Here is a 49,809-nt window from a genome sequence, read left to right as displayed (position 1 = left end):
CTTCCATGCGCAGCAGCTTCTCCTTCTCCCCTTCCAGCATCTTGGCCACCGGAATGCCGGTCCAGCGCGACAGCACATCGGCGATCTCTTCATCGGTAACCCGGTTTTTCAGCAGGTGCTGCTCCTGCATCTCGGCCTGGGCGGCCAGGTCCAGCTGTTTTTCCAGCTCGGGGATACGCCCGTACTGCAGCTCGGACATCCGCGTCAGATCGCCGGCGCGTCGGGCGACATCCAGTTCCAGCCGCACCTGCTCCAGCTCGGCCTTGATATGCTGGGTGCCGGCCAGGGCCGCCTTTTCCGATTTCCAGACTTCGTCCAGCTCCGCGTATTCCCGTTCCTTCTCCGCCAGTTCGTCGCGGATCAGTTGCAGCCGCTTGCGGCTGCCCTCGTCGTCTTCCTTCAGCAGCGCCTGTTCTTCCAGCTTGAGCTGGATGATGCGCCGATCGAGCCGATCCAGCGGCTCGGGCTTGGAGTCGATCTGCAGCCGGATGCTGGAGGCCGCCTCGTCGATCAGGTCGATGGCCTTGTCGGGCAACTGGCGATCGGCGATATAGCGGTGGGACAGGGTCGCCGCCGCGACGATGGCCGGATCGGTGATCTGCACATGGTGGTGCAGCTCGTAGCGCTCCTTCAGGCCGCGCAGTATGGCGATGGTGTCCTCCACCGTCGGCTGGTTGACCAGCACCTTCTGGAATCGGCGTTCGAGCGCCGCGTCCTTCTCCACGTACTGGCGGTATTCGTCCAGGGTGGTGGCGCCCACGCAATGCAGCTCGCCCCGGGCCAGGGCCGGCTTGAGCATGTTGCCCGCATCCATGGCGCCCTCGCCCTTGCCGGCGCCGACCATGGTGTGCAGTTCGTCGACAAAGAGGATGATCTGCCCCTCTTCCTTGGCCAGCTCGTTGAGCAGCGCCTTGAGCCGCTCTTCGAACTCGCCCCGATACTTGGCGCCGGCCACCAGGGCGCCCATGTCGAGGGACAGCACCCGCTTGTTCTTGAGGCCTTCCGGCACCTCGCCGTTGATGATGCGCTGGGCCAGGCCTTCGACGATGGCGGTCTTGCCCACCCCGGGCTCGCCGATCAGCACCGGGTTGTTCTTGGTGCGCCGCTGCAGCACCTGGATGGTGCGGCGGATTTCATCGTCCCGGCCGATCACCGGATCCAGCTTGCCCTGCTCGGCCCGCTCGGTGAGATCGATGGTGTACTTTTCCAGCGCCTGGCGGTTTTCCTCGGCGTTGGGATCGTCCACCTTCTGGCCGCCGCGCACCTGATCGATGGCCTGGGTCAGCCTGTCCTTGGTCAGCCCCACCCGCTTGAGCAGCTCGCCCAGCTCGCCCTTGTCGTCCAGCGCCGCCAGCAGGAAGAGTTCCGAGGAGATGTAGGCATCCTTGCGCTGCTGGGCCAGCTTGTCGCACTGGTTGAGCAACCGGCCGAGTACCGGCGATACCTGCACGTCCATGTCGCCGCCGCTCACCCTGGGCAACCGGCCCAGGGCCTTGTCGAGTTCGACCCGCAGGCTGTTGCTGTCCACCCCGGCGGTGGTCAGCAGCGGGCGCAGGGTACCGCCTTCCTGGTTGAGCATGGCCAGCAGCAGGTGGCTGGGCTCGATGTAGGCGTGATCCCGCCCCAGCGCCATGGACTGGGCGTCTTGCAGGGCGAGTTGGAATTTACTGGTCAGACGATCAAGACGCATCAGCATTCTCCTCGAAAGAGCCGCTCGGCGGCGGGAGCAAAAGAGTGATTACTGATACTAAAGATGGGGGGTTGTGGCCGGATTTCAACCGGCTACAACATAAGTTTTTGCTAATCCAGCCAGATCAGGCTGGCCATGCGGCCGGTGCGGCCGTCGCGCCGGTAGGAGAAAAAGCGCTCCGCTTCACTGTGGGTACAGTGTTCACCGCCGTAAATATGGTGCACCCCCGCCGCCGCCAGCCGCAACCGGGCCAGGTGGTAGAGATCCGCCAGCCACTTGTCGCCCCTGGGCACGAAGGCATCGGCCGCAAGCGCCGAGTGCTCGATAAAGGCTTCCCTGACGTCCGTTCCCACCTCGAAGGCCCGGGGCCCGATGGCCGGCCCCATCCAGGCCAGCACCCTATCGGGATCAACCTGCATGGCCGCCAGGGTGGCCTCGAGCACCCCGCCGGCCAGGCCGCGCCAGCCGGCATGCGCCGCCCCCACCACGGTGCCGGCGTCGTCGCAGAACAGCACCGGCAGGCAGTCGGCGGTCATCACGGCGCACACCTGACCCGGGGTGCGGGTGACCACGGCGTCGGCAGTGCGATCCTGATCCGCCGTCGGCAGGATCAGCACCCGGGTGCCGTGCACCTGCTCCAGCCATACCGGCTCCGCCGGCAGGTTGAGGCAGGCACCCAGCCGTTCCCGGTTGGTGGCCACATCCTGGACCCGGTCGCCCACATGGGCGCCCAGGTTGAGGCTGTTGAAGGGCGCCTGGCTCACGCCGCCCTGACGGCAGCTCTGGGCGGCGCAGACATTGGCCGGTGCCGGCCAGTCGGGCAGTATCACATCCATACCAGCTCGTCCGGATTGGCCTTGGTGTCGGCGCGCAGCACCTCAACCAGCGCTATCATGTCCTCGGGTACCGGGGCGTGCCATTCCATCAGTTCACCGCTGACGGGATGGGCCAGGCGCAGCATCACCGCGTGCAACGCCTGGCGCTTGAAGCCGCGCAGGAATTCCAGCAGCTCGGGGCTGGCGCCGCGCGGCGGCTTGAGCCGGCCGCCGTAAACGGGATCCCCCACCAGGGGATGCTTGAGGTAAGCCATGTGCACCCGGATCTGGTGGGTACGGCCGGTTTCGAGCCGCAACCGCAACCGGGTATGGGCCCGGAACTTTTCCATCACCCGGTAGTGGGTGACCGCCGGCTTGCCGGTCGGGGTCACCGCCATCTGGATGCGCTGGGTGGGGTGGCGGCCGATATTGGCGTCCACGGTGCCGCCGGCGGTCATGTGGCCGATGGCCACCGCCTCGTATTCCCGGGTGATGTCCCGTGCCTGCAGGGCGGCCACCAGGTGGGTCTGGGCCGGCACCGTCTTGGCCACCACCATCAGGCCGGTGGTGTCCTTGTCGAGCCGGTGCACTATGCCGGCCCGGGGCACCTCGGCGATGGCGGGACAATGGTGCAGCAGGGCGTTGAGCAGGGTGCCGTCCGGAGTGCCGGCGCCGGGATGGACCACCAGGCCGGCGGGCTTGTTGATCACCAGGATATGGTCGTCTTCGTAGACGATGTTGAGCTCAATGGCCTCGGGCTCGAACCGCACCTCGTCTTCCAGCTCGGCGTTCACCAGCACCTGCTGCCCCGGCAACACCTTTTCCCGCGGTTTGCTCACGACTTCGCCATCCAGCCGCACCTGCTCCTGCTGGATCCAGGTTTTTATGCGGGATCGGGAATAATCGGGGAACATTTCCGCCAACGCCTGATCCAAGCGTTGACCGTATTGATGATCGGCGACCACGCCGCTCAGTTCGATTTGCTGGCTCATAGAGACCACTGGTTACCAAAAGAAATTTAATTGGGTATTCTAACGGTTCTTGACGCTGAGCTTAATCAGTTTCCGCTTACTTAGTTTCCGACTCGCAAAAATGGACTCATTCAATGGCTAAACAACGAAGCGTATGGCTCACCCTGACTCTTACTCTGGCGCTGGCCGCCGCCGGCTGTTCCAGCACCAAGAAGGATGCGGTGCCGGATGAGCCGCCCGAGGTACTCTACCAGGAGGCCCAGGAGCGCTTGCAGGCGGGCAACTTTATCCGCGCCGCCGAATTGCTGGAAGCCATGGACTCCCGTTATCCGTTTGGCGCCTACTCCAACCAGGTCCAGCTCGATCTCATCTACGCCTACTACAAGCAGGACGATACCGCCCGGGCACTGGCCAATATCGACCGCTTCATCCGCCTCAACCCCAACCACCCCAGCGTGGACTACGCCCAGTACATGCGCGGCCTGACCAACATGGCCACCGACTACAACTTCTTCCAGGAGTTGCTCAATATCGACCGGGCCGATCGGGATCCGGCCTATGCCCGCCAGGCCTTCGCCGACTTCCGCCAGCTGCTGCGCCAGCATCCGGACAGCGTCTATGCCGCCGATGCCCGGGCGCGGATGATCAGCCTGAAGAACCGCCTGGCCAGGTACGATCTGGCGGTGGCCCAGTTCTACGTGAAACGCGGCGCCTGGCTGGCGGCCGCCAACAGGGCCAAGTTCGTGGTGCAGTCCTACCCGGATACCGACACCATGAAACCGGCCCTGGAAATCATGGCCGACGCCTATGAGCGGCTGGGCCTGACCGACATGGCCAACAACGCCAAGGCGGTGCTCAGGGCCAATTTCCCCGCCGGCTGAGGCTTCTCCCTTCCCAAAAACAGCAGGCCCCGCCTTGGCGGGGCCTGCTGTTTTCAGAAAGCCATCAGACTCACAACTGCTGGTCGCTGAAGTAGGCACTCAGGAAGTCGTCGAAGCTCAGGGTGTCGGCGCGTTCTATCTTGCGCTGACGGGCCAGGGAGCGCACACCTTCTTCATCGAAGTAGCTGTCCTCCCAGTAGCGGGGACGGCTGTTGAGCAGTTGCTCGTGGTAGCGGGCGGACAGGGCCAGGCCGAAGGGCAGCACATCCTGACCGGTATCCTGCAGCGCCTTCAGCACCCGGGCCGAGAGGGTCAGGGAGGGATCCCGGATGGCCGCCAGTTGCTGGCGGTGCGCCTCCCGGTAGCAGCCCCGGCCGCAGCAGGAGTCCAGCAACCGGGCGACATCGGCCAGTTCCTCGAAATAGCGCTCACCCAAAGCCTGCAGGCCGAGGTGTTCACCGCCGAACACCTCCAGTTCCAACCCGGGCTTGCGCCCTTCCAGCACCACCTTGGTGAAGTTGCGCCGGTTGAGGGCGATCTCCTCCTCGCCCAGGGGCGCGGAAGGGGTCAGCAGGCACCACAGCAGGAAGGTATCCAGGAAGCGGATCTGGGCCTGATCTATGCCCACCGCCGCGAAGGGGTTGACGTCGATGGAGCGCACTTCGATGTATTCCACCCCGCGCGAGTCCAGCGCCTGTGAGGGCTTCTCGCCGCTCTCGGTGGTGCGCTTGGGGCGGATGGGGGCGTACAGTTCGTTCTCTATCTGCAGCACATTGTCGTTGAGCTGGCGGTATTCGCCGTCCACCTTCACCCCGATTTTGGCGAACTCCGCCGCATGGGTGCCGATGGCCCGGCGCAGGGACGCCACGTACTGATCCAGGCTGTTGAGGGAGATATTGAGCCCGGCCTGGGCGTTGTTGGTATAGCCCAGATCCGACAGCCGCAGCGAGGTGGCGTAGGGCAGGTAGAGGGTGCCCTTGCCCAGGCGCTCGAACGGCAGGTGATGATCCTTGCCCTTGAGGAAGGAACCGCACAGGGCCGGCGAGGCGCCGAACAGGTAGGGGATCAGCCAGCCGAAACGGTAGACGTTGCGGATAAGCCCCAGATAGGCTTCGGACACGAAATCCTGCAGGCAGCCGCCGTTGCCCTCCAACTGATGCCACTCGCTCCAGAAGCTGTCGGGCATGGAGAAGTTGAAATGCACCCCGGCGATCACCTGCATCCGGCTGCCGTAGCGGTGGTGCAGCCCCTGGCGGTACAGGGTTTTCATCCGGCCGATGTTGGAGCTGCCGTACCGGGCCAGGGGAATGTGCTCGTCCCCCTTCAGCAGGCAGGGCATGCTGAGCGGCCACAGCTGCTCGTTGTCCAGGTGGCGCACGGTGTAACGGTGGATATCGGTCAACTGGGCCAGCAGTATCTCCACCGAGTCGGACACCGGGGTGATGAACTCCATCAGCGATTCGGAAAAGTCGGTGGTGATGTTGGCGTGGGTCAGGGCCGAGCCCAGGCTGGCCGGGTGGGGAGTCTGGGCCAGGTGACCGTCCGGGGTGATGCGCAGGCATTCGCGCTCGATGCCGCGGCGGATGCCCTTGATGGCGGGCAGCCGCTCGGGAGCCTGCAGGGCGAGGATGCGTTCGGCCAGGGAAAGGGTTGTTTCTGTCATTATGGTTACTCTGTGGCGCGGGCCGCCGAGGCGGACCCGCGGGAGGCGGTGGCCTCGTCAGTCAATGGTCAAATCCTGCACCGGAAGATTGAGTTGCGCCAGCGATTTTTCAAGTTTTGCCTTGTCGCCGACCACCACTATCACCATGTCGTCGGGCTTGAGCCATTGGCCGGCCACCTCGGTCAGGCGAACGCCGTCGATGGCGGCCACTATCCGCTGTTGCTCGCTCAGGTAATCCGGCGACAGCTCCATCATCGCCAGTTGCAACAGGAAACCGGCTTTCTGGCTCAGGGTTTCATAGGCCAGGGCGTCCTGTTGGGAATAGCTGCTGCGCAGGTAGGACAGCTCTGCCGGGTTGGGACCTTCGGCCTTGAAGCGGGCGAACTCCGCCAGTATGTTCTCGATGGCCGAGGCCGTCACGTCGCCGCGTACGTCGGTGGCCACCACGAACACCCCCGCATCCCGGTTGCCGGTGAAGAAGGAATTGGCGCCGTAGGTAAAGCCCTTGTCTTCCCGCAGGTTCTGGTTGATGCGGCTGTTGAAGTTGCCGCCCAGGTTGAAGTTCATCAGGTTGGCATGGAAGAAGGGGCCGGTGGCGTCCAGCGGCAGGGCGCGCCGGCCGATACGCAACGCCGACTGCACGGCGCCGGGCACGTCCACCACATAGATGCCGCCACGGGCCGGCTGGGATGCCACCCGCACCGGCGGCAGCTCGGCCGCCTCGCCCTGCCAGCGGCCGAGGAAGGCGAAGGCCTCCCTGGCCTGTTCGGGCGCCAGATCGCCGGCCACTATTACATGGCCGTTGGCCGGGTTGTAGAAACGCTCGTAGAAGTCCTTCACCTGCGCCAGGGTCAGCCTGGCCACCGTCTCCGGCCGGCCGTCGTCCGGCTGCCCCATGCGGGTATCGCCGTACATCAGCTTGCGGAAACCATGCTGGGCCAGCCAGGAAGGCTGGTGTCGGCTCTGGGCCATGCCCTCCAGCATACGGGCCTTGACCAGCTCGAAATCCTGCTCGCGCAGGCCCGGGCTGAACAAGAGCTCCTCCACCAGGGCCAGGGTCTGGGCCAGGTTTTCGGTCAGGCTGGTGACCTCGACAAGGTTGGTATAAAAGCCGCTGCGGACATTGACGCTGGCGCCCAGGCGCTCCAGCGCCTCGCTGAATTCGCCATTGGTGAGCCGGGCCGTGCCCTGGTTCATCATGGCCGCGGTCAACGCCGCCAGCCCCTCCTCGCCCTCGACCTCGGCCCGCTGGCCACCGGGCAGCGACAGTATCACCGACACCACCGGGATCTCGTCATTGAGGGTGCCCAGCAGCTGGATGTTGTTGTCCAGGGTGTGGCGCCACAAGGGCGGCACCCGGACCTGCACCGGCGCCCCCGCCTCCGGCATCCGGCTGCGATCGAAGCTGTCCACCACCTCGCGCAGCGGCAGTTCGTCGATATGGTCCCGCTCGGGCAGTTGCCGCTCGGGCGTCCGGTAATCCGGCTCAGCCGCCTGCCATTCGGTCTTGCCCCTGGGCACCACGCTTAAGCTTGCCTTGGGTTTATCCTGCAGGTACTGGCCGTAGACCGCCCGGACGTCGGCCGGCGTGGTGGCCGCCAGTTGGCGCCAGGCGTTGATGACGTAGAGGGGATCGTCCTTCAGCACCTGGCCCAGGGCCAGTTGCCGCGCCTTACCCTGGCTGCTGTCGAGCCCCAGGATCAGCTCGGCCCGCAGTTGGGTCACCGCCTTGTCGACGTCGTCGGCATCGATACCCCGCTCGTGGATGGCGGCGATGATGCGGTCGATTTCCTGCTGGAGGCCAGCCAGGGAGCCGTCCCGGGACGGGTTGGCGTAGGCCCAGATGCTGAAGGTACAGGCCAGCTCGGCGCAGTAGTGGCTGGCGCCGGCGCCCACCGCCTTGCCGCTCTCCACCAGTTGCTGGTAGAGCAGCGAACTCTTGCCACCACCCAGCACATTGGCCAGCACGTCCAGCGCCGCCTCCTGCTCATGGCCCAGATAGACGGTGGGATAGGAAACATAGAGCATGGGCAGGCGGATGCGGGGATCCTCCAGGGTCTGGTGCCGGCTCTGCTCGAGCCGGGCCGGCCGGGGCTCGGCCCGCGCGACCGCGGGGCCGGCGGGGATGGGGCCGAAATACTGGTCCACCCAGGCCAGGGTCTGGTCGACATCGAAGTCACCGGAGATCACCAGGGTGGCGTTGTTGGGGCCGTACCAGCGCAGGAAGAAGGCCTTGAGATCGTTCACGTCGACCCGGTCCAGATCCTCCACATAACCGATGGGCTGCCAGCTGTAGGGGTGGTCACGCGGATAGAGCAGCTCGCCCATGCGCTCGCCCACCAGGCCATAGGGCTGGTTGTCGACCCGCTGGGCCCGCTCGTTCTTGACCGTGTCCCGCTGGATCTCGAACTTGCGCTGGCTCACCGCCTCCAGCAGGAACCCCATGCGGTCCGCCTCCAGCCAGAGCACCTTCTCCAGGTGGTTGGCGGGCACCGTCTGGAAGTAGTTGGTCCTGTCCTGGTTGGTGGTGCCGTTCATGGTGCCGCCGGCTTCGTTGATCAGGCGGAAATGCTCCTGATCGCCCACGTGCTTGGAGCCCTGGAACATCATGTGCTCGAAAAAATGGGCAAAGCCGGTCTGGTCCGGCTCTTCCCGGGCCGAACCCACGTGATAGGTCATTTCCACGTGCACCAGGGGATCGGAGTCGTCCTGATTGAGGATCAGGGTCAGGCCATTGTCCAGCCGGTACATCCGGTAGGGGATAACCAGCTCATCCTGTCCCTTGTCGACCTCCGCCACCAGCACGGGGGCGGCGGGCGCCAGCAAGGGACACAACAGCAACAACAGGGACCAGTACTTCATGGTGTTTCCTTAAGTGAACAAGCCGGGCTTTCAGCCCCGCAACAGCACCTTGCCGCGGGTGTGGCCGCTTTCAATCTGGCGATGGGCCGCCGGGCCTTCGGCCAGGGGGAAGACGTGGCTCACCTCCACCTTCAGCCGGCCATCGGCTATCATCCCCGCCAGTATATCCAGATGCTCATTGTCGATGCGCCTGAGCATGCCGGTGGCCTTGAGGCCGCGCGCCTCGGCGGCGGCGATCACTTGCGGGGCGGTGATGGTCGGTACCGTCACCACCCGGCCACCTGGCTTCAGGTGAGACAAAAGTGTTTCACCGGAAGTTCCGCCCACCAGGTCGAAGAAGAGATCGACCGGCGCCAGGGCATCCAGGGCGGCCGGATCCCGGTAGTCGATCACCTCGTCCGCCCCGAGGCCTCGCAAAAAGTCGTGATTGCCGGGCGAGGCCAGGGCCACCACGGTCGCACCCAGGCCCTTGGCCAGCTGCACCGCCAGGTGGCCGACACCGCCGGCGGCGGCGGAGATCAATACCCGCTCACCGGCCTGGAGGGCGCCATGATCGGTCAGTCCCTGCCAGGCGGTGGCGCCGGCCAGGGACAGGCCGGCGGCCATTTCATCACTGACCCCCTCCGGCACCAGCAGCAGTTCCTCGGCCTCGACCACCAGCTCTTCACCGTAGCCGCCACCGGCCACCAGACCGAACAGCCGGTCCCCCACCTGATAACAGTTGACCTCCACCCCCAGCTCCAGCACCGAGCCCATCACCTCGAAGCCGGGTGACCAGGGCAGCTTGTCCTTTATGGCCTGGGCCCCCCAGCCGAGGCCGGCACGGGTCTTGGCATCGATGGGGTTGACCCCGGCATAGTGCATCCTGATCCGGACCTGGCCGGGCGCCAGGGCCGGCCGTTCCGCCTCGGTCAACTTGAGTTGATCCGCATCGCCAAAGGCCTGGATGACCAATTGTTTCATGTTTCGCTCCTTGTGCATTCTCGATGAGCCACGGGACTGAACGCACCATAGCATGGCTCCATACCGGCCCTGAATGATAATTGGCTCGACTATGCTCTATTGATACAGTGCACAGATGGATAACCGCCACATCAAACCGGACGCGATTCACCAAAAGGCCCTTTGCTATGACCCGACTGTTCTTGCTCCCCCTGATCCCGGCCCTGTTCTGGTACCTGTTCTTGCTCTATAACCGCATCCCCATCCAGCAGGGCGCCAGGGTGTTCTACTGGATTATCGGCCTGGGCTGGGGGCTGGCCGCCTTCCTCAGCCTGATGATATACCTGACCCGGTGAAACCAAGCTGGAAGCCGGAAGCTGAAGTAATTCGGGCTGCTTCAAGCTTCCAGCTTAAGGCTTGCGGCTTTGTGTTCACCAGTAATTTTCCATCAGGATCTGGCCTGGCCTGCGGCGCAGGTGCTTTTCCAGCCCCCGGCGTTTGAGTTCCTGGATGCTATCGCGCACCATCTGCGGGTTACCGCACAGCATGATCCGGCTGTGTTCGGGGCTGAAGGACAAGCCGACCCGGGCTTCGAGCCGGCCATCGGCGATGGCCTGGGTGATCCTGCCCGGCTCGGCGCCTGCCGCCGCTTCCCGGGACACGAAGGGGACATAATGGAAGCCGGCGCGATCATTGGTCAGGGCCAGGATCCGCTCCCGGTATCCCAGCTCATCGGTGAAACGCACCCCGTGCACCAGCACGATATGCTCGAACCGCTCCCAGCAAGCGCCCTCGGCCAGTATGGACACGAAGGGGCCGACCCCGGTGCCGGTGGCGATCAGCCAGAGATCCCGCCCCGGCGGCACCTCGTCCAGGGTGAGGAAGCCGGCTGCCTGGCGCTGCACCAGCACCTCGTCTCCTGCCGCAAGTCCCGCCAGGTGAGGGGTCAGTTGGCCTTCGGGAATGGTGACCAGGTAAAATTCGGGATCCTGCCCCGGGGCATTGACATAGGAATAGGCCCGGGCCACCTTTTTTTCTTCGGTCTCGAGCGCCAGCTTGGTGAACTGGCCGGCCTTGAAGGGTGCCACCTCGGCCTCCACCACCAGGGAGAACAGACTGTCCGACCATTGCCTGCGCGCCTTGACCCTGCCCCTGATCCACTCTGCCATCGGCTTGCCTCCGTTGGGGTTTTCCCCCACTTTAGCCTTATTGCGGGCAATAAAAAACCCGCGACCAGCGCGGGTTTTTTCAAGCAGCAGCCAGACTTAGGCGGCAACCACCTGGAGCTTGACGGTGGCTTTGACGTCGGCGTGCAGTTGCACACCCACTTCGTATTCGCCAACGTTGCGCAGCACGCCGTCGTACAGGCGAACTTCGCTCTTGGCCACGGCCACGCCGGCAGCGGTGATGGCGTCGGCCACGTCGCGGGCACCGATGGAGCCGAACAGCTTGCCTTCGTCACCGGACTTGGACGCGATAACCACGTTTTCCAGGGCGGACAGTTGATCGGCACGGGCCTGGGCGGCGGCCAGCTGGTCGGCCAGCTTGGCTTCCAGCTCGGCGCGGCGGGCTTCGAAGGCCGCTACGTTGTCCTTGGTGGCCAGCACGGCCTTGCCCTGGGGCAGCAGGAAGTTACGAGCGTAACCGGACTTGACGGTTACCTGGTCGCCCAGGCCACCCAGTTTGGCGATTTTATCAAGCAGAATAACTTGCATTATTACCTTTCCTCTTTAATGGAGCGAGTTAGGCCGCTGCTTACTTGTGCAGATCGGTGTAAGGCAGCAGGGCCAGGTAACGAGCGCGTTTGATCGCACGGGCCAGCTGGCGCTGATACTTGGCGCGGGTGCCGGTGATGCGGCTCGGTACGATTTTACCGGACTCGGTGATGTAGTTTTTCAGGGTAGCGATGTCTTTGTAATCGATCTCGGTAACACCGTCAGCGGTGAAACGGCAGAACTTACGACGACGGAAATAACGTGCCATGATTTTCTTCCTCAGCTAAAACGTGAATTATTCAGCGGCTTCTACACGAGCGTCGTCACGACGGGGTTGACGCTCTTCCTTGGCCTTGGCCATTTCGGAGGGCTCGGTAACCGCCTGCTTGGTGCGCATGATCATGTTGCGCAGCACGGCATCGTTGTAGCGGAAGTTGGTTTCCAGCTCGTCGATCACGGCCTGGTCGGCTTCCACGTTCATCAGAACGTAGTGGGCCTTGTGCAGTTTGTTGATCGGGTAAGCCAGCTGACGGCGACCCCAGTCTTCCAGGCGGTGAACCTGGCCACCGGAGGTGGTGATGGCGCCGGTGTAGCGCTCGATCATGCCGGGAACCTGTTCACTCTGATCAGGGTGAACCATGAATACGATTTCGTAATGACGCATGGATTGCTCCTTACGGGTTATAGCCTCGGCGCGGGCTCAGTCACACCAGCGGAGGCAAGGAACGTATGTTTAATGACTGATTTTAAGGCCGCGTAGTGTAAGGGATAACCGGGGGAAAAGAAAGCGTTAAGCTGTGAGCCGGAAGCCGAAAGCTGCCCGAGTGGTTTTTAAGGTTGCCTTGAACCGCGGCCTCGGCGGTGCAGGCATGAAGCCACCAACCCACAGCAATGCTGTTTGTCTTCCAGCTTCGGGCTTCAAGCTTCAAGCTAAAGCGTCAGCGCAGTCGCCGTTGCAGGCCGATGGCGAGAATGACAATGATGGCCCCCAGATAGAGGTTCCAGTCGGGGAACTCGGCGAACAGCGCCATGCCCATCAGGGTGACGAAGATCAGCCCCGAATACTCGCTGGCGGCGATCTTGCTGGCCTCGGCCATGGCGTAGGCCTGCACGCACACCCCCTGGTAGACGATGCCGAGCAGGGTACTGCCCACCAGCAACCACCAGACCTCGGCCCCGACCGGCTGCCAGTCCGGCAGGGCCAGGGCAAAACTCACCGGTATCGCCAGCGCCTGGGTCAGAAACAGGGTCGCCAGCACCGAACGCCCCTGGGGCAGACGGCGCACCAGCACATTGCTGGCCGCCATGGCAAAGGCGGTCAGCAGCGCCACCCAGCCGGCCCAGTGCCACTCGGCCGGGTTGAGCACCACCAGTATGCCGCCAAAACCGAGCAGGCTGATGCCATAGGCCGGCAGGCGAACCCGCTCCCGGCTGAGCAGGGCGGCCAGCGGCAGCGTCAGCAGGGGGGCTGCGTAGAACACCGCGTTGGCGGTGGCCAGGGGCAGATGGATCAGGCTAACAAACACGCAGACCGAGCCCATCAGCAACAGGTGGCCACGCAGCAGGTAGACTTTCCACTGGCCCAGCCCCCTGCGCTCCCGGGGCAGCCGCCACCAGAACGGCAGCAGCAGCAGCGAGGTCATCACGAAGCGCAGAAACACGTACTGGTAAGGCCCGACCTCGGTGCGGCCGAGCAGCTTGACCAGCACATCGCCGAAGGAAATGATCAGGTTGCCGAGCACCAGCAGCAGTATCGCCAGCAACTGGCGGTCGGCGGCCATGCGTGCCCTTATCCGTTGCACCCGAGTTCCATCTGCTGGTGGGGGATGCCGTCTTCCAGGTACTCGGGCCCCAGGGGCACGAAGCCCAGGGAAAGGTAGAAATCCCGCACATAGGTCTGGGCACCGAGCTTGAGCGGCCGTCCGGGCCAACACTCGCCCGCCGCCGCCATGGCGCGCCGCATCAGTTCCCGGGCCAGCCCCTGCCCCCTCGCCTGCCGGGCCACCGCCACCCGGCCAATCCAGACCTCGCCGGGCGCCTGCGCCCCCGGCCCCAGCAGCCGGGCGGTGGCCAGCAGCTGCCCGCCCCGCCACAGGTTGAGATGGCGCGTTTGCGGATGCAGATCCAGACCATCCGGATCCTGATAGGCACAGTCCTGCTCCACCACGAAGATCTCGCAGCGCAGCGCCAGCATCTGGTAGAGCTGGGCGGCACTCAGCTCATCGAAGGCGGCGAGCTGCCAGTGCATGGCACCTTCTCCGTCCATCATAGGGAGCGCTGGCGCACCATCTCGAACAGGCAGATGCCGGTGGCCACCGATACGTTCAGGCTGGACACCGACCCCGCCATGGGGATGCTCACCAGTTCGTCGCAGTGCTCCCGGGTCAGCCGGCGCATGCCCTTGCCCTCGGCGCCCATCACCAGCGCCAGGGCCCCGGTCAGTTTGGCCTGGTACAGGCTGTGGTCCGCCTCGCCGGCGGTGCCCAGCACCCAGACCCCCCTGCCCTGCAGGCTGCGCAGGGTGCGGGACAGGTTGGTCACCTGGAACAGCGGCACCGTTTCGGCGGCGCCGCAGGCCACCTTGCGCGCCACCGGCGTCAGGCCGGCGGACTTGTCCTTGGGCACGATGACGCCGTGCACCCCGGCGGCATCGGCGGTGCGCAGGCAGGCGCCCAGGTTGTGGGGATCGGTGACGCCGTCCAGCACCAGCAGCAGGGGATTGGGCTGGCTGTCGAGCAGGGCGTCCAGATCCGCCTCGTTCAGGGCCGGCTGCGCCTTGACCCGGGCCACCACGCCCTGGTGCTGGTGACCTTCCGCCTTGCCGTCCAGGGTCTGGCGGCTGGCGAACTGGACCTTGACCCCCACCGCCTGCAACCGGCTTTGCAGCCCCTGCAGGCGGGCATCGTCCCGGCCTTTCAGCAGCCAGACTTCGAGGATATGTTCGGGATGGGATTCCAACGCGGCATCCAGGGCGTGGATGCCGAAAATCAGTTCACTACTCATGTGTTATCTCGGGGATGGGGGGATTGGAGACCGGGCCGGGGCTAATCCCCAATCCCCGGTCCCCAATCCCTGACTTGATCAGCGACGCTTTCTGCTCTTGGACCGGCCACCCTTGTCGGCCGGCTTGGCCTCCGCCTTGCCGCCGCTCTTGGGCTTGGCCCGCTGGCGCGACTTGAGGTTTTTCGCGCCCTTGCCGGTCTTGGCACCGGCGGGCAGCGCCTCTTCCACCAGTTCGAAGTCGATCTTGCGATCGTCCAGGTTCACCGCCATCACCTTGACCTTGACCTTGTCGCCCAGCCGGTAGCGGCGGCGGAAGGTCTCGCCGATGAGCATCTGACGAGCCGGATCGAACTGGTAGTAGTCGTTCTGCAGGTTGGAGATGTGCACCAGGCCGTCGATATGGATCTCGTCCAGGCGCACGAAAAAGCCGAAGCCGGTGACGTTGGCGATGGTGCCGCCAAACTCGCTGCCCACGTGGTCGAGCATGTATTCGCACTTGAGCCAGTCGGCCACGTCGCGGGTGGCGTCGTCGGCCCGCCGCTCGGTCAGGGAGCAATGCTCGCCCATGGGCGCCACTTCGTCGTACTGGTAGTGAACGCCGCCGGTGGGCGTCCACTTGCCGCTGGGGTTGCCCTGCAGCCTGGCCAGCTGGAACTTGATGGCCCGGTGCAGCACCAGATCCGGGTAGCGGCGGATGGGCGAGGTGAAGTGGGCATAGGACTTCAGCGCCAGCCCGAAGTGGCCCATGTTGTCGGCCTGGTAGACCGCCTGCTTCATGGAGCGCAGCAGCATGGTCTGGATAAGCTCGGCGTCCGGCCGGTCCTTGATCTGCTCGGCCAGCAGGGCATAGTCCGCCGGCTGCGGCTCCAGCCCGCCCTTGAGTTCCAGCCCCAGCTCGCCGAGGAAGCTGCGGAAACCGGTGAGCTTTTCCTCGCCCGGCTTGTCGTGCACCCGGAACAGGGCGTAGGCGTCCTGCTTCTCGATAAAGCGGGCGGCGGCCACGTTGGCCATGATCATGCACTCTTCGATGATCTTGTGGGCATCGTTGCGCACCAGGGGCACGATGCGCTCGATCTTGCGCTGGGGGTTGAACACGAAGCGGGTTTCCTCGCTCTCGAACTCCACCGCCCCGCGCTGGTGGCGGGCCTCCTTCATCGCCTGGTAGAGCCGGTTCAGCTCTTCCAGGTGGGGCACCAGGGGCGCGTAACGCTCGCGCAGGCCCTCGTCCCCTTCCAGGATGGCGGCCACCTTGGTGTAGGTCAGGCGGGCATGGGAGTTCATCACCGCCTCGTAAAACTTGAAGCCGGACAGCTTGCCGGTGGCGGAGACCGTCATCTCCGCCACCATGCACAGGCGATCGACCTGGGGATTGAGCGAGCACAGGCCGTTGGACAGCACCTCGGGCAGCATGGGGATCACCTGCTCGGGGAAGTACACCGAGTTGCCGCGCTGGTAGGCTTCGTTGTCGAGTCCGGTGCCGGGACGCACATAGTAGGATACGTCGGCGATGGCCACCCACAGCCGCCAGCCGCCGGAGCGCTTGGGCTGGCAGTAAACGGCGTCGTCGAAGTCGCGGGCGTCTTCCCCGTCGATGGTCACCAGGGGCAGATCGCGCAGATCCTTGCGGCCCTGTTTGGCCTCCTCGGGCACCTGTTCGGTCAGTTTGGCGATCTCCTGCTTGACCTCTTCCGGCCAGACATGGGGAATACCGTGGCTGCGCAGGGCGATCTCGATCTCCATGCCCGGATCCATGGTCTCGCCCAGCACCTCGGTCACCTTGCCGATGCCGGTCATGCGCTTGGTGGGCCGCTGGGTAATGGCGATCACCACCACCTGGCCCATGCGCGCGCCCATGGTCTCGCCCTGGGGAATAAGGATGTCCTGGGCGATGCGGCTGTCGTCCGGCACCACGTAGCTGACGCCCTGCTCCACGAAATAGCGCCCCACCACGCTCAGGTCGCGGGACTGGAGCAGGCGCACCAGGCGGGCCTCACGCCGGCCCCGGGCGTCGAAGCGCAGGGGCTGCACCAGCACGTAGTCGCCGTGCATCAGGGCGTCCATCTCGCGCTGGGCCAGGAAGAGGTCGTCGCCGCCGTCGTCGGGGCGCACGAAGCCGAATCCCTCCCGGTGGCCGATGACATGGCCCTTCACCAGGTTGAGCTTGTCGGGCAGGGCATAGCACTGGTTGCGGGTGAACACCAGCTGGCCGTCCCGCTCCATGGCGCGCAGGCGACGGCGCAGGGCTTCGGCCTGCTCTTCGCCTTCCAGCGTCAGTTCGGCAAACAGCTCATCCCGGGAGACCGGCGTCTGCCGGGCCTTGATGTGCTCCAGGATGAATTCCCGGCTGGGAATGGGGTTTTCGTATTTTTCGGCTTCCCGTTGAAGGAAAGGATCTTGGTGTTGTGACATAAAGTGGTCCATTTGAGCACTGCAATAAGGGAAGTATATCAGCAGAGAAAGAATAAAGAGTGACAGGACACCCGGTTAAGCCAGTGCTTGCTTGGGCCGGGCGCCGTGCCGCTGGGGGAAGCCGGTGACGTTAGAGGTTTTTCAGCATCTCGTCCGGCAGTTTGAGCGTTTCATTGCTGTTGATACCGATGCCACGCTCGATAATGTTGCGGGCAATGGCCTTGGCCTCGTCCAGGGAGTGCATCGCATAGGTACCGCACTGGTACTCGTTCAGTTCGGGGATCTGGGACTGCGCCTCCACCTTGAGCACGTCTTCCATCGCCGCCTTCCAGGCATCGGCCACCCGCTGCTCGTCCGGCGCGCCCACCAGGCTCATGTAAAAGCCGGTACGGCAGCCCATGGGGGAGATGTCGATGATCTCCACGCCATTGCCGTTGAGGTGGTTGCGCATAAAGCCGGCGAACAGGTGCTCCAGGGTGTGGATGCCCTTCTCCGACAGGATTTCCTTGTTCGGCAAACAGAAACGCAGATCGAACACGGTAATGGTGTCGTTGTGGGGGGTGGCCATGGTCTTGGCGACCCGCACCGCCGGGGCCTCCATACGGGTATGGTCGACGGTAAAACTGTCCAGCAGTGGCATGGGGTATTCCTCGATTCAATCAATAACGGGCAATTGTGGCAAAAAAGCCGGGTGGTGGAAACCGGGGGCCGGGAATTGGTGACCCGGGATGGCTCCCTGGCCCCGCCCCCTGTGCCGGGTTTTCACACCGCTTCTTCGTTCTGCTCACCGGTGCGGATGCGGATCACCTGGCCCACATCGAACACGAAAATCTTGCCGTCGCCGATCTTGCCGGTGCGGGCGGTGGTTTCGATGGCCTCGATGCAGGATTCGACCAGGTCGTCCTGCACCACCAGCTCCAGCTTGACCTTGGGCAAAAAGTCCACCATGTATTCGGCGCCGCGATACAGTTCGGTATGCCCCTTCTGGCGGCCAAAACCCTTGACTTCGGACACCGTCATGCCGGTGATGCCGCGCTCGGCCAGGGCTTCGCGCACGTCGTCCAGCTTGAAGGGTTTGATGATGGCTTCGATCTTCTTCATCGGTGGCTCCTTACCAATTTATTTTGCCAAACCCGGAGGTGATGGGGTAACGCCGGTCCTTGCCGAAGTTGCGCGGCGTGATCCGCGGCCCCACCGCACTCTGGCGGCGTTTGTATTCGTTGATATCCACGAGTTTGATCACCCGGCGCACCTCGGCCTCGGCAAAGCCGGCGGCCAGCAGTTCCTCCAGGGACTTGTCCTGCTCCACATAGGCTTCGAGGATGGCATCCAGCACATCATACGGGGGCAAGCTGTCCTGGTCGAGCTGATCCGGCGCCAGCTCGGCGGAAGGCGGCCGGTCGATGACCCGCTGGGGGATCACATAGCCCAGGGTATTGCGGTATTTGGCCAGCTCGAACACCAGCGTCTTGGGCACGTCCTTGATCGGCGCGAAGCCGCCCACCATGTCGCCGTAGAGGGTGCAGTAGCCCACCGCCACCTCGCTCTTGTTGCCGGTGGTCAGCACCAGGCGACGGCGCTTGTTGGAAATGGCCATCAGCAGCACGCCCCGGGCCCGGGCCTGCAGGTTCTCCTCGGTGGTGTCGCGCTCGGTGCCCTCGAACAGGGGCGCCAGCTGGCCCATAAAGGCGTCGAACATGGGTTCGATGGACACGATATTGAACTCCACGCCCAGGTGGCGGGCTTCCTCTTCCGCGTCTTCCACACTCATGGAGGCGGTGTAGCGGAACGGCATCATCACCGCCTGCACCCGCTCGGCGCCCAGGGCATCGACCGCGATGGCCAGGGTCAGGGCCGAGTCGATACCGCCGGACAGGCCCAGCACGGCGCCGTTGAAGCCGTTCTTGTTGACGTAGTCGCGGGTGGCCAGCACCAGCGCCTGGTAGACCTCGGCCAGGGGGTCCAGCGCGGGCCGGATCTCGGCCGCCACCGGAGCCTTGCCGGCCAGGTGCACCAGCGCCAGCTGTTCCTCGAAGGGGGCCAGGCTCTGGGTCAGCTCGCCTGCGGCGTTGAACACCTTGGAGCGGCCGTCGAACACCAGTTCATCCTGGCCGCCCACCAGGTTCAGATACAGCAGGGGCAAGCCGTTCTCCTTGCTGCGTTGGGCCAGCAGGCTTTCGCGGATCCAGGCCTTGCCCCTGTGGTAGGGTGACGCATTGAGGCTCAGCACCAGCTCGGCGCCGGCGGCACTGACGCCCGCCATGGGCGCGGGCTCCCACACGTCCTCGCAGATCAGCAGGCCGAGCTTGTGGCCCTTGAAGTCGATGACGCAGGAGGCATCGCCGGCGCTGAAGTAGCGTTTTTCATCGAAGACGCCGTAGTTGGGCAGCAGCTGCTTGAAGTAGCGACCCAGCAACTGGCCCTGGTAAAAAAAGGAAGCGGCGTTGTAGAGCTTGCCGTCTTGCCGCCAGGGGTGTCCCACCACCAGGGCGGTGTGCAGGCTTGCCGCCGCCATCCGGGCAAGGGCCGCGTCCACCCGCTGGTAGAGATCGTGGCGAAACAGCAGATCCTCCGGCGGATAGCCGGTGATGGCCAGCTCGGGAAAGAGCACCAGTTCGGCGCCCTGCTCCGCCGCCCGCCCGGCGGCGGCCAGCATGGCATCGGTGTTGGCTTCGATGGCGCCCACGGTCAGATTGAGCTGCGCCAGGGCCAGGGTAAGGTGTTGGGACATGGGTCTGTCTGTGGTTGAGTCCTGATAGCTGCATAGTAAAGAAAGAAGAGGGGCTTGTCAGGCCCCTATGCTGCCGCGCACGCTAAGGATCGGAAACTGACTCTTAGTGACAAGCCCGGTTGTCTGATTTAACGCAGAAGAAGAGGCAACAAGGCCACCTCCACCGACAAGCCCCAAAATATGACACTCGCCGTTTTGGCCTGCTGCGAACATTCACTGGATGTTCAGTCAGGCCGAAACCGCTCGTCGCGGCGAGCAAGCTCTCCCCCTGTACGCTCGCACCTGCCGGGTGTCGCGGCAACCGGAGGCCTCCCGCGCTGCAACTTGCTACTGGCAACTCGGTCGCGGCGATACCTCCAGTGCAAGGCGCTTCGCGTCCCCTGGCAGGTGACTGCGGAGCGATAGGGAGGATAAAGGGCGCGGCGGAGCCCCATGGAGGGGTTACGGCGTGCCGGAGGAGGAGTGTCCTTTGGCCGATGTTTGGTGCCTTATCATCACCAAAAACTGGTGACTAAGAGTCAGGGGGCCAGGATATCCACCGTCGTCCTCCGCACCTTGCTATTTGAGCTGGTTATATCATCACCATCATCTTCATCTTCAATCGGAGAAATGGGATAGCTACCGGCAAGCCCACTGTTGCTGCGCCCCATATACACTGTTACTTTATCTCCTGGTTGCAATGAAGAATCACTATTACCATCGCCTTTTGTTACAGTGACATCTGCTAATTCTGTAACATCAAGCTCATTAAAAGGTATATATCTTAAAACCTTACTTTTTTGTGCGTCATCATCAAAAATACCGGCCAAATACTCTTTATACTCGGGAGATAAAAAATCCACATAGATGGCTTTAACGGAGAGCTTATCAAGACCGTCACCGGCCACAGGGTATAATGGTGAAAGATCAGGCGCACCAGACAAACACGTATTAAAGCCGGAATCAACATTAAGCATATCCGAGTTATCAATTTGTGCCTTAGCATAACATTCAACGATTTTACTTATATAGCCCTTATATAAGGAGTCAGACTCATTAACATCAACCTCCAAAAGATCCGAGTTAAACACATTCAAAACAACCAAATTCCAATCCTGCACCGTTCTGAAAAATCCGTCCACACGCACCAAACGGCAGGACTCTAAATAAGCACCGCCGCTCTCTGGTTCGACCTCTGTAAATGTAAATGGACCACTACCTGATCTTGAGTAATGTTTATGTTTCCCTCCTTCCTGCCCCCACTTGACAGCATCATACCAATTATCAAATACATCTAAGGATATTCCTTCGTCCGTCACATCTGCTGCATCAAAATGATCTTTGCAACACTGTTGACATAAGGGTGGGTTTCCAGAACTAGCACTACCTTCTTCCTTTTTTACAATATCACCCACGTCCCAATAAACAAAGTTCCCTCTAATTTCATGCTGGGTAGGAAGTCTTGGTTTAGGAGGATATTCAGGGGGGGCTGATTCATAGTCAACCAACCCTTTCATACTACAATTACAAGATACCGTTTCCATTTCTTGCTCAATCAACTTATTCCTGGTGGATGACATCGCATCATAGGTCATGGTCTTCATTTTCACTGACTTATTGCCCGATGTATATACCGTAACAACAGGCTTACTGGTTTCCTGTTTACTACCTACATCATCCAAATCGATTGCTACAACATCCGGCGCTTGTCCCGGGGTAAACTCAACCTTTGGCCCTCCAGATCCTGTACCAAAAACATCACTCCCTGTACCAAAGGGGCCACGAGTCACTGATAGGTTTGGCGTGATGCTTGAAGATAATGAAACGCTCTCACTATCACCACCAGCTCCTATCCAAAACACCTCAACATAAACATCTTTAACAGCTCCATTAGACACCACACTCCAAACAACATCATATGACACATCATCTATTGACAAAGTTTCACTACCATCAGCCAGCGCTTCATACTCTGCCATATTTTTAAAGATCCTCAGATCATCTAACCTTGACTCAGCCAAACGGATAGCAACCTCTCTACTCCGTCCATCCCTTATGTACTCAAGATATGTTTTATTCAGACTGAGCAAGGAGCCTGCCGTTACCGCAACAATGAAAAAAGATATAAACACCTCAATCAGACCAAACCCATGCTGCTTATTAAAAATCATGGTTCCCCCTCCCAATCTTTCCAGCTTCCCGGAATGTAGCTAAACTTAAGAAAGGGATTATTAGCATTCACCGAGCTATCACAAACCTTAATAACACACAGCACATCCTCGTCATATACCATATCAAAAGTCCCGGCAGGCACCTCTACTTCTGGGTCACTAATCACCATGGCACCATTGAATACGGCCCCACCATTAAGAGTTATCTTTTTTTTATCTGCAGTCTTATATTGACCTTCAATATATGCATAACCATAAAACGATGAATTTGCATTCATCTGAAACTTCCCATCTCTAACAATAATAAAAAGAGGGGCATCCTTACTCCCTACACTACCGGAGATAGTACAATCTCCATCAACAATATAGAATCCAGATTCAACATTGGACAAACTATTGCAATCAGATAAAAAAGCTGACGCCCTGAATTCTATTATTGTCCAATTTGTTTCTCCAAACACGTACTCCATTAATGCTTCCTTTGTACCAGGAAACTCATCATCATTATCAATTATGTCTCCACCATCTTTATTTTTGTTACTATACTGTTCAGATGAGTTGCCACACTTATTTCTATATCTGTACTCGTGCAGACCACAAGTTTTATAGTCACCAGTACCACCAATAGGTTGAGACGACCATACAGAAACTGGAACACCCAACCCTCCGCCATTAGGGTTAGCTACCACGGTAATAGTTCCCTTCAGTGTTCCTGTACCTCGAGTTGTTATAGGAGGAGGCTCACCATTATTAGGATTGAGCATCCCAGTTTCGGCCGCATCGACAGTAACTACAGCACGGGTACCATTATAGCTAGAGGCCTCAGAGCTTAATCTGGCTACCCCCGTATCAATACTTTCAATATCAACCACATAATCAATATTCATCATATCCGAGCTGAATGAACCCGAGATCACATTCAAACCTCTCAACGATGGGTCGATCTTCAATGCCGCCATTGCCTCGGCTATACCTTTTTCGGCCGCCGCCATGGCTACCCGGTATTCGATTTCGTTCAGGGTCAGCCGCTTGTCGGCGATCAGCACCTTGCCGATAAAGGCCGATACCGCCACCAGTATTGACAAAAGTATCAAGGTAACCACCAAGGTGGTGAAGCCGCCGTGGATGCTATTTTTCATATCAGTAGCCATCGTTTCTTACCTTGACCCGCCGCTCCAGGCTGATGGACAGATCCGGGTTTCTGGCATTGGAGGCACTAATGCGGATATTCACCGCCCGCACCCCGGTGGGAGTACTGCCGGAAACCAGGTCGAAGCCCAGGTTGTCGATCACGACTTCGGTGCTCGACACCAACTGGTTGCCGCCGGTATCACAATCGGCGCTGCTCAATGCCGAAGAAGCCGAGTTGTCCTTCACCCTCAGTTGCTGGCTGGCAGCGATATAACTGTAAATCCTGCCGACATTAGCTCCCTCTTCCGTATCCCGGTACTTCACCCTGATGCAGGTGGCGGTGGCCGGAGAGGCCGGCCAGAGATCCTTTTCCGTCGAGAACGTATAGGCCGAAGCACTGGGAGGGCTGTTGCCGACCAGAGCCACCGCGTTGGGGTCGTATCCCGCCCGCTGGATATCCCGGGCGATGATATCGGTGACCGCCTGCACGTCCTGGTTCAAGCGGGACAGCATCAAGGTGGTATTGCCGGAGACGATCACCGAGGTGAAGAGGGAAATCCCGCCGGCCACCACCACCAGGCCCGCCACCAGCGATACCAGCATTTCCACCAGGCTCATGCCGTTCTGCCTGTTCAAGAAGGACATGGTGAAGGCACTCCTATCAGGCTTTGGTTGGAGCAGGTTCGGATACCACTCACATTAGAAGTAACCACCCGCATCTCTTGAGTACCCTTGCTGATAGCAACGTTGCCGGCAAGCAAGGTGTTTCGCCTTGGCCAGAAAGTAAGCTTTTTCTCCGTCCCAACATAGTTTGCAGTCAAGGTAATGCTAGGGAAATATTGGCTACTTACCGACTGGATAACATCGCCTGAACAGTCGGCAGAATCTAGCAGTTGATAGCTCCAATCGAGAGTACCTGAACCACTGAAGCACACCGTTACCGCCCGGTTGCGCTTGATCGCCTCGCTCCGCGCCAGTTGCAGATCCGAGTAGACGACCATGCCGGCGCTGCGCACCTGATATTGCTGGCGCAGCTCCTGAAAGCTGGGCACGGCAAGGGTCAGCAGCACCGCCAAAACGGCAATAGCCACCAGCAGCTCAACCAATGTGAGACCTGTCTGACCCCGTGTCATCTGCTTCTCCATGAAGGCGGCCGCCTGTCCCTGCAAAAGGCGCGGCTTGGGTTAAGCTTTACCCAAAGGCCGGGTTTCGACAAGGAAAGGCGGGATGCACGCAAGGCGAGGATTCACCCTGATAGAGCTGCTGATCACGGTGGCGGTGCTGGCGATCATTGCCGCCATCGCCTATCCGTCCTTCGCCAGCTACCTGATGAAGAGCAAGCGCATCGAAGCGATCCAGACCCTCTACCGCATGCAGCTCCGCCAGGAGGAGTGGCGCATTTCCAACCCCGCCTACACCAGTGCCGCGGAAAACCTGATCAGCCCCACCGAAAACGCCCACTATGGCTTCAGCACCTCGACTTCCGGCGCCGGCTATACCCTTACCGCCACCGCCAAGTCCGGCTCCAGCCAGCAAAACGACAAGGAAGGCGGCACCCCTTGCAATGTACTGACCCTGGATCGCAACAGCAACAAAACGCCCGACGCCTGCTGGCGTTAGCAGGGGCACAAAACAATGGCATTTTGACAGAGCCCGGCTCATACTCTGGGCTACTATCAGCCTCAGGCTGTGCGAACGGGCCGTCAAGAGCCGCATCCACGGGAAGACAAATCGAAACGTTAAGCCACTTCCCGCCAGGAGAGCAATCAATGAAGGGGAACATTATCGGGTCGGAGCAGCAACGGCTGGCGGTCCTGAGTCGCTACCATATCCTCGATACCCCCCCCGAGCCCGCCTTCGACGACATTACACGGCTGGCCGCCCACCTCTGCAACGCCCCGGTGGCGGTGATCAACTTCATCGATGAAGAGCGGCAGTGGTTCAAGTCGGAGATTGGCCTGGGCGTGCGCGAGACCCCGCTGGATATCTCCATCTGTGTTCATGCCCTGCTGGAGCAGGAGCTGCTGGTGGTGCCGGACACCCGCCAGGATCCCCGCTTTGCCAGCAATCCGCTGGTTACCGGCGAACCCTACCTGCGTTTTTATGCCGGCGCCCTGCTCCGCACGCCGGAAGGGCTGCCGCTCGGCACCCTCTGCGTACTGGATTATCTCCCCAGAACCCTGACGGAAGAGCAACTCGCCCTGTTGCAGGCCCTGGCTCGCCAGGTGATGCGCCTGCTGGAGCTGGGTCGCATCAACCGGCAGCAGGCGGAAATGCTCAGCGATCTGGATCAGACCCGGGAAAAACTGGCCGTGCTGGCGGCCACGGATCCCCTCACCGGCCTGGCCAATCGCCGCGCCTTCGGTACCCTGCTGAAACAGTACCACAGCCGGCTCCAGTCCAGGCCGGAGCCGGCCACCCTGCTGATGATCGATATCGATTATTTCAAGCAGCTCAACGACGACTACGGGCACCAGGTGGGGGACGACGCTCTGATCCATTTCGCCCGCATCGCCCGCAGGATGTTCCGGGCCACGGATACCGTGGGGCGCTGGGGAGGTGAGGAATTCCTGGTGCTGCTGCCCCGTACCGATCCGGGCCGAGCCCTGGTGGTGGCGGAACGGCTGAGAACAACCCTGGCCGACACCCCGGTCAATACGCCGGAACCAAGGCCGACCATCACGATCAGCATCGGCCTTATCGGGCTCGACCCGGAACTCGGCCTGGCGGCCATCCTCAAGCAGCTGGATCAGGCCCTGTACCGGGCCAAGGAAGAAGGCAGGAACCGGACCCTGGTGGCGTCGTCGCCCCAGGATCCGGTGAACGGCGCCGGCGTCAGGACACCGATCTGACCTTGAGTTCGGCGGGCACCTCGAACACGATGTTCTCTTCCCGCCCCGGGTGTTCCACCACTGTGCTGCCGCCCAGGGCCTGCAGGTGGGAGATCACCTCCTGTACCAGCACCTCGGGGGCCGAGGCGCCCGCGGTCACGCCGATGCGCGCCGCGCCCTCGAGCCAGGCCGGCTCGACCATCTCCACGCAGTCGATCAGATAGGCGCGGGTGCCCATCTTCTCGGCCAGCTCCCGCAGCCGGTTGGAGTTGGAAGAATTGCGCGAGCCCACCACCAGCAGCAGATCCACCTTGGCGGCCAGCTCCCGCACCGCGTCCTGCCGGTTCTGGGTGGCGTAGCAGATGTCGTCCTTGCGCGGCCCCTCGATGGTGGGAAAGCGCGCGCGCAGGGCGTCGATCACGTCCGAGGTTTCGTCCACGCTCAGGGTGGTCTGGGTCACGAAGGTGAGGTTGTCCGGGTGCTTCACCACCAGGCCCGCCACATCGGCCGGGCTTTCCACCAGGTACATGCCGCCCTCGGCGCTCTCGTACTGGCCCATGGTGCCTTCCACCTCCGGGTGGCCGGCGTGGCCGATAAGGATGGTCTCAATCCCCTTCTTGCTGGCCCGGTGCACCTCCATGTGTACCTTGGTCACCAGCGGGCAGGTGGCGTCGAACACCTTGAGCCCGCGGCGCTTGGCCTCTTCCCGCACCGCCTTGGACACGCCGTGGGCGGAGAAGATGACGATATTGCCGTCCGGCACCTGGTCCAGCTCGTCCACGAACACCGCCCCCGCGTCCTTGAGCTTGTTCACCACATAGCGGTTGTGCACCACCTCGTGGCGCACATAGATGGGCGCGCCGAATTTTTCCAGGGCGCTCTGCACTATGCTGATGGCCCTGTCCACGCCGGCACAGAAGCCGCGGGGGTTGGCGAGTAATATCTCCATGTCAGGCTCCGTTCTGATCCACGGCCAGGATCTCCACCTCGAAGATCACGGTGCGCCCGGCCAGGGGATGGTTGAAATCCACGGTCACCGAGTCGCCGGCCACCCCGCGCACTATGCCGGGGATTTCGGCGCCGTTGGGCTGGGTAAAGGAGAGGATGGCGCCCTCCTCCAGCTCGAGGTCGGCGCCGAAGCGGCTGCGCTCCATATGGTGGATATTGTCCGGGTTGACCGGGCCGAAGGCGTCTTCCGGCGCCAGCTCGAAGCTGGACTTGTCACCCTCGCACAACCCCAGCAGGCAGGCCTCGAAATTGGGGGTCAGGCTGCCGTCGCCCATCTGCAGCCTGGCGGGCTTGCCGTGCAACTGGGTGCTGTCGGCCACCGAGCCGTCTTCCAGCTTGATGGTGAAGTGAAACAGCACCTCGCTGCTCGGACCTATCTGTTTGCTCATTGGGGGCTGTCCTTCCTGAAACTGTCGATGATGATCATGGCGGCGCCGACGAAGATGAAGCTGTCGGCCAGGTTGAAGGCGGGCCAGTGCCAGTTGCCCACATAGAAGTCGAGAAAATCCACCACATGGCCCAGGGCCAGGCGGTCGATCACGTTGCCCACGGCACCGCCGATGATCAAGGCATAGGCCGCCGGCAGCCAGCGGGCGCTCTTGGGCGCCTTGTACATCCAGCGGCTTAGCAGCACGGTCACGGCGCAGGCCAGGCCGGCGAAGAACCAGCGCTGCCAGCCACCCTGATCGGCCAGGAAGCTGAAGGCCGCCCCCGGGTTGTACACGTGCACCAGGTTGAAGAAGGGGGTGATCTGCACCCCCGGGTAGCCGTACTCCAGGTAGGACACGGTCAACCACTTGGTGACCTGATCCAGCACCATGGCGACGATGGCCAGCCACCACCAGCGCAGACCGGTATCGAACAATGGCTTCATCAGGCGAACCGGCGAACTTCGCCGTCCCCGGCCACGTTGGACACACAGCGGCCACAGATGCCCTCATGGCCCTCGTGGCTGCCCACGTCCTCCACATGGTGCCAGCAGCGATCGCACTTGGCGGCGTCGCTCTTGGCCACCCGGACCTTGAGCCCGGCCAGTTCGGTGTCGGTCGCGCCCTCGGCCTCGGCCAGGGGGCGGACCACTGCCCTGGAGGTGAGCATCACGAAGCGCAGCTCGTCCTCCAGCCCCGCCAGCCGGGAGGCCAGGGCCTCGTCGGCGAACAGGGTCACCTCGGCTTCCAGGCCGGCGCCGATCACCTTGTCGTTGCGGGCGTTTTCCAGCGCCTTGTTCACCGCCTGGCGCACCTTGAGCAGCTCGGCCCAGAAGGCGTCGTTCAGCGACTCGCCCTCGGCCAGGCCGAAGAGGCCGTCGTAGAATTCCTGGGTGAACACGAAGCGATCCCGCTCGCCCGGCAGCAATGCCCAGATCTCGTCGGCGGTAAAGCTCATGATCGGTGCCATCCAGCGCACCAGGGCCTCGACGATGTGGTAGAGGGCGGTCTGGCAGGAGCGGCGCGCCAGGCTGTCGGCCTTGGCGGTGTACTGGCGGTCCTTGATCACGTCCAGGTAGAAGGAGCCCATCTCCACCGAGCAGAACTGCATCAGCTTCTGGGTCACCAGGTGGAAGTTGTACTCGTCATAGGCCTTGGTGATGTCCTGCTGGATGGCCCGGGCGCGCCCCACCGCCCAGCGGTCGATCACCACCATGTCTTCCGGCGCCACCATGTCGGTGGCCGGATTGAAGCCGTTCAGGTTGGCCAGCAGGAAGCGGGCGGTGTTGCGGATGCGACGGTAGGCGTCGGCACTGCGCTTGAGGATCTCGTCGGACACCGTCATCTCGCCGGAGTAGTCGGTGCTCGCCACCCACAGCCGCAGTATGTCGGCGCCCAGCTTGTTCATCACTTCCTGGGGGCTGACCACGTTGCCGATGGACTTGGACATCTTGCGGCCCTGGCCGTCCACGGTGAAGCCGTGGGTCAGCACCTGCCGGTAGGGGGCGTGGCCCTTCATGGCGGTGGAGATCATCAGCGACGACATAAACCAGCCCCGGTGCTGATCCGAGCCTTCCAGGTACATGTCGGCGGGGTGGCCCTGGAACTCGGGGCGCACGTCCACCACCGAGGCGTGGGTGGAGCCGGAGTCGAACCAGACGTCCAGGGTGTCCAGCACCTTCTCGTACTGCTCCGCCTCCTCACCCAGCAGCTCGGCGGGATCCAGATCCCACCAGGCCTGGATGCCGGCCTGTTCCACCCGTTTGGCGACCTGCTCCATCAATTCGGTGGCGCGGGGATGCAGGGCCTGGGTGTCCTTGTGCACGAACAGGGCAATGGGTACGCCCCAGGTGCGCTGGCGGGAGATACACCAGTCGGGGCGGTTTTCCACCATGGCCTCGATGCGGTTCTGGCCCCACTCGGGTACCCACTGCACCTTGCGGATCTCTTGCAGCGCCTGGCTGCGCAGCCCGGCCTGCTCCATGCTGATAAACCACTGGGGCGTGGCGCGGAAGATGATGGGGGTCTTGTGGCGCCAGCAGTGCGGATAGGAGTGATTGTAGGCCTCATGGTGCAGCAGGGCGCCGCGCTCCTTGAGCACCTCCACCACGGCGTCGTTGGCCTTGAACACGTGCTGGCCGGCGAACAGTTCGGTGTCGGGCAGGTAGACGCCGTTGCCGCCCACCGGGTTGGCCACTTCCAGGCCGTATTTCTGGCCCACCGCGAAGTCTTCCTGGCCGTGGCCGGGGGCGGTGTGCACGGCGCCGGTGCCCGAGTCGGTGGTGACGTGGTCACCCAGCACCACGGGCACGTCGTAGTCGTAGAAGGGATGACGGAACCGTTTGAGCTCGAGCGCGGCGCCCTGGCAATAGCCCAGGTTGTGGTAATGGGCGATGCCGGCGCGGTCCATCACGTCCTTGACCAGATCGGCGGCCAGGATCAGCCGCTCGGGGTTGTCGCTCTCCACCTGCACCAAGGCATAGTTGAGCTCGGCGTGCAGGGCCACGGCCCGGTTGGCCGGCAGGGTCCAGGGGGTGGTGGTCCAGATCACCACCGATACCGGGCCCTGGCCGACGTGGCCGTCGGCGCAGTCGAAGCTGGCCACGGCGGCCGCCTCGTCCACCGCCCGGAAGCGCACGTCGATGGCCGGCGAGCGCTTGTCCTCGTATTCCACTTCCGCTTCCGCCAGGGCGGAACCGCAGTCGGTGCACCAGTGCACCGGCTTGGAGCCCTTGTGCAGGTGGCCGTTGTCGATGATCTTGGCCAGGGCGCGGATGATGTTGGCTTCGGTGTCGAAGTTCATGGTGAGGTAGGGGTTGTCCCAGTCACCCAGCACGCCCAGACGGATAAAGTCGGTCTTCTGCGCTTCTATCTGCTCCTTGGCGTAGGCCCGGCAGGCCTCGCGGAATTCGGCGGCGGACACCTTAACGCCGGGCTTGCCGACCTTGCCTTCCACCTTCAGTTCGATGGGCAGGCCGTGGCAATCCCAGCCGGGAATGTAGGGGGAGTCGTAGCCCAGCAGCCCCTTGGACTTGACGATGATGTCCTTGAGGATCTTGTTGACCGAGTGACCGATGTGAATGCTGCCGTTGGCGTAGGGAGGACCGTCGTGAAGGATAAAGGGCTTGTTGCCGGCCTTGGCGCGACGAACGGCACCGTACAGGTCCTCTTCGAGCCAGCGCTTGAGCATCTCCGGCTCGCGCTGAGCCAGGTTGCCGCGCATGGGAAACTCCGTTTCGGGCAAATTCAGGGTATTTTTATAGTCGCTCATGAGTCCTACATTCCGTTCGGTTCTGATGGCGCCAGCCCCAGCCAGTGGCGGGCGGCGGCGGCATCGCGTTGAATCTGCTCCTTTAACAGTGCAAAGGATGCGAATTTTTGTTCGTTCCGCAATTTGTGGCGGAGTTCCACTTCCACCTGCCTGCCGTAGATATCGCCGGCAAAGTCGAACAGGTGGACTTCCAACAGGGCGCGGGTGCCGCTGACGGTGGGCTTGTGGCCGATATTGGCCACCCCGGGATAATGCCGACCGCCGAGCAGCAGCTCCACCACATAAACCCCGGACACCGGTATCACCTGGCGCTTGAGCGCCACATTGGCGGTGGGAAAGCCGATGGTCCGCCCCAGCTTGTTGCCATGGGCCACCCGGCCGTGCAGGCTGAAGGGGCGCCCCAGCATCTGGTTGGCGTCATCCAGCCGCCCCGCCGCCAGTGCCTCGCGGATCAGGGTGCTGCTGACCCGCTGGCTGTTCATCCGCCAGCTCTGGGTACTGACCACCTCGAAATCGAAGGCGCGCCCGGCCCGGGTAAGCAGTTCGAAATCCCCGCCCCGGTTGCGGCCGAAGCGGAAATCGTCGCCCACCACCAGAAAGCGCACGCCGAGCCGGTCGACCAACAGGCCGCGGATGAAATCGTCCGGCGACTGGGCGGCGAAGGCGGCGTTGAAGCGCACGCACAGCAGGCGGTCGATGCCGAGCCGCGCCAGTTGCAGGTATTTCTCCCGCAATCGGGTCAGCCGGGGCGGCGCCTCGGCCCCGGCAAACAACTCCTGGGGCTGGGGTTCGAACACCATGACGCAGGACGGCACCCCGAGCCGGCGCGCCTGCTCGGTGAGGCGGCGCAATACCGCCTGGTGCCCCAGATGCACGCCATCGAAGTTGCCGATGGTCAGCACACAGCCGTGATGCCATGGCTTGATGTTGTGAATGCCGCGAATAAGCTCCATAAACCCCGCTGCCGGCCCCTGCAAATCGGCGGATTATAACTCAGGCGGCCTTCAGGATCAGCCCTTGCTACCCGGTTTTGAAGTGCTTAATCCGCACGCCGGCCAAGAGCAGCAGCGCGCCATAACAAAGAGCACCCGCGGCGATGTAGCCGAGCAGGTGCAGGCTGCTGCGGGCCAGGCTCCACTCGACCCAGACCGCCAGCGGCGGCGACAGATACCAGAGCAGCGCCGCCATACCCGAGCCCGCCAGGGCCACCTTGAGGGCGAACAGACCGGTCTGGCGTCCGGGACGATAGACATCAAGCCGGCGCAGGCCCCAGGCCAGCAGGCCGGCGTTGAGCATGCCCGACAGGGCCGTGGCCAGGGCCAGGCCCACATAGCCGAGGGGGAAGATCAGGATGGCGTTGAACACCATGTTGGCCACCATGGCGATGATGCCGAAACGCACCGGGGTACGGGTGTCCTGGCGGGCGTAGTAGCCCGGCGCCAGCACCTTGATCAGCATAAAGGCCTGCAGCCCCAGGCCATAGGCCACCAGGCTCTTGCCCGCCGCCGCCACTTCCGCCATGCCAAACTCACCGCGCATAAACAGCACCCGCAGCATGGGTTCGCTCAGCACAATCAGCCCCAGCATGGCGGGGAAGCCCATCAGCAGCACCATGCGCACTCCCCAGTCCATGGTGGCGGCAAAGCCGTCCCTGGCGTCGTCCACATGCCGGCTGGACAGGGCCGGCAGGATCACGGTGGCGATGGCGATGCCGAACAGCCCGAGGGGGAACTCCAGCAGCCGGTCCGAATAATACAGGTAGCTGATGGAGCCGGTGGCCAGGAAGGAGGCCAGCATGGTGTCGAACAACAGGTTGACCTGGCTCACCGAGACCCCGAACAGGGCCGGGATCATCAGGGTACGGATCTTGACTACGCCGGGGTGATGCCAGGCCCAGCGCGGCCGGACCAGCAGGTGCAATCGGGCCAGGAAGGGAAACTGGAACAGGAACTGGATAAGACCACCGGCAAAGACGCCGATGGCCAGGCCCAGCTCGGGCTGCGCCAGCCTCGGCGACAGCCAGAGCGCCGCCGCGATCAGCGCCACGTTGAGGAACACCGGGGTGAAGGAGGACACCGCGAACTTGCCGAAGGTGTTGAGGATGGCCCCGGCCATGGCGGTGAAACTGATAAACCACAGGTAGGGGAAGGTGATTTTCAGCAGCAGCGAGGCCAGCTCGAACTTGTGTGCCTCGGGCCCGCCCTTGAGCCACTCCATAAACCAGCCGGCGCCGAACAGGGCGGTAACCACCCCGGAGCCGATCATGCCCGCCAGGGTCACCCCGGTCACGATCAACCCCAGTGTGCCGGACACCGCCGCCAGCAGATCCTGGGTGTCCTTGAAGCTGCGGGTCTGCTTGTATTCGGTCATCACCGGCACGAAGGCCTGGTTGAAGGCGCCCTCGGCGAACAGGCGGCGCAGAAAATTGGGAATGCGGTTGGCGAAGAAGAACACATCGGCCGCCGCTCCGGCCCCCATCAGGTTGGCGATCACCACGTCGCGGACCAGGCCAAGCACCCGGGAAACCAGGGTCATGGCGGACACGACGATGCCCGATCGCAAAAGCGCCTTGCTCAAAATGAAAACCTCACGGTAAGAAAATTGCTGAATGCAGGGGAATGCTGCTAGAATCCGGGCGACAGTTTAACCCCCTGCCCTGTGCCTTGCCACAGGGCGGTGTTTATTTGCACAAATCAATTGACAATCAGCGGTGAAAAAGGCATATTCCTCGGCCTTTTAAGAACACTCGCTAAGACAGTTTTAGGAGTTTTACCTTGGCTAATATTAAATCTGCTAAGAAACGCGCGATTCAAGCAGAGAAACGCCGTAAGCACAACGCCAGCCGCCGCTCCATGGTGCGCACCTACGTCAAGAAAGTAGTTGCCGCCATCGCTACCGGTGACAAGGCCAACGCTCAGCAAGCCTTCAACGCTGCTCAGCCGCTGCTGGACCGCATGGCCACCAAAGGCCTGATCCACAAGAACAAGGCTGCTCGCCACAAGAGCCGCCTGAACGCCCAGATCAAGGCCCTGTAATACGGCTTTATCCTGGCGTTAAAAAAACCGGCCTGGCGCCGGTTTTTTATTGCCTGCTCAACGGCGGGGCGTGAGACGTGAGCATAGCCCCCGTCATCTGCTTTGTCCTAATTTTCAGGCACAGTCCGGGCTCACTCCACTTTCCCTAACTCCTCCCCCCTCACTCTTCACGACAGTAAAGCCGGTGCAGCAGGGCGATCACTTCCCGCACCTCTTCGCTCTTTAGGGAATAAAACACCGTCTGGGCCTCCTTGCGGGTCTGCACCAGATCGTCGTTGCGCAGTATCGCCAGGTGCTGGGACAGGGCGGACTGGCTCAGGCCCAGATGCTGGTTCATCTCGCCGACCGACAGTTCCTGGTCGAGCAGGTGGCACAAAATAAACAGCCGCCGCTCGTTGGCCAGGGCCTTGAGCAGCTTCACCGCCTGGCCGGCGTTGGCTTCCATCTCTTCGATATTCAATGCCGTCATGGTGTTCACATTCCGGTTCTCAACTCAGTTCACTGTCAAAGGTGGCGGGTGGCGTCACCGCGGAAAAATCGTCCAGCCCGGAAAACAGCGAGGTAAAATCGCTTTCGCACAGCCGCTTCACCGCCGGATGCTGGATCATGCGCTCGGCGAAAATGACATAATACTCTTCCTTCAGCTCTTCCACCCGGCCAATCTCCACCACCGGCTGGTATTGCAGTATGGCGTCCCGGTAGATGGCCGGCGCCACGAAGATGCCCTGGTTGAAAAAGCCGAAGGCCTTCATCAGGGCGGCATCGTCGAACTCGCCCAGGATCTGGGGCTTGAGCCCCTGCACCTCCAGCCAGTGGCGTAGCTGCCGCCCCATGGCCGTGCGCCTGCCCGGGATCAGCAACCGCCGCTCTTCCAGGCAGGCGGGAAAGGGCCGGGTAGGCAGGGGCTCGCGGCAGTAAAAGCCGATGTCACACTCCCCCAGCTTCTTGGACAGCAGACCGGCGTGCTGGGCCGAATCCACCGGGCAGTCGGACAGTATCATGTCCAGTTTGTGCTGGCTCAGTTGCTCCAGCAGCATCTCGTGGGTGGACTCGTAGCAGCGCAGGTGGATGGAGCCGTCGTTGGGGATCACCGACAGCAGCACCCGGCTGGCCAGGCGTTTGGACAGGGCATCGGCGATGCCCACCTCGAACACCAGGTGATCTTCCTTGCGGTAGTTGACGATATCCAGCATCTCATAGGACAGGCTGAACATCCGGTCGGCATACTGGAACACCAGTTGCCCCAGCTCGCTCGCCTCCAGTTGACGCCCCTTGCGCTTGAACAGCTTGCCCCCCAGGCGCTGTTCCAGCTGGCGGATCTGACCGGTGACCGTTTGCGGCGTCAGGAACAACGCCTCGGCGGCCTTGGTCACCGAGCCCTTCTTCTGGGTCATCCAGAAATAATACAGGTGGTTGTAATTCAGGTGTGACAAGTACTGCTGCCTCCAGTCCCTACGCGGGTTTGTGCGACATGTCGCGCCATAGATTGCCACCTTCCGCTAAATCTGTCGCCATTTTGTCGCCACTATCGCCGCTTCAATGGATTGAGTTCGACAGCGGTTTCAAAGTGATCCGGGGAGAAGTGGGCATACTTCATCGTGTCCTTGATGTTAGCGTGTCCGAGGATTCGTTGCAGCACCAGAATGTTGCCGCCATTCATCATGAAGTGACTGGCGAAGGTGTGCCGCAGTACGTGGGTGCCCTGCCCCTCGGGTAGCTCGATGCAAGCCAGCTCCAGAAGCTTGCCGAACTCATGGTAACACGGGGTGAACAGACGCCCAGCGCGTTTTGGCAGCCGCGCGTAAAGGGAGGGTTCGATTGGAATGGTACGGTTCTTTCTGCCTTTGGTGCGCTGGTAGGTCACCTTGTTCGGGATCACCTGGGAGCCGGTCAGCCCTTCGGCCTCCCGCCAGCGAGCCCCGGTAGCCAGGCACAACTCGACCACCAGGCCCAGTTCGGTGTTGCCGTACTCGGCACAGGCCTGCAGTAAGCGATCGATCTCATCGCTGACCAGAAACCGGACCTCCGATTCATGCAACGGCAGAGCACGCACCCCGTCAAGCGGGTTTTCGCCGCTCCACTCCCCCAGTCTGGCAAGTTCGTTGAACACAGCCTTAAGGAAAGCCTGCTCCTGATTGATGGTGCTGGGCTTTATGGCCAACTTGTTCTTGTGGTAGCCGTTCTGTATCAGGCCGGCCAGCCGGCGCTGGCGGTAGTGGGCCCAATCCTTGGCGGTGATGTCGGCTGCCACCGGATCGCCCATGCCGGCCACAATAATCTGCAGCTTGGCAAAGCGGGCCTCGCTTTTGGCCAGGTTGCGGCCATGAAGTTGCTGCCACAACGCCACCAGCTCAGAAAGCCGGCGCCGATCCAGCTTGCTGCCTTCCCAGGGTTTGCTCTCCGATTCACTGAGCACCCAACGCTCGAAGTTAAGCGCCTCGCCCTTGGTGGCGAACTGCTTGCGCACCCGGGGCACCTTGGGCCGGGCCTTGGTAGGCCGCCCCTCCGGGTACACCTCCACCAGCCATTTTCCTGAACTCAGCTTTCGAACCGCCATCGTACGCCACCACGTCAAATACTGTATACTTATACAGACATGGCACGCCATGAGCTACATTTAAAGTGTGTGCCGGTAAACACACATAGCGTGTCATAAGGTGACAATTAACACACTTTGTGTAGAATAAGCCGCCCCATTTGCAGATATGCAAATCAGATCAGGGGTGCTATGTTGAGGATGACGCAGCGGAGGCGTCACCCTGTTGTAACCATACTGAGGCAGCTTTTACCTGCCGGGTTCAGAAAAGGAGGGTGTGATGGAAGAAGCTCTTGCCAAGCGTATACTTGACGCCCACTGGGACAAGTTACTGCCGGTTCGTCCGGCCGACATCGCCCGCGCGCTGGGCATGCAGATTGATGTGCTGGATGGTCCTGAACTGAGCGGAGAAGCCGAGATCCGTGATGGCCAACAAGTCATCAAGTTCAACCGTAACGAAAGCACCAATCGCCAGCGCTTTACCATGGCGCACGAAATTGGCCATCACGTTCTGGGCCACGTCACCCCCTTTTCCCCTGCGCGCCGGGACAATGCGGGCTCGTTCTCCAGCGGCAACCATGACTGGCAGGAAGTGCAGGCCAACCGCTTTGCGGCCGCCCTGCTCATGCCCAAGCTGGCCGTCGAGACCCTGGTGTATCGTGAAGGCATCACCAACATATCGCGCCTGGCCGAAATTCTGCGCGTGTCAGAGGCTGCCATGTACTACCGCCTTAAGAACCTTGGCATGCTGTAAGCTTGCAACTACGTGCGCAGGCCCATACATTAACCCTCTGGCAACAGAGGGTTTTTTATGTCGAACGGAAATGAACCAGTCAAATTTGATGATTTGGCAGATGATGATCTGCCCAGTGAAAAGCTGAATGACGCTCAGGAAGTGCTTAGCTGGAAAAGCTTTGATGCAAAGTCCATGGCATGGCTGCGCATTATTTCAATGGGAGTAGCCATTTTTCTGGCAATTTTATTTTTGTTGGCTGGCTTGTGGTATACGCATATCACCATCAATAGCGTGATCAATCATACTCCCCAGGAAAAGCCAGCTGTAGTTATAGCTAAACCAGCAGAAGAACAAAAAACTGAACCCTCAGATCAGGTCAAGAATAGCACTGCAAGCAGCGAGACCGCGAAAGCAAGCGCCACAGAAAAAGAGAACTGGGACAAAACACTCATATCCTCAGGTTCCATTATCACACTCATTGCCTTTGTGATGGGTGTGGGCCTGACGCTGATCCTTGCTGTGGTAAAGCTGTCAATTGCAGCCAACAAGCCAAATGAACCGGCATCAGAGTATGTGGGAATGGCAGGTCCCTTTAGCGAGCTGATTACACAGTTTGCAAACTGGCTAAAAAGAAAAGGGTAGAGAGCACCTCACATCAACTTAATTAAGGCGCTAAATATGAGAGAAAACACGTTACTGCAACTGCTAAAGGGATTCACTCCCTATGATCTAATGAATCAATTTAAGAGAGAGGGTATCCCAGAGCCAAAATGTACTATGTGCGGCCATGACACACTGAATTTTCTTGGAAATCAAAGACAGCTTTTTTTCTTTAGCTTGAGTACCGTGCTAACTGATGGGCAGCATGATGGTGATTTTGGGGTTGCCATAGCAGTTTGTAAAAAGTGTTCTCATGTGCATTTCTATAGTGCAGAGGCTATTGCCGATAACATAGAAGTTTAGAATGCTGTCAGGAAGCAATGATTAGGTATAAAAGGCGGCTCTGGCCGCCTTCATGCTCTTACGCCGCCACCGTTTTGGTGTTGTTCAGCGCGTAGTTCCAGACCTTGTAGAAGTAGAAAAAGTAACCGATGCCCAGGGTCAGAATGGAGATGATGATCCAGAGAATCACATGCCCCACACTGCCGAAGATATCCACATCACACTTCAGCTTTCGCTCGGCTCCGGCATCATCCACTATCGCCGAGCGATTGAGGATGAACTTTGAAAATGAATAGGGGAAGAAGAAAAACGCAATCCCCAGGGTGATGACGCCCCAGGGCCGACGCATGATCATTTTTCGCCCAACCTGATCAAGCATCGATCGGTCCAGCGGCAAGGTTGCTCATTTTGATTGTGTCTTACGCTGCAAGAGAGTACATAGTGGAGATCTTGACCAACCCTTGTTCTGTGATGGCCCAGAAACCCTTGCTTGATTATCTCGAAACACTCCCTGATCCGCGTCTGCAAGCAAAATGCTCCCATGTCCTGTCAGAAGTCGTGTTCATGGCCACTTGCGCCATGATGTGCGGATTCGACACCTGGAGTGAGATCACCCTGTTTGCCAAAGAACGGGAGCAATGGTTTCGGCGATGGTTGTCTCTGCCGGGGGGCGTTCCCTCGCACGATACCTTCAACCGCGTCTTTGCCATCCTGCCGCCCGATAGCCTGAAATCCATTTTCCAAGAATGGGTTAGCGATATCTTGGACAACGACACCTTATCAGGGCAGCTCGCCATTGATGGCAAGGCGCTACGTGCCACGGCCAAAGGCAAGGGGGCCAACCCCGTGCACATGGTTAATGCCTGGTCAACCGAACTGGGCATGTGCATCGGGCAGCAAAAAGTTGACCAGAAATCGAACGAGATAACGGCCATACCGGCCCTGCTCAAGTTGCTTGAACTCGAGGGCTGCCTGGTCAGTATCGATGCGGCTGGCACTCAAATGAACACGGTTGACACCATCCTCAAGAAATCGGCCGATTACCTGCTGGCGGTGAAAGATAATCAACCTACGCTCAGTGCCGAGGTCCAGGCCAGGTTCCAAGCCTACTGGGACAGTACAACGACCGATACTCCGGGCCCTGGCTTCAGCGAGCAGTTCGACGCACAACACGGCCGGAAAGAGCATCGGCGGTGTTGGACTCTTGCAGTCGATGAGCACCTGCCGATTTGCCAGACGTGGAAAGCCAAGACCATCATCGCAGTGCAAGCCGAACGGGTTAACAAAGGGAAAGGCCATGATTTTGTTCGCTTTTATATAAGTAGTCGAACGTTGGATGCCAACCTGGCCCTGAAGGCAACCCGCTTGCACTGGTCGGTGGAAAATCTGCTGCACTGGACACTGGACATCGCCTTTGACGAAGATAGGCTACAAGCCAGGGTGGGCCATGCGGGCGAAAACCTGGCTGTCATCAGGCAATGGATCCTGAACATGTTGAAACGCAATACGTCACGTACCCTGAGCATGGCGAATAAGCGGAAGCTGTGCTGCCTGAATGACGATTACTTGCTCGAATCCATGGGTCTGTTCAAATTATGAACTCTGGTGCGTCAGCCCTGGATGACGCCCAGCACCAGCCAGATAATCAGATGGCCTATGATATCAATGGCGGAAACGTCGGCTTTTATTCTCACTTCTCGTGCTCCTTTTGGGTTGTTGTAATTATTACCACTCCAGCTCTTGGCTGTCGGCGTTGGCTTGTTCGTTGTACATCATCAGCAGGGTGGCATAGTTGCACATGCCCATTCCGCAGTAGGTGCGGATCACATTATCCAACAACCGGCCATCCTGGGCTTGTGTCAGTCGCTTGAACGAGTTCAGTTCTTCCTGCTCCATCATTCGCAGGGTCATAGGGTCACCCATGCCAATTTTAGTGTAGGTTTCTTTTACGTTGACCTTGATAAACTCAACCACCTGTTTCTTTTCAGCCTCGGAGCCGCCAAATTTGAGCGGGTGAACAAAGTCGGCACCAAAGGCAGAGAACGACATAGCGGATATTAACAGAATAGTTTTTTTCATGGTGACTTACTCCCGTGCTATTGGTTAGTTATTGGTATAGCTCTACTGTTTAGTTGTTATCGAGGGGGAGAGCTTCTCATATACCAGATAAATGGACTCGTAATTTTCCCGCTTTAACTCACCGCTGTACTGAATACCTTCTCTCTGAGCCACTTCTTGCAGCGTGCTGTAAAAATCGGGCAGCGTCCGTTCAACGGCATCCTTCACCTTGGGATAAATCGAGTTGGTAACAGCGGTTTTGTCCACATTGTTGGCCAGCACCGCGTCGCAGGTTTGGCGCATGTGGTCAAAATAAAGCTCTCCCTTGGTGGCGATTTCAAAAAAATCATCCAGGCCAGCGGCATCTTGTTTGTTTATGTAGCGGTGAAAGGCCGTGGTGAACTCCTGAAAAGATCGGGCCTGTTCGGCGGTAAGCTTGTTGGCAGTTTCCACCAGCTTGGCTTCGTGATCCTTCCGCTCCTTCTTGCTCATGGTGAAGCGGGATACCAGGAAACCCAGCACGAAGGTAAAGAAGGGGGTTGCCCATTTGATCAGTGACTCAAGCAGGCCAACATGTTCGGGGGCAGATCCGGTAGGCATAGCGTCTCCTTATCGGGGGCGGTTTCTCAACGCTGCTAATAATGCCTCAATTGTATCTGCTTGGGAAAAATACATCATGCTGTGGCAGTCAGGAAAAACCTGCCGTGCCGCTCGCTCCCCGGCCTCATGCACACCACACCCCTCGGCGATCAGTTGCTCAGTGATTTGAGCCCAGCGCGCTACCGCCTCGGGACTGGGCCGCGAAGTCAGGCCAAAACGAACATACAGCTTATGTGCAATATCCTGATTCATTCTGCGCTCCGTGCTGATGGCAGCCTCTAGCTGCTTCGTTTTTGTTAGAAATTGTCTTCTTCTAGATTTTCTTCTCGGTCCACCTGGCGATGACCTTGATGTCATCGGGCTTACTGCTTTGGGTCAGGTGGATCTTGTCGTAGGCGGGGTTGTCGCTCTTGATGTAGAGGCCGCCCATCAGGTCGGACTGCAGGCGCTTGACCAGCAGGTTGCCGTTCAGGCGCAACACATAGATGCCGTCGGTAAGGTGGTCTACCGCGTCGTCGGCCAGTAGCTCCACCAGTACGGTGTCGCCATGGTCCAGGGTGGGGTGCATGGAGTCGCCGTGTACCTTGAGCGCCGCCAGCTTTTTGCCTTCCAGGTCGTGGGCGCGCAGCCAGTCTTTGGCAAAGGGCGCCCGGGCGTCCAGATGATCCCACTCATTGTGGGCGCCGTTGCCGGCCGAGGCGAACACATCAAAGCTGTCTATCCACACAACAGCCTGATCAGCCTGATGTGTAGGCGGAGTATCTTCAGCCTGATTAGAACTTTTGGGGCCGACACCAAAAGCAAGCCAGATTCGGCTCACCTCTGCCGCATCAGCCATTGCATAGATGCGGTCAAGCGTAGGCACTGCTTCGCCATAGACATACTTCTTGATTGCAGTATCAGAAACGCCTGTGAGCCTGCCGAACTCTCGGTAGGACTTGGGCTCGATCGATTCGGCCAGTCTTTTACAGAAGGCATCGATATCAAAATCTGGGCTAGCTAAATCCCGCTTCAAACGCGACATGACTCACACTCAACATCTCATAAGTTACCACTGATAACTTTTAGGTTGACCATGACGAGACTTGTCACCTATGATTGCCAAACAAGAACATTTGAGACCGCCAAGCCTAAAAGTTCTCGTTCTCTCGACATAGGGCGACATGTGACGCCACAAGGTGACAATCATGACACAGTTAACCGTAACTTTCGATACGCCCGTATGCACCACGCAAATTTTTGCGGAGCGTACGGGCATTTCTGTTCGCACCGTAGAACGGCTGGTTGAAGACGGCCGTATCCCTATCCTCCCCAAGCAGAAAAAAACCGAACGCACCCTGATCAACCTGATCGCCCTGAGCCAGTCGGCGCTGGATCTGTACCAGCCGCCCAAGCCCAGGGGCCCGCGTCCTCGCAAGGCGGTCGCCTGACCGCCAACCCCATGTGTATTCAACCACGCCAAGGATGCCAACGAATGTTTAAGCCTCATTTGGATAAATTCGGTACCGAGTACCCCCACTGGGAGTCGGCCCTGGCGCGCTTCAAGGCCGCGCACAACCAGTCCGACGTGGCCCGCGCCATGGGCATCAAGCCGCAACTGTGGATCAACAAGCTCTCCGTCGAGCAGACCGGCGAACCCACGGTTAAAAACGTGATCGCTGCCGCCCGGGTCACCGGCGACCACACCCTGGTGCAGGGCCTGCTGCTGGAGCTGGATATGAGCGGCATCCAACTGCCCAAGTCCAACCACGCCGCCAGCCAGACCCCGCTCACCCACCAGGCGCTGGAGATCACCGCCACCGCCGGCGAACTGGCCCGCCACGCCATCGAGGCCCAACAAACCGGGCAGGTAAACCGCCAGGCCCGCGACCAGGCCGTAAACCGGGCAACCGCCATGATCGGCGCCCTCGCCCTCTTTGTGCACGACGTAGAAGCCCGCTTTCACGCCATTCCCGGCATCACGGTGGCCATGGATACCCTGGCCAGCTCGGTGGTGCCCGGCCTTACCGGATAAGGAGCCACGCCATGAACTACATCAACACCGCCCGTTTACTGCGTACCCCGGCCCCCGTGGCCACCGCCCCGTTGCGGCCGGAGGTGATCACCCATCGCCACCGCCCGGGCTTTATCGAGCGCCAGGACGGAAGCTGGATTTGCCTGCCCGTACAGCACAACAGAAAACGGCGCATCCACCGCCGTCGCCGCCTGTGGGACTGGATCAAGCAGGTGCTGGGCAACGACGCCGCCACCGGAGGTGCCGCATGACCGCCTATCACGCCATTACCCAGCCCGCCGGCGAGTTGGCCATTAACCATATGCGCCACCTGCTGGGCCGCTGCCGCATCGCCAGCTGGTGGAGCAGCCAGCCCCGCGCCGTGCGCGAAGGCATCTGCCGCGCCGCCGCCCTCAAGCCGGCCCTGTACTGGGACAAACCACTGGCACAAATGACCGACGACGAGCGCGAAGCCATCCGTCGCGCCGTGGTGGCGCTCAAGCAGGCGATGGCCGCCATTACCGCCACCGACCGGGGCGAGTGGCTGCATATCGCCGACTTTGCCGGCGTGGCGGATGAAGCAATCGAAGAACAGCAGGAAGAAGACAGGCGCCGGGAACTGCTGGCCCAGCAGGCGCAGCTGCTCAGGCAGCGGGCAGAAAAGGTGAAGGCCGCCCAGCGGTAACTGGAGGCGGCCTTCGGATGTGTATCCACGCCAATGAATACGAGAAAACTATGACACAGCTTAACGCAATACGCAAAGCGGCCAACGACCGCATCCACAACTTCAACCAGCTGGTGCGGGTAGGGCAGTCCCGCAGCATCGAGTTTGCCACCGAGTGCGCCCTGGAAGTGCTGGCCGAGCTGGCCGACGAACTGGGCGCCCTGGCCATGTACCAGCAAATCACCAACCGAATGCATCAACTGGAGCAGCACCGGGTGCTGGCTCCCATCACCGCCATGGGGGTGCAAGCATGAAACGCAGTGATATGGAATTCTGGCTGCGCAGCCTGGAGCGCAGCGGCCGCCACCAGGCGTTCTACCTCAGCCATGCCCGCCACTGCCTGCAGATGGCCGCCGAATTTTGCCGCCTGGGCAACCGATCGGAGGCGGCCAAGGCCCTGACCGATGCCGGCAAGCACCGCCGCATGGCCGTCGCCTGCATCCGCGATGCCGCCGGCATCCGCAACCTGCTGCTGGAGGACTGCCATGACTGAGCATGACCTGTTCCGCCGTTTCTACGGCATCGCCCGCGCCACCGCCGGCAAGCGCTACGGCGACGAGATCTTCAGCGAGGAAAAAGAGCTGATGACCGCCGCCGAGGCCGCCCGTCAGGGCTTTAGCAACTACCAGATCCTGCGCGCCCGCCACGCCGCCGCCATCACCCTGGACGAGCGCGCCGTGCCGGCCCGTGAGCCTTCGCGCCACTCCGCCGCCATTCAGCTGGCCGTGCACAGCTTCGGCCGGGTGCGGAGGTGCTTTGCATGAGCGACATCCTTAACCCCCGCGCCCACCTGCGCCGCCACTGGCACCAGGCCAAGGCCGACTTTTGGCGCCACTGGCGCTGGTGCTTTGAGCTGGCCCCCACCGACCTGTGGGGGCGCAACCGCGCCCTCAGGCGCGTCCGCGTCCGCCTGATCCTCGACCTGGGCACCATCCGCAGCCTCTACTGGCAGGCCCTGGGCCAGGGCTTTCTCTCCATTGCCAAGGCCATTGGCAACTGGTGGGCCAAAACCGCCGATCTTCACCAGCTTGGGAGAGTGGTACTCTAATGGTGCTGTTTTCTACATCTGAGGCCAAAAAAGAATGTCTGACCAAAAGTCTATGGAAACGTGGTGTGATTGCTGCGGCAGTTTCGAAGAGTGCACACCGCGCATGCTGGGCGAAGAGCAGCACCTTTATTACCGTGAGGAAAGCATGCAGCTCATGGGAAGCACACGCTTCGACGAAAGTAAGGTCTACTTGCCGGAGCAGCCAATTCGAAAAGAAAAAAAATGGCTTTGCGCTGGGTGCTATGACCCCATCCTCGAAGTTACCGGCGTCATACCCGTATGTTTGCGTTGCTATATGCTGCTCAAGCCCAATGAGTACAGGCTTCAGCTCTGTCCGACCTGCAATCAAACAGCGGCAGGGGTCGAAATCAGGGCCCGATATAATCACCTGCGAAAGAAGCACCAAAGCTAAACAAAAAGAGGGGCGTTAATGGCCCCTCTGAATATCCCGAGCAACATTGCTGGCAACGTGGTGCCGGCCTTCTTTTTGAGCAGTATCGTTCATCAGGAAAACCTGCTGTTCTGCGCCAAACAACTGGAGCAGGTGGAGTACGACACCGCCAAAGAACTGTTCGGACACTACTGTTACCGCTATCAGAAGTACAACCCCAGAAGCGCAAACATCTGGCTGCGTAAGCACGTTGCCAGTATTCGTGCTCATGAGGGCCGCTTTCCGCTGCCGCTGAGTTACATCAATTCCGAGCTTAAGCAAGCCATGGTGGCCCGGGAGTGGGCCAACCGGGTGGCCAGCATCATCAACCAGCTGACCCATGGCATGACACGGAAGGTTGCCGCGCAAACCCTGCTGCATGAAGCCATGGCCCCGGCCAGAGCCTGGGGTTTCAGCCCGATGTTACCGGTGATTGATGGCGAAGCCACCGACACCCAACTGGACATGGCCGCCAGCGCCCTGGCACGGCTGCAGGATGCAGATTGGTGGGAGCGGCAGATCCGCAAAGCATACCGCCGCCTTAAAGAGCATGTGGCCATCATCGTGGGCAAGGTGCGCAAGGGGGTGAGCCCCTACGTTTCCCACAAGGCGGCACAGGAGCATAAGGAACGTCGCCGCGCAGGCGCCGCTTGGATGCACACCATGTATGCCATTAATGAAGAACTGGGACTGGAGATCCCCCTGGCGGACGCGGTGAAAGCCAGCGTGGCCAATCCCGAGATCCGCCGTATGGAATTGATGGTGCGGATGCGCGGCTTTGAAGACCTGGCCGAAGAGCAAGGCTGGGCAGGCGAGTTCTACACCTGGACCGCGCCCAGCAAGTACCACGCCTGGACGGTGATGGATAACCGCAAAAAAGCGCAAACCGGCGAAAAGCTCGAAAAACGGGTCAAGACCATCCAAAACGACAAGTACCAGGGCTTTACCCCCAGCGAAACCCAGGCCTACCTGTGCCGCCAGTGGAACAAGGCCCGCGCCAAGCTGGACCGGCTGGGCATCCGCCGCTTTGGCTTTAGGGTGGTGGAGCCGCACCACGACGGCACCCCGCACTGGCATTTGCTGATCTTCGTGCACCCCAGCCAGCGCCGGCTGCTGCGCTCGGTGCTGCGCCATTACGCCATCGAGCACGACCGCCAGGAGCTGGGCAGAAAGGGCTACCGCGCCCGCTTCGACTGGAAGGAAATCAAGGACGAGCTGGGCAGCGCCACCGGCTATATCGCCAAGTACATCAGTAAAAATATTGATGGCTTCAATGTCGGCGTAGACGAGGAAACCGGCACCGATGCCAACGATACCGCGCCCAACGTGGCCGCCTGGGCCAGCCTGTGGCGCATCCGCCAGTTTCAGCAAATTGGCGGTCCCAGCGTGCAGGTGTGGCGAGAGCTGCGCCGGCTGCGCGAGGCCACCCGCAACCCCATTATTGAACCCGCCCGCCGCGCCGCCGACACCGGCAAGTGGGCCCAGTTTGTGGAAGCCATGGGCGGCATCGACAGCCCGCGCCGGGATCATCTGATCAAGCTGGCCCACATCATCAAACCCGCGGCCAGCAAATACGGGGAAGACGTGGCCAAGCTGCTGGGCCTGCGCACCATCGACATCACCACCAGCGTTAACGGCATCCCCACCGGGGTGATGGTGGGCGTGTCCGAAGCCCAAACCCGGCACCAGGGCTGGACCTTGTCACGGACCGGCCTTGGCGAGCGCAGCGAGTTGCCCTCAAGCGGCGGCAGCCGCGCCCCTTGGAGTTCTGACAATAACTGTACGGAGGATCAAAAAGGGGCAGAAAAAGATCCGCTGGACCACGAAATGGCCATGCTCGGCCTCGATGCCCGGGACAAAGAACGGCTGCTGAACGGCGCCGTTATCGAAATTGATGGTTTATTCATCAGCATTCGCAACGGCTGCCTTAACACCGGCCGCCACCGCCCTGGCCTACGCCCGACAGAAGACCCCCTCGCCATCTGGGAAGAGAACGAGTTCGCCGAACTCGGGCAAGAACGGGAGCGCGACCGCGCCGCCCGCTACCGCCGCGATGCTCTGCATTTGCTGCACCGCGGCGCCGACATAGAACACTGGCTGGCCGCCATTCCCCCACAGTACCAGGCGCTGGCACTCGACCAGATCACCACCCTGGTGGAGCAAATGGAATACGAGGCCAGCTGGCAAGACGACGATCTCAACAGCTGGATAGACGAACTGGAGGAAAGTGCATGAAGGACTACCACATCACTCACCACGCCGCCGAACGCTACCGCGAACGCCGCTGCCGGCATCCGCTCTACATCACTGCGGATCTGAGCCGGGCCCGCCCGGCCACCAAGGGCAAACTGCGCAAGGCCCGCCGCTGGCCCCGGGCCGGCCAGCGCCTGCTGATCACCCCCGACGGCTTCGCCTTCGTCGCCGCCGGTGCGGTGATCGTCACCTGTTTTCCGCTGGGGGGTTGAGCATGAGCCAAACATCCGCCGCCGAGCGCAAGCGTAAAAGCCGGGCCGCAGCCAAGGCCGCCGGCATCACCCGCTTGGAAGTGCTGTTGGGAGAAGCGGAATTCCAGCGCCTGGACGAACTGTGCCGGGTCCGGGGCGGCGTGCGCGGCCCCTACTCCGCCGACGAATACATCAGCCTGCTGATCCACCGGGACTGGCAACGCCTCCAGCAGCAACTGGCCGAACTGGGCCACTGCACCCACTGCGGCGATGCCCTGCCCCAGGGCTGCAACGGCCTGTTCAAAGGCGACTCTCGCTGCTGGCACACCGAACAAGCCAAGCGCTTGGCGCTGTGACCGGTCACAAAAGGAAAAGTGAGCATTTTTTATGGAGGGGTTCTGCCTGGCTTAAACCGACAGATGAGCGCAAGCCACTTATGCAGGGTGCATAACCCCATGATTTGTATTAACATTCCTGATCAAATTGGAGATATTTATGAGCAGTACCAACGGCAATGTTTTGCCCCGAGAGTCTTATCCAACACCGCACTCGGTAGTATCAGCACTACTTTCTCGCCTTGAGGTGAGACAGGGTGATCATTTCCTTGAGCCCTGCAGAGGAACCGACGCAATTTGGAACCAAATCCCGTTGCCTGAAACACAGAAGCACTGGGCAGAGATTGAAATGGGCCGTGATTATCTGAAGACGGCCTTCCAACACAAGATGGATATCATCATTACCAATCCGCCTTTTTCTCTGGCAGAACCCTTTATTGAAAAATCCCTTTCCGAGCTAAGTGATGATGGGACCATGGCTTACTTGCAGAGAGTGAACTTTCTAGGTAGTAAACGAAGAGTGCCGTTTTGGAAGAATGTAGGGTTCCCTGACAAGTCACCCATTATTGTTCCCAGGCCAAGGTTCGTAGGTGGAAACTCGGACAGCTGTGAGTATGCCTGGTTTATCTGGGACCGGGGTAACCGCTTCAATATAGACAAAGGTCTTAGTCACTTATTATGTGATTGACCGCACAAAAATTAAACTTTGTCTGTTGAATCATAGACTCTCACAGCTACTAGCACGGAGATAACAATATGTCAGGTACTTGTGGGAGTTGTCGGCGTCCATTGAGCGACTCCATTACCATAGAAGATCACCCCCTCGGAAAGATTAAAAGCTGCCCCCAGTGTTCGAGCAACGAAGGTAAGCATGTCTTTTATGCTTACGACTCCTTTGGTATGAGAACAATGGAAGATGGCAGCGTGATTGTTCAATCGTGGTGCCCTAGCTGCAGATCGAAAAATAAGCCGGCTTCAGAACCAGTAGCGATTTGCTAACCCACAGGGGCGCACCAGGCGCCCTTTTTACAATCCCCTAAAGGCATGAAATGACCAAATCAATTATGTTCAGCGAATTGGTTTTCTTTAGATTTCAACAAAAGTAGAAGGCCCTTTGCTGCCGTTCCGGACCTCCTTCATGGACTGCTCGGCAAGAGTGTCGAGAGCGTACTCAGGTACCTGGGAGACAAGCTCAGGTGTACGCTCGGCCTTCCGCTTCAGCGGGGCCTTGAAGCACCTCACACGGGCCTTGTGGGTCTTAAGCATTTTTCACCTATAAAAATCAGCAACTTATGGTTATAGAAACCATTGAGTCAATGTTAATGCAAGCTCATGTTTAACGCCAATATACCGTAATAAGTAGCCAGTAATGCAGCAAGTGCCCTCTAAAAGCGTGACCTGTCACGGCAAAACAAGACTGTTCATTTATGGACAAATTTACTAAAGTAAACCTAAGTTGACCAACACCACAGCGCCCCGGGATCCTCCCAGGACGCTACGCATACAGGAGGGGGGTATGATGTCACTAGCGTTACCAGCCCAAGGAAATCATGTGGTTGACCACAGCAAGGCGCTCCCGGTCGTGTTCCGGATTCTGGACAAATGGGGCTGTGACTCCAAGGAGCAGCTGGCTCTGCTGGGCATACACTCCCGTTCAACATTGAACAAGTACAAGGCGGCGCATGGCGGACTGCGTCTAAGCCCGGACACCCTGGAGCGGATGAGTTACATCCTCAACATCCACAAGAGCCTGCGCATTCTGTTCAGTGCCGAAGACAGCGTGTATGGCTGGGTACGCAAGCCCAACCAGCACCCCTTCTTCGCCGGCAGAAGCGCCATGGATGTGATGATGGGTGGCAAGGTGGCTGATCTGTACGAGGTATCGAAACGACTGAGTGCCTGGCGTGGAGGAACGGCGTGAGCGAAGAGCTTGAGATTGCCCAACTGCAGGGCCAGGAGTGCTACCGGCTGATCCCGAGCAAGTACCCGCCCATTGATCTGTACGAAGACGTGGCCACCGCCGACGAACTGGAAGCCGTGCATGCCGTGGAGGCCATGACCAATCCGCGACTGCTTGAGCAAGCTGGTGATCTGAGCCTGGTGCCCAAGGAGGATTGGCTGGTGGGCATCCCCCACGCCAGTTACGCCATGGCCGCGTTTACCCATATCAACCCGGAAGGGGCGCGCTTTACTACCGGAGATTTTGGCGGTTATTACTGCGCCCCTTCCCTGGACACGGCAATAAAAGAGACCATCTACCATCAGGAACGGCTTTACGGGTACACCAAAGAGCCTGCTCAGCGCATTCAAATGCGCTCACTGTTCGCCCGCTTCAGTGCGGATCTGGTAGACATTACCGACCAACAGCATCTTTCATCCAACCTCTACCACCCCACCGACTACAGCCACAGTCAGGCATTCGCCAGC

Annotated in this window: 57 protein-coding genes and 1 pseudogene (2 of these 58 cut by a window edge); 22 read left to right on the top strand and 36 right to left on the bottom strand. The window is 60.6% G+C overall.

Annotated features, from left to right (window positions below; translation table 11 throughout):
* The 3 genes from clpB to rluD all read right to left on the bottom strand — a co-directional run.
* Positions 1-1,690, bottom strand: the 5' portion of a protein-coding gene (clpB, locus tag AN401_RS02915) for an ATP-dependent chaperone ClpB (RefSeq protein ID WP_096778493.1). It extends 884 nt beyond the left edge of the window; the window shows 1,690 of its 2,574 coding nt (coding positions 1-1,690); its start codon is at positions 1,688-1,690; its stop codon lies beyond the left edge, outside the window.
* 110 nt (positions 1,691-1,800) lie between these two features.
* Positions 1,801-2,526 (bottom strand): purine nucleoside phosphorylase YfiH, encoded by a 726-nt coding sequence (yfiH, locus tag AN401_RS02910; RefSeq protein WP_096778492.1) that lies wholly within the window; start codon positions 2,524-2,526, stop codon positions 1,801-1,803.
* The gene (gene rluD / locus AN401_RS02905; RefSeq protein WP_094040836.1) at positions 2,517-3,497 is read right to left on the bottom strand and encodes a 23S rRNA pseudouridine(1911/1915/1917) synthase RluD; all 981 of its coding nucleotides are present in this window, start codon (positions 3,495-3,497) and stop codon (positions 2,517-2,519) included. Before rluD ends, yfiH begins: the two co-directional genes overlap by 10 nt.
* A gap of 113 nt (positions 3,498-3,610) precedes the next feature.
* Here rluD and AN401_RS02900 point away from each other — a divergent pair, with 113 nt between their 5' ends.
* Positions 3,611-4,357 carry an outer membrane protein assembly factor BamD gene (locus tag AN401_RS02900; protein ID WP_094040835.1) on the top strand — a complete coding sequence of 249 codons (747 nt, stop codon included), beginning with the start codon at positions 3,611-3,613 and terminating at the stop codon, positions 4,355-4,357.
* Positions 4,358-4,427: 70 nt separating this feature from the next.
* On the opposite strand, the gene gshA is transcribed toward AN401_RS02900, so the two are convergent.
* The 3 genes from gshA to AN401_RS02885 are packed head-to-tail and all read right to left on the bottom strand — an operon-like array spanning position 4,428 to position 9,845.
* On the bottom strand, positions 4,428-6,020 hold the full coding sequence (gene gshA, locus AN401_RS02895; protein WP_096778491.1) for a glutamate--cysteine ligase: 1,593 nt from the start codon (positions 6,018-6,020) through the stop codon (positions 4,428-4,430).
* A gap of 57 nt (positions 6,021-6,077) precedes the next feature.
* Positions 6,078-8,882 (bottom strand): M16 family metallopeptidase, encoded by a 2,805-nt coding sequence (locus tag AN401_RS02890; protein ID WP_096778490.1) that lies wholly within the window; start codon positions 8,880-8,882, stop codon positions 6,078-6,080.
* A gap of 30 nt (positions 8,883-8,912) precedes the next feature.
* Positions 8,913-9,845, bottom strand: a complete 933-nt coding sequence (locus tag AN401_RS02885) for an NADP-dependent oxidoreductase (protein ID WP_096778489.1) — start codon at positions 9,843-9,845, stop codon at positions 8,913-8,915.
* Positions 9,846-10,012: 167 nt separating this feature from the next.
* Between AN401_RS02885 and AN401_RS19650 the strand changes: the two genes are divergently transcribed.
* Positions 10,013-10,180 carry a hypothetical protein gene (locus AN401_RS19650; protein ID WP_157772145.1) on the top strand — a complete coding sequence of 56 codons (168 nt, stop codon included), beginning with the start codon at positions 10,013-10,015 and terminating at the stop codon, positions 10,178-10,180.
* A 75-nt stretch (positions 10,181-10,255) separates the two neighbouring features.
* Here the strand turns inward: AN401_RS19650 and AN401_RS02880 are convergent, their stop codons facing one another.
* The 15 genes from AN401_RS02880 to AN401_RS02820 form a co-directional block, all read right to left on the bottom strand.
* The gene (locus AN401_RS02880; RefSeq protein ID WP_094040831.1) at positions 10,256-10,993 is read right to left on the bottom strand and encodes a ferredoxin--NADP reductase; all 738 of its coding nucleotides are present in this window, start codon (positions 10,991-10,993) and stop codon (positions 10,256-10,258) included.
* A gap of 96 nt (positions 10,994-11,089) precedes the next feature.
* The gene (gene rplI / locus AN401_RS02875) at positions 11,090-11,539 is read right to left on the bottom strand and encodes a 50S ribosomal protein L9 (RefSeq protein ID WP_094040830.1); all 450 of its coding nucleotides are present in this window, start codon (positions 11,537-11,539) and stop codon (positions 11,090-11,092) included.
* 40 nt (positions 11,540-11,579) lie between these two features.
* On the bottom strand, positions 11,580-11,807 hold the full coding sequence (gene rpsR / locus AN401_RS02870; RefSeq protein WP_014291460.1) for a 30S ribosomal protein S18: 228 nt from the start codon (positions 11,805-11,807) through the stop codon (positions 11,580-11,582).
* 27 nt (positions 11,808-11,834) lie between these two features.
* Positions 11,835-12,203, bottom strand: a complete 369-nt coding sequence (rpsF, locus tag AN401_RS02865) for a 30S ribosomal protein S6 (RefSeq protein ID WP_094040829.1) — start codon at positions 12,201-12,203, stop codon at positions 11,835-11,837.
* Positions 12,204-12,477: 274 nt separating this feature from the next.
* Complete coding sequence (locus tag AN401_RS02860; protein ID WP_096778488.1) at positions 12,478-13,341, bottom strand: DMT family transporter; 864 nt, start codon at positions 13,339-13,341, stop codon at positions 12,478-12,480.
* Positions 13,329-13,787 carry a GNAT family N-acetyltransferase gene (locus AN401_RS02855; RefSeq protein WP_096778487.1) on the bottom strand — a complete coding sequence of 153 codons (459 nt, stop codon included), beginning with the start codon at positions 13,785-13,787 and terminating at the stop codon, positions 13,329-13,331. The genes AN401_RS02860 and AN401_RS02855 overlap by 13 nt, the downstream gene beginning before the upstream one ends.
* A 17-nt stretch (positions 13,788-13,804) precedes the next feature.
* On the bottom strand, positions 13,805-14,542 hold the full coding sequence (gene rlmB / locus AN401_RS02850; RefSeq protein WP_094039135.1) for a 23S rRNA (guanosine(2251)-2'-O)-methyltransferase RlmB: 738 nt from the start codon (positions 14,540-14,542) through the stop codon (positions 13,805-13,807).
* A gap of 78 nt (positions 14,543-14,620) precedes the next feature.
* Positions 14,621-16,951 (bottom strand): ribonuclease R, encoded by a 2,331-nt coding sequence (rnr, locus tag AN401_RS02845; protein ID WP_096780285.1) that lies wholly within the window; start codon positions 16,949-16,951, stop codon positions 14,621-14,623.
* 130 nt (positions 16,952-17,081) lie between these two features.
* Positions 17,082-17,591, bottom strand: coding sequence for an S-ribosylhomocysteine lyase (luxS, locus tag AN401_RS02840; RefSeq protein WP_094039137.1), 510 nt, complete (start codon positions 17,589-17,591; stop codon positions 17,082-17,084).
* 122 nt (positions 17,592-17,713) lie between these two features.
* A complete protein-coding gene (gene glnB, locus AN401_RS02835; RefSeq protein WP_094039138.1) occupies positions 17,714-18,052 on the bottom strand; it encodes a nitrogen regulatory protein P-II in 339 nt (112 codons plus the stop codon).
* A 10-nt stretch (positions 18,053-18,062) separates the two neighbouring features.
* Positions 18,063-19,682: an NAD+ synthase gene (locus AN401_RS02830; protein WP_096778486.1), complete on the bottom strand. Its 1,620-nt coding sequence runs from the start codon at positions 19,680-19,682 to the stop codon at positions 18,063-18,065.
* 518 nt (positions 19,683-20,200) lie between these two features.
* Complete coding sequence (locus AN401_RS19645; protein ID WP_157772143.1) at positions 20,201-21,832, bottom strand: type IV pilus modification PilV family protein; 1,632 nt, start codon at positions 21,830-21,832, stop codon at positions 20,201-20,203.
* On the bottom strand, positions 21,829-22,983 hold the full coding sequence (locus tag AN401_RS19640; RefSeq protein ID WP_157772141.1) for a pilus assembly PilX N-terminal domain-containing protein: 1,155 nt from the start codon (positions 22,981-22,983) through the stop codon (positions 21,829-21,831). The genes AN401_RS19645 and AN401_RS19640 overlap by 4 nt, the downstream gene beginning before the upstream one ends.
* Positions 22,973-23,608, bottom strand: coding sequence for a PilW family protein (locus AN401_RS02825; protein ID WP_096778485.1), 636 nt, complete (start codon positions 23,606-23,608; stop codon positions 22,973-22,975). Before AN401_RS02825 ends, AN401_RS19640 begins: the two co-directional genes overlap by 11 nt.
* Positions 23,596-24,108 (bottom strand): GspH/FimT family pseudopilin, encoded by a 513-nt coding sequence (locus AN401_RS02820; protein WP_232513370.1) that lies wholly within the window; start codon positions 24,106-24,108, stop codon positions 23,596-23,598. Before AN401_RS02820 ends, AN401_RS02825 begins: the two co-directional genes overlap by 13 nt.
* Positions 24,109-24,190: 82 nt before the next feature.
* Here AN401_RS02820 and AN401_RS02815 point away from each other — a divergent pair, with 82 nt between their 5' ends.
* Positions 24,191-24,583: a type IV pilin protein gene (locus AN401_RS02815; RefSeq protein WP_094039143.1), complete on the top strand. Its 393-nt coding sequence runs from the start codon at positions 24,191-24,193 to the stop codon at positions 24,581-24,583.
* Positions 24,584-24,732: 149 nt separating this feature from the next.
* Positions 24,733-25,815, top strand: coding sequence for a sensor domain-containing diguanylate cyclase (locus AN401_RS02810; RefSeq protein WP_176442016.1), 1,083 nt, complete (start codon positions 24,733-24,735; stop codon positions 25,813-25,815).
* Here the strand turns inward: AN401_RS02810 and ispH are convergent.
* The 6 genes from ispH to murJ form a co-directional block, all read right to left on the bottom strand.
* Positions 25,799-26,743 carry a 4-hydroxy-3-methylbut-2-enyl diphosphate reductase gene (gene ispH / locus AN401_RS02805; RefSeq protein ID WP_094039144.1) on the bottom strand — a complete coding sequence of 315 codons (945 nt, stop codon included), beginning with the start codon at positions 26,741-26,743 and terminating at the stop codon, positions 25,799-25,801. The genes AN401_RS02810 and ispH overlap by 17 nt on opposite strands.
* A gap of 1 nt (position 26,744) precedes the next feature.
* The gene (fkpB, locus tag AN401_RS02800) at positions 26,745-27,191 is read right to left on the bottom strand and encodes an FKBP-type peptidyl-prolyl cis-trans isomerase (RefSeq protein WP_096778484.1); all 447 of its coding nucleotides are present in this window, start codon (positions 27,189-27,191) and stop codon (positions 26,745-26,747) included.
* Complete coding sequence (lspA, locus tag AN401_RS02795) at positions 27,188-27,676, bottom strand: signal peptidase II (protein WP_096778483.1); 489 nt, start codon at positions 27,674-27,676, stop codon at positions 27,188-27,190. The genes fkpB and lspA overlap by 4 nt, the downstream gene beginning before the upstream one ends.
* Positions 27,676-30,501, bottom strand: a complete 2,826-nt coding sequence (ileS, locus tag AN401_RS02790) for an isoleucine--tRNA ligase (RefSeq protein WP_096778482.1) — start codon at positions 30,499-30,501, stop codon at positions 27,676-27,678. The genes lspA and ileS overlap by 1 nt, the downstream gene beginning before the upstream one ends.
* Before the next feature lie 5 nt (positions 30,502-30,506).
* On the bottom strand, positions 30,507-31,454 hold the full coding sequence (ribF, locus tag AN401_RS02785) for a bifunctional riboflavin kinase/FAD synthetase (protein WP_094039148.1): 948 nt from the start codon (positions 31,452-31,454) through the stop codon (positions 30,507-30,509).
* A 67-nt stretch (positions 31,455-31,521) separates the two neighbouring features.
* Positions 31,522-33,078 (bottom strand): murein biosynthesis integral membrane protein MurJ, encoded by a 1,557-nt coding sequence (murJ, locus tag AN401_RS02780; protein WP_094039149.1) that lies wholly within the window; start codon positions 33,076-33,078, stop codon positions 31,522-31,524.
* Between the two features lie 197 nt (positions 33,079-33,275).
* Between murJ and rpsT the strand changes: the two genes are divergently transcribed.
* On the top strand, positions 33,276-33,536 hold the full coding sequence (gene rpsT / locus AN401_RS02775; protein ID WP_094039150.1) for a 30S ribosomal protein S20: 261 nt from the start codon (positions 33,276-33,278) through the stop codon (positions 33,534-33,536).
* Positions 33,537-33,696: 160 nt separating this feature from the next.
* Here rpsT and AN401_RS02770 read toward each other — a convergent pair whose 3' ends face one another.
* The 3 genes from AN401_RS02770 to AN401_RS02760 all read right to left on the bottom strand — a co-directional run bounded on the left by AN401_RS02770 (position 33,697) and on the right by AN401_RS02760 (position 36,093).
* Positions 33,697-33,996, bottom strand: coding sequence for an ArsR/SmtB family transcription factor (locus tag AN401_RS02770; RefSeq protein ID WP_094039151.1), 300 nt, complete (start codon positions 33,994-33,996; stop codon positions 33,697-33,699).
* A 28-nt stretch (positions 33,997-34,024) separates the two neighbouring features.
* Positions 34,025-34,969: a transcriptional activator NhaR gene (gene nhaR / locus AN401_RS02765; RefSeq protein ID WP_094039152.1), complete on the bottom strand. Its 945-nt coding sequence runs from the start codon at positions 34,967-34,969 to the stop codon at positions 34,025-34,027.
* Positions 34,970-35,061: 92 nt separating this feature from the next.
* The gene (locus tag AN401_RS02760; protein ID WP_096778481.1) at positions 35,062-36,093 is read right to left on the bottom strand and encodes a phage integrase; all 1,032 of its coding nucleotides are present in this window, start codon (positions 36,091-36,093) and stop codon (positions 35,062-35,064) included.
* 259 nt (positions 36,094-36,352) lie between these two features.
* Between AN401_RS02760 and AN401_RS02755 the strand changes: the two genes are divergently transcribed.
* Positions 36,353-36,826, top strand: a complete 474-nt coding sequence (locus AN401_RS02755) for an ImmA/IrrE family metallo-endopeptidase (protein ID WP_096778480.1) — start codon at positions 36,353-36,355, stop codon at positions 36,824-36,826.
* A gap of 57 nt (positions 36,827-36,883) precedes the next feature.
* Positions 36,884-37,450 carry a hypothetical protein gene (locus AN401_RS19635; protein ID WP_157772139.1) on the top strand — a complete coding sequence of 189 codons (567 nt, stop codon included), beginning with the start codon at positions 36,884-36,886 and terminating at the stop codon, positions 37,448-37,450.
* Between the two features lie 379 nt (positions 37,451-37,829).
* On the opposite strand, the gene AN401_RS02750 is transcribed toward AN401_RS19635, so the two are convergent.
* On the bottom strand, positions 37,830-38,129 hold the full coding sequence (locus AN401_RS02750) for a DUF6693 family protein (protein ID WP_096778479.1): 300 nt from the start codon (positions 38,127-38,129) through the stop codon (positions 37,830-37,832).
* A gap of 92 nt (positions 38,130-38,221) precedes the next feature.
* On the opposite strand from AN401_RS02750, the gene AN401_RS02745 reads away from it, so the two are divergent.
* The gene (locus AN401_RS02745) at positions 38,222-39,349 is read left to right on the top strand and encodes an ISAs1 family transposase (RefSeq protein ID WP_096780283.1); all 1,128 of its coding nucleotides are present in this window, start codon (positions 38,222-38,224) and stop codon (positions 39,347-39,349) included.
* Between the two features lie 126 nt (positions 39,350-39,475).
* On the opposite strand, the gene AN401_RS02740 is transcribed toward AN401_RS02745, so the two are convergent.
* The 5 genes and pseudogenes from AN401_RS02740 to AN401_RS20240 form a co-directional block, all read right to left on the bottom strand.
* Positions 39,476-39,829 (bottom strand): hypothetical protein, encoded by a 354-nt coding sequence (locus AN401_RS02740; protein ID WP_096778478.1) that lies wholly within the window; start codon positions 39,827-39,829, stop codon positions 39,476-39,478.
* Positions 39,830-39,871: 42 nt separating this feature from the next.
* Entirely contained in the window at positions 39,872-40,408 is a 537-nt protein-coding gene (locus tag AN401_RS02735) for a hypothetical protein (protein WP_096778477.1), read from the bottom strand.
* A gap of 9 nt (positions 40,409-40,417) precedes the next feature.
* A complete protein-coding gene (locus AN401_RS19630) occupies positions 40,418-40,660 on the bottom strand; it encodes a hypothetical protein (protein WP_157772137.1) in 243 nt (80 codons plus the stop codon).
* 61 nt (positions 40,661-40,721) lie between these two features.
* Complete coding sequence (locus AN401_RS20075) at positions 40,722-41,135, bottom strand: S24 family peptidase (protein WP_157772135.1); 414 nt, start codon at positions 41,133-41,135, stop codon at positions 40,722-40,724.
* An 87-nt stretch (positions 41,136-41,222) separates the two neighbouring features.
* Positions 41,223-41,432: pseudogene (locus tag AN401_RS20240) on the bottom strand (helix-turn-helix domain-containing protein); the annotation flags it as partial.
* 163 nt (positions 41,433-41,595) lie between these two features.
* Between AN401_RS20240 and AN401_RS02725 the strand changes: the two are divergent.
* The 14 genes from AN401_RS02725 to AN401_RS02645 all read left to right on the top strand — a co-directional run.
* Complete coding sequence (locus AN401_RS02725; RefSeq protein WP_096778475.1) at positions 41,596-41,838, top strand: MerR family transcriptional regulator; 243 nt, start codon at positions 41,596-41,598, stop codon at positions 41,836-41,838.
* A gap of 44 nt (positions 41,839-41,882) precedes the next feature.
* On the top strand, positions 41,883-42,422 hold the full coding sequence (locus AN401_RS02720) for a phage regulatory CII family protein (RefSeq protein ID WP_096778474.1): 540 nt from the start codon (positions 41,883-41,885) through the stop codon (positions 42,420-42,422).
* An 11-nt stretch (positions 42,423-42,433) separates the two neighbouring features.
* On the top strand, positions 42,434-42,673 hold the full coding sequence (locus AN401_RS02715) for a hypothetical protein (protein ID WP_096778473.1): 240 nt from the start codon (positions 42,434-42,436) through the stop codon (positions 42,671-42,673).
* Positions 42,670-43,086, top strand: a complete 417-nt coding sequence (locus AN401_RS02710; protein WP_096778472.1) for a hypothetical protein — start codon at positions 42,670-42,672, stop codon at positions 43,084-43,086. The genes AN401_RS02715 and AN401_RS02710 overlap by 4 nt, the downstream gene beginning before the upstream one ends.
* Before the next feature lie 50 nt (positions 43,087-43,136).
* The gene (locus tag AN401_RS02705) at positions 43,137-43,379 is read left to right on the top strand and encodes a hypothetical protein (protein ID WP_096778471.1); all 243 of its coding nucleotides are present in this window, start codon (positions 43,137-43,139) and stop codon (positions 43,377-43,379) included.
* A complete protein-coding gene (locus AN401_RS02700; protein ID WP_157772130.1) occupies positions 43,376-43,618 on the top strand; it encodes a hypothetical protein in 243 nt (80 codons plus the stop codon). Before AN401_RS02705 ends, AN401_RS02700 begins: the two co-directional genes overlap by 4 nt.
* Positions 43,611-43,889: a hypothetical protein gene (locus AN401_RS02695; RefSeq protein WP_096778469.1), complete on the top strand. Its 279-nt coding sequence runs from the start codon at positions 43,611-43,613 to the stop codon at positions 43,887-43,889. The genes AN401_RS02700 and AN401_RS02695 overlap by 8 nt, the downstream gene beginning before the upstream one ends.
* Complete coding sequence (locus AN401_RS02690) at positions 43,886-44,173, top strand: hypothetical protein (protein ID WP_096778468.1); 288 nt, start codon at positions 43,886-43,888, stop codon at positions 44,171-44,173. The genes AN401_RS02695 and AN401_RS02690 overlap by 4 nt, the downstream gene beginning before the upstream one ends.
* Before the next feature lie 430 nt (positions 44,174-44,603).
* Positions 44,604-46,838 carry a replication endonuclease gene (locus tag AN401_RS02680; protein WP_096778466.1) on the top strand — a complete coding sequence of 745 codons (2,235 nt, stop codon included), beginning with the start codon at positions 44,604-44,606 and terminating at the stop codon, positions 46,836-46,838.
* Positions 46,835-47,068, top strand: coding sequence for a hypothetical protein (locus AN401_RS02675; protein WP_096778465.1), 234 nt, complete (start codon positions 46,835-46,837; stop codon positions 47,066-47,068). The genes AN401_RS02680 and AN401_RS02675 overlap by 4 nt, the downstream gene beginning before the upstream one ends.
* 2 nt (positions 47,069-47,070) lie before the next feature.
* Entirely contained in the window at positions 47,071-47,403 is a 333-nt protein-coding gene (locus AN401_RS02670) for a hypothetical protein (RefSeq protein WP_096778464.1), read from the top strand.
* A gap of 139 nt (positions 47,404-47,542) precedes the next feature.
* On the top strand, positions 47,543-48,070 hold the full coding sequence (locus AN401_RS02665; protein WP_096778463.1) for a DNA methyltransferase: 528 nt from the start codon (positions 47,543-47,545) through the stop codon (positions 48,068-48,070).
* 828 nt (positions 48,071-48,898) lie between these two features.
* On the top strand, positions 48,899-49,303 hold the full coding sequence (locus AN401_RS02650; protein ID WP_096778460.1) for an MbcA/ParS/Xre antitoxin family protein: 405 nt from the start codon (positions 48,899-48,901) through the stop codon (positions 49,301-49,303).
* Positions 49,300-49,809 carry the 5' portion of an RES family NAD+ phosphorylase gene (locus AN401_RS02645; RefSeq protein ID WP_096778459.1) on the top strand. 180 nt of this gene lie beyond the right edge of the window, so the window shows 510 of its 690 coding nt (coding positions 1-510); its start codon is at positions 49,300-49,302; the stop codon falls past the right edge of the window. Before AN401_RS02650 ends, AN401_RS02645 begins: the two co-directional genes overlap by 4 nt.

The organism is Zobellella denitrificans (assembly GCF_002407485.1).
Taxonomy (GTDB): Bacteria; Pseudomonadota; Gammaproteobacteria; order Enterobacterales; family Aeromonadaceae; genus Oceanimonas; species Oceanimonas denitrificans.
This window is presented reverse-complemented; position numbering and strand designations above follow the sequence as displayed.

Bases quoted from the DNA above. Each gene is read 5' to 3' on its own strand.
- yfiH (WP_096778492.1), bottom strand. From the start codon at position 2,526: ATGGATGTGATACTGCCCGACTGGCCGGCACCGGCCAATGTCTGCGCC.
- rluD (WP_094040836.1), bottom strand. From the start codon at position 3,497: ATGAGCCAGCAAATCGAACTGAGCGGCGTGGTCGCCGATCATCAATAC.
- AN401_RS02900 (WP_094040835.1), top strand. From the start codon at position 3,611: ATGGCTAAACAACGAAGCGTATGGCTCACCCTGACTCTTACTCTGGCG.
- gshA (WP_096778491.1), bottom strand. From the start codon at position 6,020: ATGACAGAAACAACCCTTTCCCTGGCCGAACGCATCCTCGCCCTGCAG.
- AN401_RS02890 (WP_096778490.1), bottom strand. From the start codon at position 8,882: ATGAAGTACTGGTCCCTGTTGTTGCTGTTGTGTCCCTTGCTGGCGCCC.
- AN401_RS02885 (WP_096778489.1), bottom strand. From the start codon at position 9,845: ATGAAACAATTGGTCATCCAGGCCTTTGGCGATGCGGATCAACTCAAG.
- AN401_RS19650 (WP_157772145.1), top strand. From the start codon at position 10,013: ATGACCCGACTGTTCTTGCTCCCCCTGATCCCGGCCCTGTTCTGGTAC.
- AN401_RS02880 (WP_094040831.1), bottom strand. From the start codon at position 10,993: ATGGCAGAGTGGATCAGGGGCAGGGTCAAGGCGCGCAGGCAATGGTCG.
- rplI (WP_094040830.1), bottom strand. From the start codon at position 11,539: ATGCAAGTTATTCTGCTTGATAAAATCGCCAAACTGGGTGGCCTGGGC.
- rpsR (WP_014291460.1), bottom strand. From the start codon at position 11,807: ATGGCACGTTATTTCCGTCGTCGTAAGTTCTGCCGTTTCACCGCTGAC.
- rpsF (WP_094040829.1), bottom strand. From the start codon at position 12,203: ATGCGTCATTACGAAATCGTATTCATGGTTCACCCTGATCAGAGTGAA.
- AN401_RS02855 (WP_096778487.1), bottom strand. From the start codon at position 13,787: ATGCACTGGCAGCTCGCCGCCTTCGATGAGCTGAGTGCCGCCCAGCTC.
- rlmB (WP_094039135.1), bottom strand. From the start codon at position 14,542: ATGAGTAGTGAACTGATTTTCGGCATCCACGCCCTGGATGCCGCGTTG.
- rnr (WP_096780285.1), bottom strand. From the start codon at position 16,951: ATGTCACAACACCAAGATCCTTTCCTTCAACGGGAAGCCGAAAAATAC.
- luxS (WP_094039137.1), bottom strand. From the start codon at position 17,591: ATGCCACTGCTGGACAGTTTTACCGTCGACCATACCCGTATGGAGGCC.
- glnB (WP_094039138.1), bottom strand. From the start codon at position 18,052: ATGAAGAAGATCGAAGCCATCATCAAACCCTTCAAGCTGGACGACGTG.
- AN401_RS02830 (WP_096778486.1), bottom strand. From the start codon at position 19,682: ATGTCCCAACACCTTACCCTGGCCCTGGCGCAGCTCAATCTGACCGTG.
- AN401_RS19645 (WP_157772143.1), bottom strand. From the start codon at position 21,832: ATGATTTTTAATAAGCAGCATGGGTTTGGTCTGATTGAGGTGTTTATA.
- AN401_RS19640 (WP_157772141.1), bottom strand. From the start codon at position 22,983: ATGGCTACTGATATGAAAAATAGCATCCACGGCGGCTTCACCACCTTG.
- AN401_RS02825 (WP_096778485.1), bottom strand. From the start codon at position 23,608: ATGTCCTTCTTGAACAGGCAGAACGGCATGAGCCTGGTGGAAATGCTG.
- AN401_RS02820 (WP_232513370.1), bottom strand. From the start codon at position 24,108: ATGGAGAAGCAGATGACACGGGGTCAGACAGGTCTCACATTGGTTGAG.
- AN401_RS02815 (WP_094039143.1), top strand. From the start codon at position 24,191: ATGCACGCAAGGCGAGGATTCACCCTGATAGAGCTGCTGATCACGGTG.
- AN401_RS02810 (WP_176442016.1), top strand. From the start codon at position 24,733: ATGAAGGGGAACATTATCGGGTCGGAGCAGCAACGGCTGGCGGTCCTG.
- ispH (WP_094039144.1), bottom strand. From the start codon at position 26,743: ATGGAGATATTACTCGCCAACCCCCGCGGCTTCTGTGCCGGCGTGGAC.
- fkpB (WP_096778484.1), bottom strand. From the start codon at position 27,191: ATGAGCAAACAGATAGGTCCGAGCAGCGAGGTGCTGTTTCACTTCACC.
- lspA (WP_096778483.1), bottom strand. From the start codon at position 27,676: ATGAAGCCATTGTTCGATACCGGTCTGCGCTGGTGGTGGCTGGCCATC.
- ileS (WP_096778482.1), bottom strand. From the start codon at position 30,501: ATGAGCGACTATAAAAATACCCTGAATTTGCCCGAAACGGAGTTTCCC.
- ribF (WP_094039148.1), bottom strand. From the start codon at position 31,454: ATGGAGCTTATTCGCGGCATTCACAACATCAAGCCATGGCATCACGGC.
- AN401_RS02760 (WP_096778481.1), bottom strand. From the start codon at position 36,093: ATGGCGGTTCGAAAGCTGAGTTCAGGAAAATGGCTGGTGGAGGTGTAC.
- AN401_RS02755 (WP_096778480.1), top strand. From the start codon at position 36,353: ATGGAAGAAGCTCTTGCCAAGCGTATACTTGACGCCCACTGGGACAAG.
- AN401_RS19635 (WP_157772139.1), top strand. From the start codon at position 36,884: ATGTCGAACGGAAATGAACCAGTCAAATTTGATGATTTGGCAGATGAT.
- AN401_RS02750 (WP_096778479.1), bottom strand. From the start codon at position 38,129: ATGCTTGATCAGGTTGGGCGAAAAATGATCATGCGTCGGCCCTGGGGC.
- AN401_RS02745 (WP_096780283.1), top strand. From the start codon at position 38,222: ATGGCCCAGAAACCCTTGCTTGATTATCTCGAAACACTCCCTGATCCG.
- AN401_RS02740 (WP_096778478.1), bottom strand. From the start codon at position 39,829: ATGAAAAAAACTATTCTGTTAATATCCGCTATGTCGTTCTCTGCCTTT.
- AN401_RS02735 (WP_096778477.1), bottom strand. From the start codon at position 40,408: ATGCCTACCGGATCTGCCCCCGAACATGTTGGCCTGCTTGAGTCACTG.
- AN401_RS19630 (WP_157772137.1), bottom strand. From the start codon at position 40,660: ATGAATCAGGATATTGCACATAAGCTGTATGTTCGTTTTGGCCTGACT.
- AN401_RS02725 (WP_096778475.1), top strand. From the start codon at position 41,596: ATGACACAGTTAACCGTAACTTTCGATACGCCCGTATGCACCACGCAA.
- AN401_RS02720 (WP_096778474.1), top strand. From the start codon at position 41,883: ATGTTTAAGCCTCATTTGGATAAATTCGGTACCGAGTACCCCCACTGG.
- AN401_RS02715 (WP_096778473.1), top strand. From the start codon at position 42,434: ATGAACTACATCAACACCGCCCGTTTACTGCGTACCCCGGCCCCCGTG.
- AN401_RS02710 (WP_096778472.1), top strand. From the start codon at position 42,670: ATGACCGCCTATCACGCCATTACCCAGCCCGCCGGCGAGTTGGCCATT.
- AN401_RS02705 (WP_096778471.1), top strand. From the start codon at position 43,137: ATGACACAGCTTAACGCAATACGCAAAGCGGCCAACGACCGCATCCAC.
- AN401_RS02700 (WP_157772130.1), top strand. From the start codon at position 43,376: ATGAAACGCAGTGATATGGAATTCTGGCTGCGCAGCCTGGAGCGCAGC.
- AN401_RS02695 (WP_096778469.1), top strand. From the start codon at position 43,611: ATGACTGAGCATGACCTGTTCCGCCGTTTCTACGGCATCGCCCGCGCC.
- AN401_RS02690 (WP_096778468.1), top strand. From the start codon at position 43,886: ATGAGCGACATCCTTAACCCCCGCGCCCACCTGCGCCGCCACTGGCAC.
- AN401_RS02680 (WP_096778466.1), top strand. From the start codon at position 44,604: ATGGCCCCTCTGAATATCCCGAGCAACATTGCTGGCAACGTGGTGCCG.
- AN401_RS02675 (WP_096778465.1), top strand. From the start codon at position 46,835: ATGAAGGACTACCACATCACTCACCACGCCGCCGAACGCTACCGCGAA.
- AN401_RS02670 (WP_096778464.1), top strand. From the start codon at position 47,071: ATGAGCCAAACATCCGCCGCCGAGCGCAAGCGTAAAAGCCGGGCCGCA.
- AN401_RS02665 (WP_096778463.1), top strand. From the start codon at position 47,543: ATGAGCAGTACCAACGGCAATGTTTTGCCCCGAGAGTCTTATCCAACA.
- AN401_RS02650 (WP_096778460.1), top strand. From the start codon at position 48,899: ATGATGTCACTAGCGTTACCAGCCCAAGGAAATCATGTGGTTGACCAC.